Origin of the sequence: Wolbachia endosymbiont of Tribolium confusum (assembly GCF_020405475.1) — a bacterium.
GTDB lineage: Bacteria > Pseudomonadota > Alphaproteobacteria > Rickettsiales > Anaplasmataceae > Wolbachia.
This window is the reverse complement of record NZ_JAIZNT010000003.1, coordinates 1-57671: the sequence shown is the minus strand read 5'-3', so window position 1 is coordinate 57671 and position 57671 is coordinate 1. Positions and strand designations below refer to the sequence as shown.

Sequence of the window (57671 nt, the reverse complement as noted above, 5' to 3'; positions counted from 1 at the left end):
TCCAAGTAGTTAATTCCTTCTTTGTCAAAAGCACGTATAACTATAGAGTTACTATCTGAGCTGTCAACTATGCCACCACGTTTTGCTAAAACTACAGCACCAGAACCAGAAGCTACGAAAGACTCCATGCCAGTAGCAACCAAAGGAGCAGTAGGCCTCAATAAAGGTACAGCTTGACGCTGCATATTTGAACCCATTAACGCTCTATTAGCATCATCATTTTCTAAAAATGGAATTAAAGAAGCAGCAACCGATATTACCTGCTTAGGAGATAAATCAATGTAACTTACTTGATTACTATTTACCATTACAAAGGTACCAGCATACCTACAGTATAACATATCATCAACAAAGCAGTTGTTTTCATCAAGCTTTGCGCTGGTATCGGCTATATAATATAAACCTTCATCTATAGCAGACAGATACTCAATTTGATCAGTAACAACCTTATTAACTACTTTCCTATAAGGACTTTCAATGAACCCATATTTATTAATACGGGCGTATATAGCTAAGCTGTTAATTAAGCCTATATTCTGCCCCTCAGGAGTTTCAATAGGGCAAATTCTTCCGTAATGAGTTGGATGAACATCACGCACTTCAAATCCCGCCCTCTCTCTTGTTAAACCACCAGGACCTAACGCTGACAACCTTCTTTTATGTGTTATTTCAGATAATGGATTAGTCTGATCCATAAATTGAGATAATTGGGAAGAATTGAAAAAATCTTTTAAGACATTGGTTAACACTTTTGGATTTATAAAATCAGATGGAGAAACTTTATCTAAACTAGAAGTAGACATAGAATCAACCACTGCCCGTCCCAATTTTAATAATCCAGTTCTAAATTGATTTTCTATAAACTCTCCAACTGAACGGACTCTTCTATTTGCTAAATGATCAATATCATCTACAGATCCTTGACCATCACGTAACAATACTATTTTTCTTATAATTTCAATAATGTCTTCATGTGTTAAAGTAGTTAAATTTTCCTCATAATTTAACCCAAGGCAAGAGTTAAGTTTTAATCTACCAATGTTAGACAAATCATAATATTCCGGACTGAAGAAAAGATTACGAAAAAACTCCTCTACTATCTTTAAAACAGGAACTTCACCAGGACGCAAAACCTTATATATTTCATATAGAGCGTTTTCATAAGACATGTTTTCATCTAAGAAAAGTGTGTTTAATATGTAAGGTCCAACAGAAACATTATCTATGTTCAACACTGATATTTTATCTATAGATAATAATTCAAGCTTTTTTATATCCTCTAATTTTATAGATTCACCAGCAGATAAGATTTTTGTAGAACTAGCACTATCTATTAAATCTTCTGCAAGAAATAAACCACATATAGAATCATAAGGAATTAGATACTCTTTCAACCCGTTATCATATAGATTTTTAGCTAATTTTGAAGTAATACGAACATTAGCTTTAAGTAACACATTGCCTTCAACATTCTTTAAATCAAAAGGAAGCCTCACCCCCTTGAATTTATCAGGGAAAAAAGGTACTTTCCAGCCACTTTTATGTTTTATATACTCTATTTTTTCATAAAATTTATTAAGTATGTCATTATTTGATAAGCCCAAAGCCTTTAATAAAACTGATATTGGCAACTTTCTCTTTCTATCAATACGAAAATACAAATGATCTTTAACATCAAACTCAATATCAAGCCAAGAACCTCTATAAGGAATAACTCTAGCAGAATAGATCAATTTGCCAGAATTGTAAGTTTTTCCCTTATCACTATCAAAAAACACTCCAGGAGATCTATGCATTTGTGAAACGATAACTTTCTCTACGCCATTGATGATGAAAGTACCTTTATCAGTCATCATAGGCAGTTCACAAAAGCAAACCTCCTGCTCTTCAGCAGATTTTATAATAGTTGCAAGCTTAGAATGATCATCATCTTCTTTAATCTCTTGATATTTTTCAAGAGAAACACCATCCTGCATAATAACAAGACGTATAGAAGCAATAACCTGAGCAGAAAAAGTTATACCACGTTTTATACATTCAGATTCACTATATTTAAGATCATCTACCCTACAATTCAAAAATTCGATAGTAGCCCTATGCAAAGGATCAGATATTGGAAAAATTGTATGAAAGATAGCTTCAAGTCTTTCATTACTCTCATTATTAGGAGTAAAGGAATTATATGACCCCTTTTGGACTTTAACCAAATCCAACAAAGAATCTTTTAAATCAATCGACCTGGAATAAGAAACTCTAGGAACAAAAGCACTAGAAGTACACATATAAGAAGAATCAACCATTAAAATACCTTCACTAATTAAAAGAGCTATATCAACATAAAATTAACATACTAACATTTTATTCAAGCTCAACTTTAGTTGCTCCTGCTTCAATAAGTTTTTGCTTTATTTTTTCTGCTTCGTCTTTAGAAACATTAGCAGTCAAATCTTTGGGTAAAGACTCAACTAATTCTTTCGCTTCTTTTAAATTCAATGTAGAATTAACTTCTCTAATAGCTTTAATCACTCCTATTTTTTTGCTTGCATCAATCTCTTTGATTACAACTTTATATTCAGCTTTTTCTTGAGCAACAGGAGCAGTAGCATTATCACTAATAGGCACCCCAGCACCAACAGCTCCACCAAGAAAAGAACCACTAGGCAACCCTATTTTTTCTTCTAGAACTTTTACAAGTTCAGAAGCCTCTAATAGACTTAAAGATAATATTTTATCAACTAAATCACTTGTTACATTATTCATACTTACCACCTTATTTAACAACAAATTTATTTTTTAGAACTACAGTAATCCAAAACTCTCATAAGCCTCATAGAAGATGAATTAATAGACAATGCTAACCGAGCAGGAATATCATAAGATATTAAACGCATAATTTTAACACGCAATTCATCCAGAGAGGAAAGCTTAGCCAATTTGTTAACATCTTCCACTGTTAATAATTCATTTATATGAGCCGCACAAATCACAGACATTTTTTCTTTGTTAGCATTAACAAAATCAACTATTAACTTTGCAGCTTCTACTATAGCGCTAGAGTATATAATAGCAACAGAACCAGAAAATTTACCTGATAAATAAGAAAATTTACCAGTCCTTTCCAAAGCCAAGCAAGCTAGAGTATTTTTAACTACTAACATCCCACCCATTACAGATTTTAGACTATTCCTAAGAATCAATGAATTGCTAACATTCATAGACTTGAAATTCACCAATATTAAGAAATCATTATTTACAAACACATTCATTATGTTTTGTATAAATTCATCCTTATCTTTACGCTTCACAATTTCGCTCCCTTAAATTATATCTTCTACTTTGTTTATTTTATGAGCTTTACCCATAGTTGAATTTAAAAAAACGCTTTTAAAGTAAACTCCTTTCACAGAAGCAGGTTTATTGTCTCTAATTACTTTAAGAAAGGCTTTTAAATTTTCCAGCAAATCATCAATATCAAATTTAATACTTCCTAATTTACCATGAATAACCCCATTTTTATCCGTCCTGAATTTTATTTGACCAGACTTAATGGTTTTAGTAGCTTCCGCAATGTTAGAAGTCACAGTACCAAATTTAGGGTTAGGCATCAGCCCTTTAGCACCCAATACTTTTGCAATAGGAGTGATTTTTGCCATGAAATCAGGAGTAGTGATGCACCAATCAACATTCAACTTTCTACCTTTTTTTATCTCTTCAACTAAATCTTCTCCTCCTATAATATCAGCACCAGCTTTTTCAGCTTCCAATAAATGTTTATCTTGAGCAAAAACAGCTACTTTAATATTCTTCCCGATACCTTTAGGCAAAACTACTGTACCACGCACCTGCTCTTCAGATTTACGTGAATCTACACCTAAATTGACTGCGATATCAACTGATTCATTAAATTTTGCTGAAGCAGACTCAACAATCTTCTCCAAACACTGCTTAGAATTATCATTATATGTACTCATTTACCTAACCTTCCACAACTTCTATACCCATAGATTTTGCAGTGCCTATAACCATCTTCACTGCTGAATCTTCATTATCCACTTTCATATCAACCATCTTACACTTTGCCACTTTAATGATAGCAGACATAGATAATTTAGCCACTAATTCTTTACCAGAATTACCAGAACCTTTACTTAATTTAGCTTCCTGCTTAAGCAAATAAGCCACAGGCGGACCGCTGACAGTAAAATCATGAGAGCGATCATCCTTTATGGAAATTCTCACTGTTACTAAATCACCTACTTTATAACTAGCGTTAGCAGCGCTAGTAGCTTTATTAAAAGCTTCACAAAATTTAGGAACAGGTATACCACGCGGGCCAAGTACTGAAGCAATTTTCGGTCCTGGAACTGCTTTCCCAGCTTCCATAAGTAAGTTAATCTTAGCAACTACATTACTCATAATTAATCCTCTATTTTCTCTACTTGAGCCAAATCAAGCTCTATTATTGTTGGCTTACCTAAGATTGATACTTCAACATTAATAATTTTTTTCTCATCATTTACCATATCTACCTTACCAGTAAAATTTTGAAAAAGACCATCATTAATTTTTACTTTTTCACCTTTCTCATAACCATAACTCAACTTTTTCGTTTCTTGAGCATTGTAAAGCGCACTACACATTGAGCGAATCTCATTATCCTCAATCACCTTTGGAACATTACCATTTTTCAAAAATCCATAAACCTTAAGAGATTTTGGTATATTATTAATAAAATTTAATACCTCATCGCATAAATTCATGTATAAAAAGACATAACCAGGAAAGGACTTCCTTCGTTTAGCATTTTTTTTAGATTTTAAATCCATCTCACTTAATTCTTCACAAGGAATAAAAACCCTATTAAAATAATTATTAATATTCAATCTCATAGAATTTTCTAATATATATTGGCGCACTTTCTCTTCATAATTAGAGGCAACTCTTAAAATGTACCACTTATATCTATTAAATTCCTTACGTTTTAAAATTACCTCATCATCTGAAATCATCTCAAAATGACCAGACTCATCACCACAAAACCCAGTCATTTGATTCAAAATATTTTTGCTTTCATCACACAGATGCATACATATATATACTTCACATAACTCTTTTATATCAGATTTTACATCACATACTGTCTGATAAGGAATAAACACCTCCTTAAAGTAAACAGTATTGGTTGCCAACTCGCATATATCCTTCTCATACCCGTAATCGACTTTAATGATATACCATTTATACTTATATTCCATAAATAATTCCAAATAAAGTCTTAATTACGTAAAGAGACATAAAATCTACAAAGCAAAAGAAAATCGAAAAGCATAATATAACAGTTATTACAATAAACAAAGATGACAATACCTGCTGTTTTTTTATCCAAGCAATTCTCCTTATTTCTTGCTTTATATCACAAAAAAAAACATACAGGTTTTTTAACATTTCTACCATAATATTAATGCAGGAGCGATAGGAATTGAACCTACAACCTCTGGTTTTGGAGACCAGCGCTCTACCAATTGAGCTACACTCCTATAATTCAAAGTTTACTCTAAAATTTCCGAAACAACGCCAGAACCAACAGTTCTACCACCTTCTCTTATCGCAAAACGCAATCCTTTATCCATTGCTATTGGTACTTGCAACTCCACTTCTATACTTACATTGTCCCCTGGCATTACCATCTCCTTTCCATCTAGCAATTTTATGCTCCCAGTTACATCCGTTGTCCTTAAATAAAACTGTGGCTGATAATTTCCAAAAAATGGTGTATGCCTTCCTCCTTCTTCTTTCTTCAATATATACACCTCCGCATTAAACTTCTTATGCGGGGTTATTGCCCCTGGCTTTGCCAATACTTGCCCTCTCTCCACTTCTTCTCTCTTTGTTCCTCTGAGTAGTATTCCTACATTGAGTCCTGCACTTCCCTTATCTAGCAACTTCTTAAACATCTCAACACCAGTACATATCGTCTTTTGCGTCGCTTTCAGACCTATTATCTCTATCTCATCCCCTGTCTTTATCTCCCCCTTCTCTATTCTTCCTGTTACTACCGTCCCTCGGCCCGATATTGAAAATACATCTTCTATTGGCATTAAAAATGGTAAATCTATAGGCCTTGGAGGTACTACCGCATACTCATCTAACTTCTCCATCAATTTATCTATTGATTTCTTTCCATGCTCACTACTATCATCCTCTAATGCTTTTAACGCAGACCCAACTATCACAGGCACTTCATCACCTGGAAATCCATACTTACTTAGCAACTCTCTCACTTCCATTTCCACCAAATCTATCATATCAGCATCAGCAACATCAGCTTTATTTATATATACCACGATATATCCAACACCCACTTGTTTTGCCAGCAATATATGCTCTCTCGTTTGTGGCATCGGTCCATCAACCCCCGACACTACCAATATCGCTGCATCCATCTGTGCTGCACCTACTATCATATTCTTCACATAATCAGCATGTCCAGGGCAATCAACGTGTGCATAGTGTCTCTTTTCTGTTTGATATTCAACATGCGCTGTTGCTATTGTTATCCCTCTCTTTCTTTCTTCTGGCGCTTTATCTATTTGATCATATGCTACAAAATTACCATAATGCTTTGTTATCGCCGCTGTTAACGTTGTCTTCCCATGATCCACATGTCCTATCGTTCCCACATTTACATGCGGCTTTCCAAATGCTTCTACTATCGCTGTCATAATTACTAACCTTTAATTATACTTTAACTTTAACTCATCAACCACATATTGTGGCACTTGTTCATAACAAGAAAAATGCATACTATACTGAGCTCTTCCCTGAGATATAGAACGCAAAACATTTATATAACCAAACATATTTGCAAGAGGAACCGAAGCAGTAATTATTTTGCTATTATTACCTAAATCCAGCATATCAACAACACTGCCTCTTCTACTATTTATATCACCCATAACATCACCCATATATTCTTCAGGAGTAATGATTTCCACTTTCATTATAGGTTCTAGCATTTTTGGACCAGCTTTATTTGCCATTTCCTTAAAAGCACCTTTAGCAGCAAGTTCAAAAGCCAAAGGACTAGAATCAACATCATGAAAAGCACCATCAAGAAGAGTAGCCTTAAAATCAATCAATGGAAAGCCGGAAATTATACCACCTTCTTTTATCAACTCTAAGCCATTTTGCACTCCAGGTATATACTCTTTTGGAATAGCACCGCCTACAATTTTACTTTCAAACTGAAAGCCACAACCAGGCTCAAGAGGTTCGAATTTTATTTTAACTTTAGCAAACTGACCAGCACCACCTGATTGTTTTTTATGAGTATAATCAATTTCAACAGATTTAGTGATAGTTTCACGATATGCAACTTGAGGCGCACCAACGTTAGCTTCAACATTAAACTCGCGCTTCATTCTATCAATAATAATCTCAAGATGCAGCTCACCCATACCTTTCAATATAGTCTGCCCACTCTCCGCATTTACTGATATCCTTAAGGAAGGATCTTCTGCAACCAATCTATTCAAAGCAACACCTAATTTTTCCTGATCTGAGGTGGTTTCCGGTTCTATAGCAGTTTCAATAACAGGATCAGGAAATTCCATACGCTCTAATAGTATAGGAAAATCAGATGAACATAAAGTATCACCAGTAATTGTTTTCTTTAATCCAACTAAGGCAACTATATCACCAACTTTAGCTTCGTTTATATCTTCTCTGTTATTTGCATGCATAAGCAACATTCTACCAATTCCTTCAGTCTCATTCTTTCCAGCATTTAACACAGCAGATTTAGATTTTAACTTACCGGAATAAATACGAATAAACGTCAAGCTACCTACAAATTTATCCATCATCACTTTAAACGCAAGAGCAACGAATTTCTCTTTTTCTGAAGGTTTGATCTCAATTTTCTTTTCTGAATCTTTAGGATCAGTTCCAATAATTACATCAACATCAATAGGAGAGGGTAAAAAATCAACCACACCATCTAAAAGTGATTGCACGCCTTTGTTTTTAAAAGCTGACCCACATAATACAGGGACAAATTTTCCTTTAATGGTCCCGCTTCTCACACACTTTTTCAATAAATCAATTGGCAGATCGTTAGATTCAAAGTAAGTATTTATCGCCTCATCATCCACTTCAGCTGCAGCATCTAATAAAAGATTTCGATACTCTTGAGCCTTATCAAGCAAATCAGAAGGAATATCTTCATAAGAAAATTTAGCGCCTAATGTTTCTTCTTGCCATATAATAGCTTTCATAGAAATAAGATCGATTATGCCTTTAAAATCTTTCTCACTTCCTATTGGCAACTGAATAACTAAAGGTGATGCGCCAAGCTTCGTTTTTATCATATCGACACATCGATAAAAATTTGCCCCGATTCTATCCATTTTATTAACAAAGCAGATACGAGGAACGGTATATTTATCAGCTTGACGCCAAACCGTCTCAGACTGAGGCTCAACTCCAGCAACTCCATCAAATACAGCAACTGCACCATCCAAAACCCTCAAAGATCTCTCAACTTCAATAGTGAAATCAACATGACCAGGAGTATCTATTATATTAATTCTATGATCATTCCAAAAACATGTTGTTGCAGCAGAGGTAATTGTAATGCCACGCTCCTTCTCTTGCTCCATCCAATCCATAGAAGCTGCACCATCGTGCACTTCACCAATCCTATTTTGTTTACCAGTATAAAATAAAATACGCTCTGTTGTGGTGGTCTTGCCAGCATCTATATGAGCCATTATTCCTATATTTCTATACCTAGATATTAAAACTTCCATACCACAATCAATCAGCTAATATTAAAAACGAAGATGAGAAAATGCCTTATTAGCTTCAGCCATTTTATACTTCTCTTCACACATCTTAAATGCACCACCACATTTATTATAAGCATCTAATATTTCAGACTGCAAACAATGAACGGTAGTTCTACCGCTCTTTTTTCGAGCAGCAGAAGTTGCTCTAGCAATCCACCTTAATGCCAAAGAAATTGCTCTATCTTGACGAATTTCAACAGGGACTTGATAAGTTGCACCACCAATACGTCGAGAGCGTACTTCTATAGAAGGGGTAACATTTTCTACCGCTGTTTCAAAAATTGACAAAGCATCTTTGCCTATTTTCTTTTCAGCTAAGGACAAAGCACTATAAGCAATCTTTTCTGCAATAGATTTTTTACCACATTTCATAATTATATTAATAAAACGCATAAGCAAGACACTACCATAACGAGAGTCAGGGCTTGTTCTTTTTTTTGCTTTATTACGACGTGCCATAAATTTTAACCAGATTTCTTTACACCATATTTTGAACGAGCTTTCTTTCGATTTTGCACACCACGTAGATCAAGAGCACCTCTTATTATGTGATAACGTACACCCGGCAAATCCTTAACTCGCCCACCACGTATTAAAACAACGGAATGCTCTTGTAAATTATGACCTTCGCCAGGTATATAAGCCGTCACTTCACCGTATCCACTAATCTTTACTCTAGCTACCTTACGTAGTGCTGAATTAGGCTTTCTAGGAGTTGTAGTATATACCTTAGTGCAAACACCCCTTCTTTGAGGATTGCATTTTCCCAAAGCTGGCACCTTCTTCTTACGAATTAACCCTGATCTACCTTTACATATTAATTGATTTATCGTAGGCATATACTGTAAACTTAAAACTCTAAAAATAACTAAGTCTCAGTTATAAAATAATAAACCTCAATAGTCAATATAAAAATAAACATTACTACTCTAATAATCTCAGCCTAATTGCTTTGAAAGCTACTGATAATTATATGCTAAAGCGCATATTGATTTTAATATTAAGAAATTATCACTTGCTGTGGTCGAATTAATATAGATATGGAACAAGTAATATACTGTGATGGCTATCAAAGAATATGCAGAAAATAATGCTTATAATAGAGCTAAGAGCTTCTAACATTAATGCAAAAATACTAACCGAATTACCAGCCAGATGATTTTTACAATCCTACTCTTGACACTTAGATTTAATGCAGCTACCCTAAGTTCAAAATTCTATACTCAATTTTGCTGTTCTTGCATACAAGGAACACGTTTTTAGAATAATGAAAACAATCAGCGCTTTAATTAAAGAAGGGTCAAAGCTACTATCATCACATAGAATTGAATCACCACATTTGGATTGTGAAATCATCATGCAGTACGTACTTGGAGTAGAAAGATCATTCACAATCATGAATCACATCAATCAGGTACCAAGAAACAAAGAACTTCTATTCTGGAAATTAACAAAAAAAAGAGCAGAAAGATATCCAATATCGCAAATAATAGGTAATCGTGAATTCTGGAGTAAAAATTTTATAGTTAACCAACATGTTCTAGATCCAAGACCAGATAGTGAGACAGTAATTTCAACAGTGTTAAAATATTACCAAAATAAGAAGCAAAAAATAAAAATTGCAGATTTTGGCACAGGCACAGGCTGTTTGTTGATCTCCGTACTTAGTGAGTATGAATATGCTATTGGAGTTGGTTTTGAAAAAAGCCTGGAAGCATACAAAATTACCTGCCAGAACACAAAGAAACATAATCTTCTCAACAGAGCTAAAATATTTCCAAATTCGTGGACAGAATGCAGAGATTTATTTGATCTCATAATAAGCAATCCTCCATATATTAAAAGAAGTAAGTTAAAAGATCTGCAAGCTGAAGTACAAAAAGAGCCAAGAATTGCTCTTGATGGTGGTATCGATGGATTGAGCTGTTACCTGAGTATTTTTCCAATATTGAAAAAGTGCCTTAAAAAAGATGGGTTTGCAATACTGGAAATAGGCGAAGATCAAAGCAATATTGACAAAATAATACCCTTATATGGATTGGCTTTTCAGGAATACGTATACGACTTGGCTGGAATGAAAAGATGCATTGTTGTAAAGCAAGATAAAGAACATGACTAGTAGAACGCTAGCTTTCTAAGAACTTGTTCATAATCTTAAGAAAGGCATAAAGTAAGAAATAGAGTGTATAAATTAGGATATATGAGGAGTGTATACCCAAGTGACATAAGTCGAGAGAAGTTTGAGATTATTTCACCAGATCTGGAGTCTTGTGGAAAAAACAAAACCAAGAAAACTTGATTTGTATGATATATTTTGCGGAGTGTTGTACGCCCTAAAAAGTGGTTATCAGTGGAGGATGCTACCAAAAGAGTTTCCAAAATGGCACAATTGTTATGATTATTTCAAAAATGGAGTGAAAAAAAAGGAAATAAAAAAAAGTATTTTGGGTGCATGTTAAAAAAAATAGTTAGTGTGGTCCGACAAAACAATGTTTGGAAAGAAAAACCAGCTTTTGCATAATTGACGCTCAGAGTGTAAAGAACGCAGACACTGATGAAGAAAAAGGCTATGACGCTGGTAAAAAAATCTCAGGAATAAAACGCCATATCGTACAAGATATAGATGTTTGCTATTTATTCTTAAGCTTATTTAAATAGCATTTTACTTTTTTTAGTATGTAGAGATTTTCTAGGAATTATCTTCTTGAATTCTATGATATTATTTTTTGTAACATTGTTATACATACCATTAAGAGTGAACTGACGAAATTTGTAAAGGAGTTTTATGGCTTAGCTACATGATACTAACACTCAAGTAAACTTTCATCAATGACGCAATTTGCTATGTCTATATCTCACATAGCTTACAACTTGCTTTACTCCTTTTACTTTTCTTGCAATTGCTATTACAGCTTTTAATTCCGCCTTATTTTGAGCTATACCCATCAAATAAACGACTCTATCAACTGTATTAACGCTATAATTAATTGATTTAATATTTCTTTTTCCCAGAAGCCTCGTGCTTATCTCTGCTGTTATCATACCATCTACAGTAACATCTAGCATAGAAGCCATTTTAATTGGTGTGACTCTTATCTCATTTATCACTTCTTTAATCTCTTTTTGCTGCCAAGCTATTTTCTCTGCTGTGAGTTGCTTTTCATGATTATCAACATTTCCAATGAGTAATACTCTTCCTTCACTCACTTTAACTTTTACAGATGAGAACAGTCCGTGTTTTAAGAGTCCCTTATTGATCCTTATTACCATAGTTGTATCATCAATAATGTTTCCCAAGGATTTATCTTGCATTGTTATTGCTGTAGCCGCTGCAGTTGCTGTTACCACTATACCACTCACAAGAGTCGTACAGCCACTCTGTGTAATCAGAAAAATTGCGAGTAAGAAGCTTGCTATTAATCTCATTATTAATTTCCAGAGTTTAGAGCTTTAATTAAAGAATATTAATAAGCTTTTTTTATTGTGTAAATACTATAAATTGAATAAGCCTTGAATATTTCTAAGACAGTACTTATCTTAATAATGTTAGTTAAAGTAATTCAGGCTTAGATTCATAGTGGAGTTAACCAGTATTATAAGTTCAGTCCGTGGTACTAAAATCTAATCTTTAAATTGCATAAGATGACAGAAGTGGTTATCTATAAGTTAATGAAGGGTTCTTGCGGATATGGCGAAATTGGTAGACGTGCCAGGTTTAGGTCCTGGTGAGCTTGCTCGTGGGGGTTCAAGTCCCTCTATCCGCACTTAAAGTCATGTAACTCAGGTTTTAAGAGAAAATTTATAACCACTAAGTACACTTAGTTTGTATAAGAACCTGTTCTTAAGGATTGTATTTAACTTAAATTCTGGTAAAATGGCTTTATTAAAACATAAATAAATATTGATAACAGGTTGTAATGTCTAGTAATATAACTCAAAATGCAGTCGAAGCAGATACATTAAGTAATATATATACCTATAAGAAACTTAGTGTAGATAAACTAAAGTATGAGTACGAAATCACAGTTAGTAGTGATTATATAGAACAAAAGATAAACTCTAGATTACAAGAAATAGCGAAGGATGCAAAATTGCCTGGATTTAGATCCGGAAAGATGCCTTACGATCTTGTTGTTACAAATTATAAAAACGAAGCTTTGGAATATGTGATAAAAGATACGATTGACTATTGCTCAAGTGATTTAATGAAAAAAATCGAAGTTAAGTCTCACATCCATCCTAAGGTTGATATTATGTCATTACCAAACCTGGATAAAAAGGATGAAAAAGGCGACTTTCTGTACAAATTATCTTTTGAATCGATGCCAAAAGTGCCAGTAATAGATCTTGATAAAATAAATTTGAAGAAAGTTAAGGCAAAAATCAAAGAGGGAGACATAAAAGAATTTATTGATTCTATAAAAACAAAATTTCCTAACTTTGTCTCTGTTAATGATGCTTCTTATCAAGCAAAAAACGAGGATAAACTGATAATTGACTTTGAAGGGCGAATTAGAAATAAGCTCTTTCAAGGTGGCAGTGGCAAAAATTTTACTGTTAATTTAGGATCTGGAACATTTATAAATGGTTTTGAAGATCAATTAATTGGCATGAAAAAAGGAGAAACAAAAAGCTTTAAGTTGAGATTTCCTGAAGATTATCAGGTAATTTCCCTTGCGGGGCAGGAGGCTGCTTTTTCTGTTCGAGTTAATGATATTCAGATTGCCGAAGATTTGCAAAGTGATAATGAAATAGCTAGGAGAATTGGTTTTGAAGATCATTCTTCGCTAATAAATCATGTAAAAGAAGTAATTGATAATCAGTGTAAAGAAATGGAAGATCTCTTAATTAAGAAAGAGCTATTTGATTGTTTGGATGCTAGTTATAGTTTTGATTTGCCTATAGAGGTAGTAAAACAGGAACAGCAGAGAGTGGAAAGAGAGTTGAATGCTAAAGATGATTCTTGTAAAGAAGCTGAAAGACGTGTAAAGCTTGCAATGCTATTTATGAAGTTCAGTAAAGAACATGAAATATCATTAACTCAAAGTGATATTATGAATGTTATTGTAAATCAATATGTCAGTAAAGATGTATCATTTGACAGAGTATTTAAACATTTTAAATCAGACGGACAATTTCAGGAATTAGTTAGAGGGCAAGCGCTTGAGTATAAAGTGACAGATTATATGATAGAAAAAGTTAATAAAGAAGAACAGATTGTTTCTGTGAAAGAATTAAAGGAATTATTTGATAATATTTAATAGGAAAAAGGTATGACTCTTATACCAATTGTAGTTGAGCAAACTAGTCGCGGTGAGCGTGCTTATGACATATATTCAAGACTAGTGAAAGAAAGAATAATTTTCGTAACTGGTCCTGTTGAAGACAACATGGCCAGTGTAGTAGTAGCACAGCTTTTATTTTTAGAATCGGAAAATCCTGATAAAGACATTCATATGTATATTAATTCGCCAGGCGGTGTTGTAACTGCTGGTTTATCAATCTACGATACAATGCAGTACATAAGGCCAGACGTTTCAACTTTATGTATAGGTCAAGCTGCATCTATGGGTTCTTTGTTGCTTGCAGCTGGTGCGAAAGGTAAGCGCCACTCTCTACCTCATTCAAGAATTATGATACATCAACCATCTGGTGGTTATCAAGGTCAAGCAACTGATATAGAAATACATGCTAAGGAAATTTTGCGAATTAAGAAAAAGCTAAATCAAATTTATGAAAAACATACTGGGCATTCACTCAAGAAGATTGAAGGAATGATGGAAAGAGATAAATTTTTGGATCCTATAGAAGCAATGGAACTTGGCTTGATTGATAAAGTAATAGCTGAGCGTAAAGATATTAAGATTGAAAACATTAAAGTTAAACAAAAGGTAGTTTAATGGATAACAATAATGATTTACACTGCTGTTCTTTTTGCAATAAAGCACAAAACGAAGTAGATAAACTGATTACTAACTCTTCGGAAGGTTTAAAGGTGTTTATTTGTAATGAATGCATAGAATTATCCCATAAAGCAATAAGTCAAAAGAAAGAGAGAGCTTTTAATTCAGATCATACATCTGATATGAAGCTATTACTAAAGAAACCTGAAGATATAAAAAATTTTCTTAGTAAGCATGTTGTAGGTCAGGAACATGCGCAACACGTTTTATCTGTGGCTATGTATAACCATTGTCAATCCATGGTACAATTTCATTCTATAAGTAATATTGAAATTGAGAAGTCAAATATAATGCTTATTGGCCCTACTGGTTCTGGTAAGACTTTGCTAGCCAAAACACTTGCTAAAGTTTCAGATGTGCCATTTGCTATGGCCGATGCGACAACTTTGACTGAGGCAGGTTATGTAGGTGATGATGTAGAAAGCGTGTTGTCACGTCTATTACAAGCTGCAAATTATGACGTTGCAAAAGCACAGTGCGGCATAGTGTTTATCGATGAAATAGACAAGATTACAAGAAAATCTGAAAGCGCTTCAATAACCCGTGATGTTTCAGGTGAAGGGGTTCAACAAGCTCTACTAAAAATTATGGAAGGTACAGTTGCTTACGTTCCTCCACAAGGAGGGCGAAAACACCCACAACAAGAGTTTATACAAGTAGATACTAGTAACATACTGTTTATTTGTGGAGGAGCTTTTGAAGGCCTCGATAAAATTATTGAGGCAAGGAAAAAGGGAACGTCAGTTGGCTTTGGTGCGGACATAAGTCAGTCTAAAGAACAAAAGAAAAAAAATGCTTTACATGATGTTCAACCTGAGGACTTAATCAAATTCGGTTTGATACCCGAATTTGTAGGACGGGTTCCAATAACTGCTGTTCTAGATGAGCTGGATCACGAGGATTTAATACATGTGTTGACAGAGCCAAGAAATGCACTAGTAAAACAATATAAAGCATTGCTTGCATTTAGTAAAGTAAACCTTGAGTTTTCAGATGAAGCAATATCAGCTATTGCTAAAAAAGCTATAAGCTATAAAACAGGTGCAAGGATGTTACGTGCTATCTTAGAGTCACTTTTGCTTGATGTTATGTATACAGCTGGCAATGGAGGTTTTGAAGGTAGCGCTATAACGATCACCAAGAAAATGGTAGAATTAGGAAAAGTGACACTTGATCCTAGTAATAGGAGTGGTGTTATAACGATTAATGATTAGTTTGAGACATATATTATGAGCATTGAAAGTGCTGTAAACTTTAATTCTGCTGTATTACCAGTATTACCTCTAAGAGATGTAGTAATTTTTCCAAATATAATGTTGCCTTTATTCGTAGGTAGAGAAAAATCTGTTCATGCACTAGAGTATGCAATAAGTAGCAGTAGTCACCAAAACGAGATTTTTCTCATAGCACAAAAAAATGGTTCTATTGATAATCCAGAGCCAGAGAATCTTTATGAAGTAGGCGTGTTAGCAAACATTATACAACCATTAATAAAACTGCCTGACAATGCAGTAAAAGTCATGATTCATGGGGTAAGAAGGGGAAGAGTTATAGAATATATTAGCTCTCACACTTTGTTACAGGCCAGAGTAGCGTTGGATGGTCATTATGAGTATGGAGAAAATGAAGATAATATTGATTTAGAAGCTTTAAGGCGTTCTGTTATAGATGCATTCGACAATTGGTGTAAACTAAGCAAGAAAAGTCGACCCGAGATTATTATTGACCCCATTGATCAAGTTAAAGAGGTTAATCAAATTGTAGATATGATAGCTTCGCACTTAAATATAAAGGTATCAGATAAGCAAAACATACTTGAAGTTTATAACCCAAAAGAGCGTTTAAAAAAAGTTTTTGCTCTTATTGAGAGGGAAATAAGTATTTTGAGTGCACAAAACCGCTTGTATAAGACAATTAAATCACAGGTTGAAAGTACTCAAAAAGTTTACTACCTTAATGAGCAATTAAAAGCTATACAGAAAGAATTAGGTGAGTTTGAAAATGGAGATGAAGGGAATATACTCAATGAATTTGAAAAAAAGATAAATGAAACAAAGCTTTCTGAGGAAGCAAAAGAGAAAGCCATAACTGACTTAAAGAGATATAAGAAAATGAATCCCATTTCTCCTGAAGCAACAGTTATATCTAGTTACTTGCATTGGTTGCTTGACTTGCCGTGGGGAAAGCACAAAGATGCAAAAATTAACTTAAATGTAGCTAAAAAAATCTTAGATGAAAATCATTATGGCATAGAAAAAGTAAAAGATAGAATAATAGAATTTTTAGCGGTATTAAAAAGGGTGAAAGAGATAAAAGGCCCTATACTTTGCCTAGTTGGACCACCTGGTGTCGGTAAAACTTCTTTAGCTAAGTCTATGGCAAAAGCAGTAGGAAGAGATTTTGTTCGCATATCTCTTGGTGGTGTACGTGATGAGTCTGAGATACGAGGGCATAGGAAAACTTATATTGGCTCAATGCCTGGTAAAATCATTCAACACATGAAAAAAGCTAATTCATGCAATCCGCTTTTTCTGCTTGATGAAATAGATAAGATGGGTTCTGATTCGCGTGGTGATCCTGCATCTGCATTACTTGAGGTTTTGGATACTGAGCACAATAAACATTTTACAGATCATTACTTGGAAGTTGAGTTTGATCTTTCAAGTGTAATGTTTGTAGCCACAGCAAATAGCTTAAATTTACCGCATCCTTTGCGTGATAGGATGGAAATTATACAATTATCTGGGTATACCGAAGACGAGAAGATCAGTATTGCTACACATCACCTTATTCCAAAATTAAAAAAAGAGCATGGTTTGCATCAGAAGGAGTGGGAAATAACCAATGAAGCATTATACAAGTTGATACGTTTATATACACGTGAAAGCGGCGTGCGAAGCATGGAAAGGGAGCTTGCAAAACTCATGAGAAAAGCAGTTAAAGCAATATTAACTGATAAAAATAAGAAAATATCCGTAGAGATTGGTAATTTACAAGATTATCTAGGGGTACGTAAGTATACCTTTGGCATTGCAGAAAATGAGAGTTTGGTAGGGATAGTAACTGGTCTCGCCTATACTGAAACAGGTGGTGATATTTTGATGATAGAGTCAGTTCTAATTCCGGGTAAGGGGGAAATAAAATACACAGGAAAGCTTGGAGAGGTTATGCAAGAGTCTATAAAAGCTGCATATAGTTATGTGCGGTCAAATTGTTTATTTTTTGGTATAAAACCCGAAAAATTTCAAAATAATGATATACATTTGCATGTACCTGAGGGTGCTGTGCCAAAAGATGGCCCCTCTGCTGGCAGTGCAGTATGTACATCTATTGTTTCTCTTATGACAAATATACCAGTTAACAAAAGTGTTGCTATGACAGGCGAAGTAACATTGCGTGGTAGAGTTTTGGCTATTGGGGGCTTGAGAGAGAAATTGCTTGCAGCGCTCAGAGGATCAATCAAAACTGTGATTATACCAAGTGAAAATGAGAAAGATATGCAAGAGATTCCCGCAAACATAAAAGAAGGGATCAACGTAATTTTTGCTAAGAATATTGATGAAGTTATAAAAGTTGCTTTGATGCACCCTACTACTTCAATTGATGGTGACAATCAAAGTAGTGTGTCCACCTCTATAGAAAATAAAGATAATGCCTTTCCTTTATCAGAAACATTAAAGCATTAAATTGAAGAGGTTTATACAATTTACGTTTCTTTTTTTTTAACCTCAAAGCTCTGATTTGAATATATAAATTACAAGTAACATATATGGCAATTTCATAAGTTCATTTTTCAAGCATATATTGCAATATCTCACTAGCAATTGCAACATCTTGGCGTGGAGTTTTGCCATGTTCTATAAACACTGAGATTGCATAGCGCGGATCATGGTAGGGGCCATAAGCGATAAACAATTTATGACTTTCACCTTTAGAGTTTATCTCTGGTGTACCGGTTTTGCCAGCAATTTGTATACTGCCTAGTCCTTTTCTATAGTTAGAATTCACCACGTCAAACATAGCTTTTCGAACCACACTAAGATGCTCATGATTCACATCAATATCAAGAAAGTCTTGCCCTGGTTTACTCATCTCAATGTGGGGAATTACCTCCTTTCCTGTTGCAACCCTCGCTGCAAGAACCGCAAGCTGTAATGGCGTTGTAAGTAAATACCCTTGTCCTATAACTAAGTTAATGGTATCACCTAAATACCACTCTGAATATAGCTTGCGTGCACGCCAATCCACATCAGGCAACAATCCCGGAGCTTCTTCCTTAAACATTCCAATTAATGGTCCACTTCCTATACCAAATTTGCTAGCCATTTCTAGTAGAGAATCTACATTTATTTTTTTTCCTATACTATAAAAGTAAGTGTTGCATGAGAAGGCCATTGCCTCGTTTAAAGATACATATCCATGGACTTTGCTTTTTAGGCAACGAAATTTTCGTTCACCTATTTTCATATAGCCCCTACACGAGAACTTTTCTTCTGGTGTTATTATTCCATCTTTTAAACCCGCAAGCGCATCTATTATTTTAAATATTGAACCAGGTGGAATTTGATATGATAATGCACGGTTTACAAGCGGTAATGAAGGATTGTTTAAATTTTTCCAAGTTTCATTTGATAATCTGCTAGTGAAAAGATTATTATCGTAAGAAGGTGAATTATATAATGCTAAAATTTCTCCGTTATTTACATCAATTACCACTGTGGAACCTTGGTGATCTTTAAATATCTCTGCAATTTTCTTCTGTAAATCAACATCAATTGTCAGCCGTATATCTTGTCCGTCTTGCTGCGGTATGCTAGATAACTCTCTCATGATACGCTTCTTAGAATTTATTTCCTGCTCAGATTTTCCGGTCTTGCCTTTTAATACATGATCATATGTATATTCAATTCCACTAACCCCTGCTTCATTTATATCTTGCTGTCTTTTTGTATATCCGATTATATGAGAACATATCGAACCAAACGGGTAATAACGTTTATAAAGAGCAGTTATTTTTGTATCTAATGATTTTGTTGCATCAGGTTTAATTTCTGATAACATCTGCAAATCAACTTCCCTAGTAAAGGTTTTTTGCCCATCAAATAAAACAATATACGAAATTTTGTTTACTGCGAGTTCAACGCTATTCCTATCCAAAATCCTGCCTCGTTTAGGCACAATAGTAACAACTTTTATCCTATTATTATTGGATAGCACTTCATATTTTTGTCTATCTCGTACTTGTAAAGTATACAACCTATAACTAAAAATAGCAGAAATAGTAAGCTGAATACCACCTAATATGAATGCCCTGCGGTTGAAGACCTTGTTTTTTGTCCACATAGAATTCCTTTAGAATGCACTCCTTCTCCTTTATTGGCATATTTCTAGCTTTCACCACATCACAAATCCTCTTTTCCCAATCACTTAAGGTAACAAGCTCATAACCCCATTTTTTTAGTATTTTAATAATCTGAGGTAAAGCTTTAACTGTATTTGATTTGTTATCGTGATCATGGAACAATATAATCGCTCCATTATGTACATTGCTTAAAACTCTTTCAACCAGAATCTCTGATTTATCGCCTTGCCAGTCCAGAGAATCAACTGTCCATAGTATGGAACACATATTTAATCGATTAGTATTTTCGATCAAATTATCATTGTGACATCCATATGGTGGACGAAACCATTTTACATTCTGTTCTGTTGCATTTTTAATTGCCACATTTGTCTTTTCCAGTTCTTGCAATTGTTCCTCACTTGAAAGTGATGTCAACTTCCTATGCGACCAAGAATGATTACCTAATTCATGACCTGCTTTATGGATTTTATTTACTATTTCAGATGTTTTTTTATTTATACGCTCACCAAGCACAAAAAATGTCGCTCTTGTTTTATTGCTCTCCAGAATATTAATAATATCTCCTGCTCTATTATAAGACGGTCCATCATCAAACGTAAGTGCAACGAACTTATCTTTGTTATTCAATAATTTCTTTATATTACTTAAATTTCTATATGATAGATCCAAATCACAACTGAGCCCACGATATGGTAAGTTAAAGTTACAATCACTACAGAAAACTGCGCTTGAATATAGCAAAAGAAAAGCGATTATTCTTATAAACATATATAATCAGCAAAGTGATAGAGTACTACACTTTTTTGCTAAATTAAACCACTTTTAACAGCTACTGTTTACTTCGTTACTTTGTCAATATATTATATTAATAACTTTATATAATATAGTATGATTGCAAATATAAATACCGTTGCACTTCAGGGAACCAGCACAGTAAATGTTAATGCACAAATTCACATGGCAAATGGTATTCCAGCTTTTAAAGCAACAAGGACAACATTGCAAATTTAGAGTTCAAAAGGGTTATTCCTCGAGAACTACTGCGTCAGAAAGTTGGCGTTGAATTTGTATATAATGTTGACCTTGGAGGTTTTTATGAATAATAGTGAGAGAAAAGAAAAATTGGAAACTCGCATTTTATCAAGTAGAGGCAGGTCTTTACTTGACCATGAGCTACTGGAACGTACTCTATCTGAATGTGAAGAAGGAAGAGAAGTGGCCAAAAAGCTAATAGAGCTCTTTAGTAGTTTAGGAAGGGTAATTAACGCTGACTTTCATGAGCTAAAAAATGTTACAGGAATGAATGATGGAGCAATAGCAAGTATCTTTTGTCTGAAAGAGATTTTCGATAGGATACTGAAAGGTAAGTTAAAAAAGCTGTCGATTCTTGATAACAGAGAAGAGCTACTAAAATACTTTAAAACAGCAATAGGGCAGTCACGAAAGGAAAGCTTGCGAGTAATATACTTAGATCGAAGTGGTCATTTGATATACGAGTATATTCAAGACTGTGGAACTATAGACAGAGTACCTCTATATGTGAGAGAAATAATCAAACAGGGATTACTGATCGATGCATCATCTATTGCAATTTCACATAATCATCCAAGTGGAGATACAGAACCATCAAAGGAGGATGAGGATAACACACTTACATTAGCTGCAACCTGCGAAAATGTAGGAATGAAATTAATAGATCACATAATCGTAACACAGAAGAGCCACTTTAGTTTTTATGATAGTGGTTTATTGTAATCTGTAGACCGGAAGGAAAGTTCTCCAACTTTCCTTCTTTTTTTCTACTTCATAAATTAAAAAATTCAATATAAGCTTGAGCAGCTAAAATTAGTAATGAAAGGTGGAATTAGGCAAAAAAATAAAAGAACTTAGATTATACTGTGGTTTAACACAAACTGAGTTGGGAAAGAAAATAGGCGTTTCGTATAGACAAATACAAAGGTACGAAAATAGTTCAAACCAAATTTTGGCCAGTAGGCTATACGACTTAGCAAAAGCACTATCGATTAATGTGGCTGATTTTTTTACTGATGTGCATGTCGACTCACATGAAACTTATGATGAAGAAATACTAAAATTAGTCAAAGGATATAATGAAATTAAAAGCAAAAGGTTACGTAGCGTAGTTTATATATTGGTAAAATCTTTTTCTCAAAGTTACAATGAGAGTTAGTATTGCTTCAATACCTCAGTTAATATATTAATAAATGATTGTACAAGATGAACAACATCCTATTGATAAACAAATAGGTGAAAGAATAAGGAAGAGAAGGTTAATATGCGGTTTTAGCCAAAGAGACTTAGGAAAAAAGCTCGGAATTTCATTTCAGCATATACAAGGATATGAAACTGGAGAGGTAAGGCTTGTAATTGATAGATTGTATAATTTGGCAGAAGCTTTGTCCGTTGATATGTCATATTTTTTTACCAAAGCTTCTGAAGACTTACACGATAAGGCCTTTTGTAGCGATGTGGGTAGTGAAGAAATATCAAGGCTAGTGAGGGAATACAGGAAAATTAAGGATGAAACGTTGCGTGATATTGTGCATTCAGTGATAAAAGCGCTTGCCAATAAATAATATTGCCTGAATATATCTTCAATCCACTTCTACAAGCAATGCTAGTTAAGGTAAATTTTTTATGGTAATTTTGATTAAATTTCAAGAACTACTTTACTTTGCAATAATTATGGCTATGTAAAAACATAGCCACCAATCAAGAACGTCCTACAGATGTCGTTTTGGTATCTTTTAATTTGCTCACCCAAGAAAAGGTCTCACTACTTTTAGAATTTTGGTCGCCCCACCTTCCACATCTAGTAAAGCTGCCTTTTTCCACTACTTCTTTAACAGACATTCCACCAAATAAACAACCCTTTCCTACGATTTCTCCTATTTCTTGCAACTCGTTCCACATTTCTTCATCTTCTACCTCAACTTGTACTTGATGATAGTCTTCTGTGTCATGATATACCATTAAATTTAGCTCTCCTAGGCTAGTGCAAAGTGTTACTGTAAAAGCGCTGTTATCGGATATATCTACGTAATTTCTTTTACCGTCTTTCCCAGTTTTGACCTCAACTTCACCATCACCTATTTTTATGATACTACCGCCAAGGTTTAAGTCTCCTTTACTTAAGCCCAAATTTTTTGCACCTTCTACAACTTTGGCAACATCAACTATGCAGCTATGTGAAAATTCAATATAGAAGGTCTTATTATCGATTTCTACATCTTCAACAGTTCCTTCTATAGTAGCGTCTTCTCCAACTTCCCTAAGTTTCTTGAGCCTACTATATATTTGTGGCTCAATTTCTTTTTGCACTTTTTGATACATTTCAGCTATTTTCTTATCAACTTGTACATTAAAATCTGCTCCATGTAAGGCTAACTTTCTGATTATATCTTCTTGTTTATTTTCTTTGAATTCATCACGATACATCTTAAACATTGTAACGTTAGTGAAGCTAAAGCCATCTTCGTTGCGAGCGTTTACTCTTATTCCTAAATCCAAAGCTTCATCGACGATTTTACTTAATTTGTCTAGATTTTCAGCTGCAATAGCTTTTTCCAAGAATTCATTTAATTTCACATTTTCATATTCACTTAGCCTTATCTTGCATAAAGCTGATCGAAATGGATTGAGCTCCTCAGGATATGTTAAGACAGGTAATTTACTAATCTTTTTATTTGCTGTTGGAGCAGCTTTTATAAAATTAGGTAATAACCCTTCTTTTGCTATTCGCTCTACCGCTTTTAACATTTTACTAGACAATTTTTTACCATTTATTTTTTTCATTGTAACCCTCACTTAATTTCATTACTATTCGATCATATCGTGATAAATATTATTTAATTGTTAATATTATACGACTTATTGATTTACTGTATATTATAATAACAAGTTTTGCGGGCATCTACACTAGAAAAACACATCCTATAAAAATTATTTCAGTTTCAACAAAAATGGGGTATCGTAATCGTAAAATTGAAAAAAATGGATATCCTATCTTACTCTACTGAAAAGCTGAAAAAGCATTGTCAGCTACTTGATGATGAAGAAAAAATAGTTCTATATGAGCAGCTGCTAGACAAGGCTAAAGATATACTTGAAAACTCAAGAGATGATATTGCAAAGTTGAAAGAGGTAAGCAAAGCAGTTGTAGCAATAGAGGAAACTACCGATAAGCAGTTACTAGAAAAGTTTAATGATGATCACCCGCTAAGAGAAGTGGACATTTTAATCTACTCTCCTCAAGGAAATACTGAATATCTATTCAGCATAGATAACTCATCAGAGCTTTATGATTTAAAAGAAGATAAAGAAAAAGCTCTTTATAATGCAGTAAAGTTAAATGATGTTGAGCTTGTAAAAAAGCTGCTAATGATCCTTTCACCTACAGAAGTAAGTAATTTTGACACGAAATACTTGGAAGAATTGAAAATATTGCTGTCAGGAATTCACAAAGAATTGCAATTATCACAAGATATGAAAAATTATCTTGAGAAGACGATAAAGTTCTATAGTTTTTTATGTAGTAATTTTAACTTACTAGTTACAAATCCTACTGACGTAAAAGCCATAATTGATCTATTTGCTGCTCAACCAAATATTGATTACCAAATAGATAAGCTTCTACTTTCTTTTATTGTAAGAGATGTTGAGGAAAAAAAGCTAAACTCTGAAATTAGTCATATGATAGAACTTCTTGAGCAACACGAAAGATTTGCTGAGCTCGAATACAAGGTTAGAAGATTAAGATCAGAGTTTGCAAGTGGCAAAAGCAGATACTCGGCTGAAGTAATACGAAATAGCATTGCAGAACGAGAAAAAGAGATGAGGGAAATTGAGAAAAAATACGTAAGGCCAAACGATTTAATTAGCGAGAGGCAGAAATTATTAAAGCAATTACTTTGCTAGCTTTTTTTCCACTTCATAAAATTTGTTGTAAATTTGAATAAGAGGTGAAAAGTGCAATTAGGTAAAAAAATAAAACAACTTAGGTTAGATCGTGCTTTGACACAGACCGAATTGGGAAAGAGAATAGGTGTTTCGTATAGACAGATACAAAAGTACGAAAATGGTTCAAATTGTGTTTTGGCCAGTAGATTATATGATTTAGCAAAAGCACTATCGATAGATGTTGCTAACTTTTTTACTGATATGCACACTGACTCACATGAAGCTTATGATGAAGAAATACTAAAGTTAGTCAAAGGATATAACGAAATTAAGAGCAAAAGGTTACGTAGTGCAGTTTATATATTGGTAAAATCTTTTTCTCAAAGTGATAATACATAGTTAATATTACCTGATACGTAAAATGACTATACAACATCCTATCGATAAACAAATAGGTGAAAGAATAAGGAAAAGAAGGCTAATGTGTGGTTTTAGTCAAAGAGACTTAGGAAAAAAGCTTGAAATTTCATTTCAGCATGTACAAGGATATGAAAGCGGAGAGATTAGGCTTGTAGTTGATAGGTTATATAAATTAGCAGAAGTACTATCGGTTGATATGTCGTATTTTTTTACCAAAGCCTCTGAAGACTTACATGATAAGGCCTTCCATAGCGATGTAGGCAGCGAAGAAATATCAAGGCTAGTGAGGGAATATAGAAAAATTGAGGATGAAACTCTGCGTGACATTGTTCATTTAGTGATTAAGGCTCTTGCTAATACAGGCTTTAAAGCATAAATTCTCTCCTTGAGTCGTTGAAGAAAACTTAAACTTTCATTTTCTTCATCATTTTGCTTTTCTTTCACTTTGATGCGTGTAGTTATACCCTACACAAAGTATAATGTTTTAAAAATAAAAACCTGCACCATAAAATATTGAGATTTAGAATATTAACTTATAAAGTCTTTTCGGCAGTTTTAGCGAGGGTTTATTAGCAAGGATGTTGGAGGTTAGCAATGACTATATCTGAAGGTGTAATACAGCGTATAAGGCATAATGATAAGAACGCGATAGGGGGATGATTTTTTGGTCAAGGTGGCTGTGCTATAATGCACCCCATAAACTAGACCAAAAAAAAATGGTTGATCCGAGTAGGAAAGTAAAGGGGTAAAAGTATGGCAACAAAAAAATATGAACCAGAGTTAAAAGCAAAGATAGCTTTGGAAGCAATAAAAAATCAAAGAAGCACAGCTGAGATATGTAGTGAATATAAAATACCATCAACAAATCTATATGATTGGCGTGATAGAGTATTGGCAAGGTTAAAAGACCTATTTGTTGAAGAAAGTGAAAGTGCGAGAAAACAAAGAATCTTAGCGCAAGAAATAGAAAGTTTACATAAAGTAATAGGAGAATTGACAGTGGAAAATAGTTATTTGAAAAAAAAATTACTGAAATAAGCAAAAAAGATAGAGTAAGATTTATAGAAAAAGATTCTGATCTGTCAATTAGGAAACAGGCTGATTTACTGGGGATTTGCAGATCTAGCCTATATTATAGGCCTATAATTAATAACGAAAGTGAAATTTGATTCAAGAAGTATATTTGGCTTCTGATTGCCGTTATGGATATCGTAAAATTACTGCTGAGATCATAGCGAGTGGAGTAGTAGTCAATCACAAAAAAATCTTAAGAATTATGAAAAAAATGAAGATTAGTGGGCTGTATTGTAGAAAAAGATGTAATACAAGTATTAAAGAAAAAAAGCATAAAATATATCCTTATTTACTCAAAGATTTGATTATTTGTAGAGTTAATCAGGTATGGGCTACTATATATTATGGTAGAAGGTAAGTTTATCTATTTTGTGGCAATAATGGACTTGTATAGTCGCTATATTATTGCTCATTCATTATCACCATATCTCGATGCTGGATTTTGCCTTTATACTCTCAAAGAAGCTCTAAAACAAGGTAAACCTGAGATTTTTAATAGTGATCAGGGGGTGCAGTTTACTAGCTACAACTTTATTATGGAATTAGAGCGTGCTAATATTAAAATCAGTATGGACCATAAAGGACGTTGCTTCGACAATATATTTGTTGAGCGCTTATGGAGAACTTTAAAGCAAGAAGCTATATATTATTATAGACCAAATAGTATCAGAGATTTAAATCTTATAATAAATGATTTTGTTTCTTGGTATAACTATAGAAGGCGACATCAGACTCTACATTATAAAGTTCCTGCTGATCTTTATTATCATAAACAGTAAATGAATATATTGATAAATACTTTAAATGTGTGTCGACGTATTTATCAACATATTCATTTTAAAAATCGGATCACTTTGAAAAAAATGGTCTAGACAAATGGGTGCATTATAATGTATAACAATGTTACAAAAAATAATATCATAGAATTCAGTAGGATAATTCCTAGAAAACCCCTACATACTAAAAAAAGCAAAATGCTGTTAAAATGAGCTTAAGAATAAATAGCAAACATCTAACATAACAATTCTATTTGTAAATCAGGTGAGGCTTATCCTATAGAAAGCTTTCGAACTACGCAAGCGTATCTTTTGCCTTTAGTATTTCTTTATTGTTTAAGATAACTGTCTGAGCTCCTCTGCCTTAGCATTATATCTCCACTTTCTGCAAGTTATTCCATTAAGTAGTAAAAATATTAGACTTGCCGCAAAACTAAGAAAAAAAGACCAAAGATAGAGCAGATTGAACTTACAGTAAAAATAGAACAAAAAAACTCCAACAATAAATTATGCAAACTTCATCAGGTTAACTTTAACTTAAGAAAACATAAATCAAATTTTCTTGCTCAAAGACCTTGCTTTTTCTCCAACCTTACTCAAACGTACTCTAGCTTAATGCATAATTTTACCCATAAACAACCTTATCTTTGGTACTTTTATTAGTTACAAGTCATCTAGAAAACCCAGATGCTCTACGAAGCCCACCAATCAATATCAGATCCTGCTCTTGTCCTACAGCATTTAATATAGCGTATAACAAAACCATCGCATCTCCCCCAGTAATACGCTTGCATCCTCCACAAAATTCGTATTCACTTAACTGTCGATTTGCCTCCACCCTTTTTCGTTCAACTTGTTCTGCGGTGTTAGCATACTTCAACTCTATTCCAATTGGATGAGTATCATCATTTTCCGCAGATTTTGATAATACTAGGTCTATTTTCCTTCCTCTCTGTAGCTGGAACTCAATAATTACCTTGGCAGGATTATCGCAACTTTGAAATATCCCACGCAACAAAGCCTGAAATTTAGCTTCATTGTTCACGAGTAGACGGTTTCCATTTAATAACGGAGACAACAGACGAGAAATCTCATTAAATAAAACTTCATACCTAGCCCTGTACTCACCATTAACATTACCATCATTACCAAAATTAGGCTCAGCACTCATCAACTGATCTGCAAGTTGATGTAAATTCCTAACATTACCCATTTGTTCTGAAAACCTTCCCTCGAAATAACCTTCACTATGAGAACGTGAGTAAGCACGTAGTGATTCGAATTTCTTTGCAGAAGCCACTTCCAGATGACCCTGGACATCTACTTCACAAAGTACTTGACGCACCTTAGCATCATCTGTGGCTTGAGGCAGTAACGACAGGTTCAATGCTTTGTCTGGTAAAGTCTGCCACTTTAAACGACGAAAAATGTGAAGCACAACAAAACCAATATTTGATAAAAATAGAGCTAAAGTTAACGCATGGCTTACAATATCTGCTGCATCTCCCCTACCACCTGTACGTTTCATTTTCTCTCCCTGAGAGTGGTTAAATAGATACTTGGTAACCCTTACCTCCCGCCCATCATTTGTTTCTAAGTCCCTCCTTGTAGATAAAACATTTCCAAAAACAAACGATGACGTACAGGAAAAAGTGTTACAATGAGGCGATTGAGTGAACTCTGATGCTATGGGTTGTAAAAAACGTTTTACATTTCCCCTAACTCCATTTCCATGAGGATGTAGTAAACCCGGTATTAAGGAAAGACCACCTTCTGAAAAGGCCTGCACAGAAGTTCGGAGACCAGCACCTCCACGTAATTGAAAATTTAACGCTACACAAACAGCACTTGGTGATGAGGTATGAATAGGCAAAGACGAAACAGAACAACTTTTAGCATAATCTTTAGCTTGCTCTAATCCTTCCTCATCACCAACCTTCAACTCAATTATAATTGGAACCGAATCATTTGTCTGATCAACACCACGAACAAGCAAAACAACATCTGCATAACCTTTTCCTATAAGTAGCTCTGGGTAGAAATCAGCCACAGCTCGGTATCTAAAATTTACTAAAAACCCACACAGAAAACCGTGGTAATCAGACTCTGCACGAAACACTAAGCTATCTTCATGTTCATCATGGATATCAATAACATATTCCAAAATTCTTTTAACATTAGTACGCACTTCTCCTGTATCATCATTTGCCAACTCACTCATCAGGTCTAACAATTCACCTTGTTCTCTGATTGGGTTAATTTCATGAAAAATTGGAGCTCCAGGTTCATCACGTTGAGGAAATCTATCTATTTCATGAATAAACCTACATTCTTCTCCAAACCGAAATATTTTATACTCTTCCCAATCCAGATCCTTATCTTCCTGTAATTCTTGTGGAAGATTCTCTTCTACCTGCTGCTTCTCTTCTGCACTAAACCTTGACCCAGGGCTGTTCTCATTATCAGCAACAGTATAACACCTGACTATTCTTCTATTTTCTTTATTAGTGAGAACAGCAACTTTTAGATTTCCATAATTGTCAAAACGAAAATAGACTCTTTCATCTTCAACTAATATACCTGCATCATGTGCAGTAGAAAACATACCAAAAAAGAATGTAGGAAAAAAGCCAGGCTTATTAGCCGAATGCAAAAAAGATGGACAGTTGTTTAAAAAACCTACAAATTGTCTACTAAACTCATCACAACCTCCACTTAATAAAGCCCTAACTAATTCACGATCTTCATTATTACCATGCATAAATACTCCTATTTGTTAACAACTGCAGCAGGCGAAATACTAACATTAGTACCCACTAACGTAGATTGAGGACCTTCAGTGCTAGCAGAGAATAAATTCAAATTTCTCGCTGACTTACACAACTCTTCTATTAAATTGCAGGAGCTAGTTGCATCTATCATCTTAGAATTCCTTGTTTTATCTAAACTATTTGCTATCCTCTCTTTTAATGATTTAAAGCTTTTGTCTGAACAACAATCTTTAGCAAACTTTAAAATACTCAAGACCAAATCAACTTTTTCACCATCGCCAGCACTTTGAGTATCCTTGCTGTTCTCCTGATCTACAATCAAATTTGAAATTGCATTTTCCATTGCAACAAAAGCAATCCTATCTTTAAAAGGATCGACAACATTTATTTTATTTTGGTTAAATACACTAGATTCCCAAAGACTGCTAATAGCTGACCTTGCTTCATTCCTGTTATCCAAGTCATAATCTTTAGAAACTACAACAAATGAAAGCGATGAGAGAAGATGTGCATATCCTCTAGGTGAAAGCATTTTCTCTACTTCAGATCTTGAACATCCCTCGCTCAAGTACTGGATAACATACTTAGTTGTGCAAAGAAAACCGTGCTCTACTAAGTAACTAAGAGGACGATAGATCACACCCCTATCTTTCTTATTCGGTAGCCCAAGTAGTGACTTATGATCTACTTTTGCGCTTATGACTTTACCTAGAAGGGAACTTAAGGTAGAAGCAAGTTTATAGCTAGATTGCAATGGAGATAATTTTGCAATAGCAGAAACTAGCAATTTTTCTCTCTCTTCTTTCACTAATTTTTCTTCAGAACACAGACGATTATAGAAGTGTTCCACTCCCTTACTCCACTTGAAATCTACAGCCTTATTAAATCCATCTTCTGCTTCTATATTTTCTCTAAGGTTACCTGATTCTTGATCAATCCAGAAATTGAAAACAGGATCACGTCTTCCCATGGAACTTAACAATTCAACTCTTGCAAGCTTATCACTGCAAGCTAAATTCCTATCTTCCTCACATGCACCTTTATGAGATAAGTCAGATCTAAAAGACTCTAACGCCTTGTCAAATAATTGCTTAATTTCACTCTCTACACACTCAATACATGCTATTTTATATATAGCAAATGGATTCAACACACCTGATTTAGCTAATTCTCCTACCAATTTAGCAACATCTAGTGTCGCACCTGACCAACAAGATTCATCACGAAACGCATTACATAAGAGGTCCGATTGCTCAACGGTTAGACCCTCTACTGTTACAGGGTGAGCCTTGACCCATTCCTCAATAGCTGAAGTTCTATCACCTTTAACAACATCCTTCAGCTTACTTATTACTTTGCTAGAGATAATCTCTTTATTTTTTTTAGGATCAGAACTGAGACGAGATCTTTTGCTTGGGCCTGCATTACCCTTCAAATCTTCCGTTCCACGTTTAGTTTTACTTTTTGGCATCTAATTACCTCAAAATCAAATATTCAATGAAGGTATTATACAAGCATTAGAATAATATATAAATCGAAAAATTAGTGTGCACCTAAATTTAAGCAGTAATTATAGACCTGCTGCAAAAGAGGAGATATTAAAGAGAGATGTAGCAAGAGGGAATGAGCTTAAATTATCAAATTAACGTTATTCTACTTTACCTCACTAGCATTTTCCTTACCTTGAGCCTTACTATTACTCACAAATATAAACGTTCGTTACATAGCTCTTAATATGTCTAAAGAGACGAAATTTCCCGAATTATTTATAATGAACCCTTACGATCACATTCTGGGGACGTACATCAGAAAACTTTTATATTATTAGTTTTGTAGTAAAATTATATGAGTACATCGTATCTATTAAATCAGAAGCTTTATGGATTACAGATTGAGAGCTTATTTGTTTGGGGTTATCTGGTTTATACTTAGCTTACTTAGTAGTGTAGCTAATGATACTATATCAAAATATCTAAGTTTACATCTTCAGAGTTTTGAAATAATTTTTTTCCGCTTTCTGTTTACCACTATTACCCTTGTACCTTTTATGTTTTACTATGGAATAGAAACTTTTAAAACAAGTCAAATATCTACTCAAATAACCAGGGGTGGGTTGTTGTTTTGTGGAATGACCTTATGGACTTACGGGTTGACTGTTTTCCCCATAGTAACTGCAACGATTATAAGTTTTTCTATACCATTATTTGTTATACTTCTTGCAATCCCTTTACTAAACGAAAATATAATTTGGCAAAGATGGATAGTAACTATTATTGGTTTTGTTGGTATTGCTATTACCACCAAAGCTCATAGTGAAGACTTTAATCCTAAAATTCTTATTTTTATTGTATCTGCGTTAATCTTTGCTATATTAGACATACTTAATAAGAAACTTGTGATAAAAGAGTCAGTAATAAGTATGTTATTTTATTCAGCTCTAACGACAACTATTTTTTCTACTCCACCTTTGTTATTTTATTGGCATATGCCTTCCTTGTTGGAGTTAGTATTACTGCTGATTTTAGGAATAAGTTCAAACCTAATTCTGTTCTTCATGTTAAAAGCTTTTGCTCTTACTGATGCTACTGCACTTGCACCGTATAGATACATAGAGCTAATAATTTCTGCAATAGTAACATACGTTATATTTAATGAATTACCTGATAAAAGTGCTTTATATGGTACTTTGATATTAATACCATCAACCTTATTTATAGCTTATTCGGAAGGTAAGGCAATTAAGAAAAATAATGTAACAACAAAAGTTTATAATTGTTAATGGTATTTATTTTAGATGCTAAGCTACATTTTTAAGGTGATAGTAAAATGCACATAACTATTATAGGAGTAGGGTATGTAGGCTTAGTATCTGGTACAATGTTATCGGAGCAGGGCCATAAAGTTGATTGCATTGACATAAATACTGAGAAGATTGAACTTTTGAAATCAGGGAAAATTCCTCTATATGAACCTGGATTAGCAGATTATTTAGAGAATAATATAAAGTCACAAAGGATAAGATTTTTTGATTCGTATTCTCAAATAAATCCCAATACAGAAGTAGTATTTGTAACTGTAGATACTCCATCAGACTCCCTAGGAAATGCAAATTTAAAGAATGTATATAATGCAGTAAGTGAAGTTTCTGAGAGGGTTAATCAAGATTGCTTAATAGTGATAAAGTCAACTATTCCTCCTGGTACTGCAGAAAATATACATAATTATTTATCTAATAAGGGCTATAACTTTGATTTGGGAGTTAATCCAGAGTTTCTCAAGCAAGGCTCTGCAGTATCAGATTTTTTATACCCAGATAGGATAATAATAGGAGTAAAAACTAAGCTAGCTAGGGCAAAACTAGAAGTTATATATAGATCATTTATAGATAAGAATATTCCGTTAATAGTCACTGATACAGTTACTGCTGAAATGATTAAATATGCTTCTAATGCTTTTCTAGCAACAAAGGTTGCTTTTATCAATGAGATGGCAGGTTTATGTGAGCTATTAGGAGCAGACATTGACCTTTTAGCTAACAGTATGGGAATGGACCATAGAATAGGTAAGGAATTTCTCAAAGCTGGTCCAGGATTTGGAGGATCATGTTTTCCTAAAGATTTGTCAGCTTTAATAAGGCTTGCTGAAGATCACAATGTCAAGCTACAAATTTTAAATTCAGTTAAGGAATCTAACTATAATCATATAACAAACATTGCTAAAAAGGTAGAATATGTATTAAATGGAGTCCAAAATAAAAAAATAGCGATATGGGGGCTAACTTTTAAGTCTGGTACTGATGATGTAAGAAATAGCCCAGCTATAGACGTTGCAAAATTGCTAGTGAATAACAAGGCTAAAATTACTGCATATGATCCAATGGGGATGGATAATGCTAGGCAAGTTCTAAAGGATATAGAGTACGCGGACAGCGCTATAGGAGCTGCAAGAGACGCGGAAGCCTTATTATTATTAACGGAGTGGAAAGAATTTAAAAATCAAGATTTTGCAAGTTTAAAGAGTATTATGGCTGCACCTAATATTTTTGATTTCCGTAATTTATTAGATAGCGAGCTATTACTAAGATATGGTTACCATATTTATTCCTTGGGTAAAAAATCTATCTACAAAGTTTAACTGTTGAGAAATTTTTTTTACACCGCTTTACTTAGTTTTTTAAGATCTTTGCTTGATAGTATGGAAAAGCAAACGAGTGCAACAACAGAGCAAATGGAAAAAAATGAAAACATAATACTGTTACCACAGTGCTTAACAAGTACTCCTAAGAGCCTGTTCATAATCTTTTCAGAAGCAAAGCAGCGAAAGCAAGAACGACCATTTGCAGGCTAGTGTTGAGTTTCCGCTCGCAATTTTTCCACAATCGCCTACATTTTTGCAACCAAGCAAAAGATCTCTCAACAACCCATCTTTTCGGCAATACGACAAAGGTGTGTAATTCGTTTCGCTTTATTACTTCAACGGTAGCGCCAATAGTTGCTTTTATTTGTGTTGCAAAATTTTCTCCTGTGTAGCCAGCATCAACTAGTATATTTTTAACTTCAGATAGGTTTTCTTTAGCATTTTTAACCATTCTCACAGCGCTACTACGATCAGTTATTTCTGCCGTTGTTATATAAATTGCGTGGGGTAAACCTTGCGTATCTACCGCAATATGGCGTTTTATTCCTGAAACCTTTTTGCCTGCATCATAGCCTTTTTCTTCAGCAGTATCTGCATTTTTTACGCTTTGTGCATCAATTATGCAGAAGCTGGTTTTTTCTTTCCGACCATTGTTTTGTCGGACCACGCCAACTATTTTTTTTTAATACCAGCTCCAGAACACTTTCTTTATTTGCATCTGCTTTTTCACTCCACTTCTTAAAATAGTCGTAACAATTCCGCCATTTTGGAAACTCTTTTGGTAACATTCTCCACTGGCAGCCACTTTTTAAGACGTATAACACTCCACAAAATACATCATATAAATCAAGTGTTCTTGGCTTTGTCCTCTTCCTGCAAGACTCCAGATCTGCTACAATAATCTCAAACTTTTCTCGACTTATATCACTTGGATATAAATTTCGCATATCCTACTTTATATACTTTATCCTCTCATTCTATCCCTTTTTTGAGATCACGTACAGGCTCTAAGAGCAGACATGAAAATATTGAACTTGCAATATACCCAAATAATCCTGTTAAGCTTACAATTGCACATACATTATTTTGTGGAGCAATTTCTACAGCTATAACACCTGTCAGTACTTGAACTCCAAATATAAAGAATCCTGATAAGATTGCACCAAGGTTCATAAGAATTATGTTTTGGCCAAAGTTCATTGCAATAAAAGTGAGTGCTATACCCAACATGTAAAGTAATGCCAGCAAGCTTCTATTTTGAAAAAAGTACATATCACTAATTCTTCCTGTGATTAAAGTTCCAAGGATTCCACCTAAATCATATACGCCTGTTATTAGTGAGGATTGTACAAGAGAAATTTGTAATTTATCCCTTAAAATTATAGGAAACCAAAAGAAGATTCCCATTTTTATAATATAAGCACAAAAAGTAGCACAACATAGAAACCATATGGAACTTTTCACTTTGACACCTATCTGAGATTTCTGCACCTTATAATAGGTAGTAAAGTTGGCACTTTCTTTGTAATATGCTTTTAATATTATATAAATTCCAAAAAGTAAGCATAAGAGACCAGAGTACAAAAATGCACTTTTTGCATCATATATTTTAATTATACTTGGTAATACAATTAAAGTAATACAAGAACCAAGTTGCTGAGATGCGCTCATAACTCCCCATGATGATGCAATTGAAGAGATGCTAGAGTTTGTAACCATAAACTTGGTAATAGCTGGCCAACCTAACCCTTGTGTCCAAGCTAATAATATTAATGTTAACAGTAATAAAGTTAGATTATTATATGATAAAGTTATACCAATGGTTAATAATCCAGTTGCAATATTGCATAGCCCAAACATAAATAATGGATTATTTTTGGAGTCCATGATTATTCCATTAACAAATTTTGATACTCCATAAAAAAAAGAAAAGCAGGCAAAAAAATAGCTTAATTTTACATGGTCAGTATCTATTAACAGTGGTAGAGCAATTGGTATACTTTGTCTTGATAAATAAAGCAGCATATATCCACAGAAGAATAGTAAATATTGAAAGAAGACAAAGTTCACACCTATTCCCAAATAGCTCTATGCAGATGCTAGCATAATACTATATTGGTATAATATTGTTTGACAAGAAGTTTGCAAACAATTAGTGCAGAAAATTACTTAGTATCTTTCTTATAGCAGATACAGTAGTATTAATATCTTCATAGCTTATATCTCTATGTGTTATAGCTCTGATTTTACCTTTGATGTTAGCCATTCTAATTCCATAATTTGTAACTAGTACGTTTATTAATTCTTGAGTAGATATACAATTAGTACGTAATGAAAAATACGCTATATTAGTTTTGTATAGGTCGATATCAATTATAACTTGATCTATGGAGTCTAGGCCTTCTATAAGGTGCTGCATCTTTTTATGATCTTCCTCTAAACAATTTATATTATTATGTAAAGCATATAAACATGCAGCTGAAATAATGCCAGCTTGGTGCATACCTCCGCCAATTTGAAACTTATAGTACCAAGCTTTTTCAATAAACTCTTCACTTCCAAGCAATATTGCGCCCATTGGAGCACCTAATCCTTTACTAAAATCAATGAATACCGAATCAAAATAACTTGCATACTCTTTTGGAGATATTTTAGTATGAGCACAAGCGTTGAACAGTCTTGCTCCATCTAAATGAGTGAATACGTCATTCTCTTTGCAGAGACTTGAGATCTCTTGAATATATTCTAAAGGCCACACAGCTCCACCACCAAAATTTGTCGTTTGTTCGATAGAAACAAGCCCAACTCTCGGAATATTTCTTAAACTAGGACGAGTAATAAACTCAACAATTTGTTCTCCAGTAAATATTCCTCTCGTACCTTTGATGGGCAAAGGAGTGGCATGTGCCTGGGCTGCGATCAAGCCAGATTGTACTATGAGCGGATGTGAAGTTTCATCAAGCAGCAAGTAATCACCAGGTCTTTGAATGTGTACTTTATAAGCAATGACATTGGACATCGTTCCTGAAATCAAAAAGATTCCTGCAGGTTTACCTAATATTTTACATGCGGTTGCCACTAATTCGTTCACAGTTGGATCTTCACATGCAGCTTCGTTTCCAACTTTTGCTTTAGCCATCGCTTCCCTCATTTTAGCTGAAGGGTCAGTGTTTGAATCGCTAAAGAAATCTATTTTTATTCTCATATTAAATTTAACACAACTTCCTTTATAATTTCAGCAGCTTTCATGATGTCTGTTTCCTTTGTGCCAAGATGGGTAACTGCTCTTATATGAGACTCGAGCCAAGGAAAAAGCAATAAACCATAAGCTTGGCACTTACTCAAGAAAACCTCATTAGTTACATTTAGTGCTTTTATACTAAAGCTTACTATATTAGTTTCTGGATAAGGTAGTACCAGTTTTATGTGTGGAATTTCTTTAATCTTATCTGCAAACAATTTAGCGAGCTTATTATCTTCTTTAAGCCTAGAGATATTATTCTGTAGTACGTATTTTGCTGCATTAGCACAATACCCTATCTGATGATAACCACTACCTAGCCAAACCTGTAGCTTTTTAGCCCTTTCAATTATCTCTCTTTTACCCATAAGCATTGAACCAAAAGGAGCGCCAAGTCCTTTAGTAAAAGAAAAGCTCATTGTATCCACATATTTAGCATAATCTGCTAAAGCAATATTTGTTTCGATATGAGCATTAAATATTCTTGCACCGTCTAAATGAAGATTTACATTGTGAGCTTTTAAAAAGTGATATAACTCGACTTGTTTTTCAAAAGGATAAATTTTACCATTAAACCCATTTATACTATTTTCTATAGAAACAAGACTCACCTGAGCAAAAATTTTATACCTCGGCTTAGAATTAATAGCATATTCTACTTCATCAACATCTAAGATTCCGCTATTATTTCTAATACAATTAAATACGATATTATTTACTTTTGCATTGCCTGCACTATCGAAAAAATTAATGTGATAATTATAATTAGTTATTAGTTCATCACCAGGACTTGTTTGAATGGCAATGGCTAATCTATTTGCAAGCATACCGCTGGTTACAAATAATGCTTCTTCTACTTTGAATAATTGTTTGCAATATTCTGATAAGTCATTACAGCTTTTGTCTTCACCATAAGCAAAATCTCCAACAGTTGCATTACTTATTGCATGTATAACGTTGGAGCTCTGCAGAGTTGTAGTGTCACTTCTCAGATCAATAATTTTTTCCATCTTATTTCTTGCCATTCAAACAACCAATTTGAGCATTCCAAAGTTCCTTGTAAAGACCTTGCTTAGAAACTAATTCAGCGTGTTTACCATCTTGGACAATTTTTCCTTTGTTAAATACTATAATTCGGTCCATGTGTAAAAGTGTAGAAATACGGTGTGCTATAGTAATCGTAGTTTTATTTTTCATCAATTTGAATAAACTCATTTGAATTGTTTTTTCTGTTATAGAATCTAACTGACTAGTTGGTTCATCGAGAAATAATATTGGAGCGTTTTTTAAAAATGCCCTGGCTATTATTATTCTTTGTCTTTCTCCTCCAGATAGCTTGATGCCTTTTTCTCCAACTGTAGTTCCATATTGATCTGGTAGAGTCATAATGAAATCGTGAATACCAGCCAGCTTTGCAGCTCTCATTATTTCTTCGATAGTAGATTGAAGTTTACCATATATGATGTTTGCTAAAATAGTATCATGAAATAACAATGGGTCTTGAGGTATTACAGATATTTGTTGCCTCAAAGAACTCTGTGTAACTTCTGATACTATTTGATTATCAATCTGTATATTACCTTTTTTAACATCAAATAGCCTTAGAATTAAGTTTATAAAAGTAGATTTACCACCTCCAGAATAACCAACTAGACCTACCTTTTCGCAAGGATTAATGGTAACTGAGAAATCTTGAAATAATGGCTCCTGACCTTCATAAGAAAAAGAAACATTGTTAAACGTTATTCTTCCACTTAATAAATTTAATTCTTTAGCATTTTCCTTATCTTGAATTTCTGGTACGGTAGTCAAGATTGGCAATGCATCTGAAACTTTGCCGAAATGAGTAGAAAATTGGGTAAGATTCCTAGTTAGATGGTTAAGAAACTCTATAATCGATATATTAATTCCAAGTACAAGAACAATATCTCCTATTGCGATTTTGTTCAATTGATAATCATGAATTAAAAAATACAAGTTTACTGCTTGGAGTATATCAAATGAATAGCCGTATATAAACCAAAGCCAAAAGTATGCCCATTGTAATTTTCTCTCTGCAATAGTTCTTTTCTTGCATATTTGAAAAAATTTGTGTCTCTCATGTGCTTGCTGAGAAAATAACCTTACTGATATAACATTTAAAATACTATCTGCTATACTAGCTATTACCTGTGAATTTTGTTTAGAGTAATTATCAGCTAATTCAGTAAGCACACGAAAGCTGAAAATCGAGACTAAAATAAAAATGCTTACCCAAGTGAATGTAGCGATTGCAAACTTTATGTTTACTAATGATAAGGTATAAATAGCTAAGACTAATGCTATACTGTAACCGAAAAAACAATCTATAAGCAATCTTATTAACTCTATCACACTATCCATTAAGCTACTGACCTTATGTACTAAGCTTCCAGATAAATTGTTCTGATAATAGGAATGGTCTTGTTGGAGTAGCCTACAAAAAGATATATCAGCTATCTTTTGACGCATTAAGGTAAACATTTGAATGTCAACAAAATAGCCATAGAATCTAAAAGCAGTAGTGATAAGTAATGCCATACCAAGATAAGCGCTTACAGGTAATAAAAGATTTTCAATTACATTACCTTCCTGATATTTTACAGCTGTATCTAGAATATTTTTTACTAAATACTTTCTAAAAGACAAATCAACAGCTACCACCAGGGCAACTAAAGACATTATAAGTACATTAAGTTTGAATTTAGATGCTATATTCAAGATGAACATCAATACACATTTGAAGCTATCAACTCTACTTCTGTTCATTTATAATGCTAGCTCCACTACGTTGACTTTTTTATTGAGAAATACAAGTAGTGAAAACCATAAATTTTTGTATATTTTTCCTGAGATGTCTCCAGCATCATGTAGTGCTGATGCTCGATTCAGAATAAGTAGCTTATATAAATCTCGCTTAGCCTCAGTAGTGTCGATCTCAGAAATATTTGTAGTTGTGTCTGTAATAAAGGCTAACCAGCTCTTGATAAGTTCTTCCATGTTTTTTACTTTTATACTTTCCTGGTAGCAAAATAATGACAAGCATTCTCTCAGTATAGATTCTGTTAACCCACCACAATTGAGTATACCAAAAACTGAAGGCTGAGGTTTTGGCACATAGGGAAGATCTTGATCTTTTACAATCCACCTTGTTACATAAGCAAATCTATCTTTAGCATCTGTATTCTTATCACTACCATGCCATAACCGTGAATCAAAAACTATCGCATCTCCTGCTGAAATAGGTAGTGACTTAATTTTGTAATTTTCCCGATTACTTGAGTACTGATCAAAAAAATATGGGTACCAAAAATCAACTAAAGGCTGTATTTCCCATTTATGACTGTTTTCTATAATTTGCAGTGCACCTGAAGTTTCACTTACATTATTCAAAGCTAACCAAACAGAAAAGTGGTAAGGATCATTGAAACTATAGGAGATGTCTTGGTGAAAGGGAACTGCATCTATTAAATCAGCAGTTTTACATATAACATTTGATTTTTTCTGCAGTATCTGACACTGAAGTGACTTTTCAAGGTAATTTTTAATAATTTCATCTAATGCTTGAGAGATAATTCTAGTTACTTGAGATGACGTGCCCCATCTGCCGGTACAGTTTAAGTAGTCAGAAGTTGAAACACTTAGTTCTTGGGATAGCTTTGATATCTTATTTGTTATATCACTTAAAGACTGAGTTATTAGCTCTAAAGGAACCAGATTTTTGATAATAAAAAAACCATTTTTTTGTAATGTTTCCATATGATTAACACCTGACATCAATAACTGATAAGTAATCTGTTAAAGGTATAACAGCAAAAATTTTGAATCCTTTTACTTGTTTGAGTATTTTTTCCCAATTGCTTAATGTTCTTAGTTTACCTCCTGTTTCAACCATTACATTAATATCTACAGAGCCTCCATCTGGAGAGCGGTAATCTAAAATAGTTTCTATCAATAAAATACGAGATATTCCTTTGACCAATTTTAAATAAGATAATACTTTATCATCATCATAATGCTGTAGAAAGCGGCAAAAGACACCTAATTCATAATTTGTAGCTGATAGTTCTTCCTGAGTTATAAGTTTGACTTTTAAATTTTCTACTAACTGTCTTGGCACTTTATGTTCGTTATATAGGCCTATGGAACCTTTATTGTGTATATCAGAATAAGCAAGAAATAAAGAGTGTACACCAAATAGCAATATATTCTTAGCACCATCTATATTAATCCTAGAATTAAACTCTTTAGTATCAAACCTAGAATATCCTAGCAATGCTTGGTAAAACGCTATTTTCTTATCTTCTGATGATTCTCTTTCCTTAAAAGATTCAAATGAAGAGATTGACTTCTGTTTTAGTATATCGGCAATATTTAACCAATTCTTTTCAGCGGCAACTCTTGCCCACATTGTTGCTGCTTTTGGCAAAAATGGTATTTCCTTAAAACACTTACCTTTTGATGATAGTTTCCATAAGTCCTCGTCCTTATCATAATCAATAAACCCTATTTCCCACAACGCCCTTAACAGCCTTTCTAGATTTGGTACGATAATGTTTAACTTTTTAGATAAAAACGGCACAGTTGCAGGTAAAATATTTAACAAATCAAGTTCAATAGCAACGCTTGTTAGGTAAGTTTTCCAAAAGGCTGAAAGTTCTGCAGAAATCCTATGCACTTGAGATTCTTTACCTAAATCAAAAATACTAAACTTTACATTTCCGGTAATATCGATTTGTCCTAACACACCTTCAAAAGTTTCAACTTTTGCCATCCCATTATAAAATGCTTCTACCATTTTAAATCTCTGCTGGTAAACAGGATCACCATTAATATCTATATGAAACCAACCATGTTGATCTTCTGCAATAGAATACCCTTTATGAAAAACATTAAGTTTTTTATACCATTTATTATGTACTAACTTTCCATGATGATTAATATGTGTAGCTTTACCATCCTTATAGACTACAGCGATACCATCCTTAAAATCTCCAACATAATCATATTCCTCCTGATAAATCCTGTTGCCATTTAAATTAATATGAAAACATTTATCATGTCTTCTAACTACACAAATATCTTCCTGATAATTTCCAATCCATTGATACGACTGTTTGTATACTCTACATCCAGATGAATCAATATGGTAACACCCTGTATCATCTTCTACGGCCGCTCTATTAAAGTAGAATCCAAAAGTTTTTAGAAATCTATGATGATAAACTGCTTCTCCTCTTACATTGATATGATAAGCACCTGTCTGATCATAAACCGGTGCAAGACCGGGCTCATGAAATTTACCAACCTTTATAAACCTATCTTCATACAAAGGATTTCCTAGTAATTCGTGAAAACTCTCACACGGTGAAATTTTAATAGATTTAAGATTATCTTTGATTAATTGATCAAAGGTTTTCTCATGTTGCATGTTTTGCATAATTTGTAATTTAAATAATTCTTTTGTAAGCTTAGGTACTCACTACTCTGCCATATTTCCTCGAGTTTAACCTCATTAACATTACCAAAATTTCCTAATGTCTTACGGAGTTCATCTGGAGCACAGCAAGGACTAAACTTTCCTTCATTGTTTATCCATGCTTCTTTACCTAAAAATGGGCATTGACCACCTGGAGCCAAATCCTTAATACCTTCTTGAGAAAGAATTGTAAAATTTTCTAATTTTATCTTTTTACCATTTGGTAATAGCATATTATCTCTAAGCTCATATAACCTTCTCACCTCTGTATTCCATCTACTAATTGCTAACTCATCTCTTCTCATAGATAGATCCTTAATTTCCTCAAAATGTGCCCAAAGATGATGTCCTTTAACTCTATCTATGCCATTTTTTATGGCCATCTTAACTATGTCATAGAGTTCATGTAAATTACTTTCCAAAAATGTTAATTGTAAAGTAACGGTACACCTTTCACCTGTATCGCTAAAGTATTTATCTCTAACTTCAAGGAAAGTTTTTAAATTTTCTGTCACTACTTCCCATTTTGAACCTTTCATGATTCTTTCATGAGTTTCTTTAGTTGCCCCATTCCAGGAAATCTTAACATCAGATAAAATTGGTACCAATAGTTCAGCCCATTTTCTAGCTCCTTTAATGGGAAAAGAACCATTGGTTGTGAGGTTAAGCTTAAGGCCGAACTCATGGCACAAATTGATTATTTCATCAAAGCTTTTATACATTAAAGGCTCACCCATAGTAGAAGGAATGATTTCCCTTAAAGGTGTGCCAGCTGCTTCCTTAATTACTTTTCTGATAGTTTCTATCGACAGTATCTTAGGTTTTATTCCTTTAGCTTTCTTCTCTTCTTTAACTTTGCTGTATGGTGAAAAACATTCGCACATTATACAAGCAAAATTGCAGTAATCTGGATTAGTATCAAAAGTAATTCTCCAAGGACCAGGTTTCACAGCTACTGATTTGCCTTTCTTTTCAATAGCATTACGGTAAATCTTGTTAAGTTTCTCAGTATGCTCACCTATAGAAGGTATATTTCCATTTTCAGTATAAGGATAGCCTTTTTGGGTAAGTTTATTATATAACTCCTGATCTGTAGATAGGACTTGCATTTTTTCTGACAAACTACTTGCATCTCTGTGCTTAAATAATAGTCCATCTCTTACATATTCTGCCATGCCACCATAATCGGCTGTTATAACTGGTATTCTAAGTTGCTGTGCTTCATGTATTACTAACGGTGAATTTTCACCCCAAATTGAAGGAACGACTATTGCATCGACTTTATTAAATACGTCAGTAACTATATTCTTATTATCATAACTTCCCATCCATTCTATTCTTTCTTTAACAACAGGTGAAAACTGATCGGCAATCGCTTTTAAAGCTTTAGTTTCTTCTCTTGCTGCTCCCCAAATTCTAAGTTTTGCTTTAGATGATAAGTGAGAAAAAGCTTTCAATAATAGATCAACACCTTTTTCGGGAGTATGAGTACCAATATAACCGAAAATAAACTCTTTTTCTTGTACTCTATTTCTCTTCTTAAGACGATTGAGATCAAAACCATAATCAAGATAAGAAATTTTGTTTATCGGAACATTAAAATCCTGAGTAAATTTGTCCATCAAGAATTTCGATGGGGAAATAAAGTAATCTATATAGTCTATTATTTTCCTTGTGTGCTTCATTCTAGTTGCAACCCATTGTTCCCAATAATTTATGTCTGAATTCAGGAATTCTTCATCTCCTGTAAAATATCCCTTGTAACATTGGGTTGCACATTTTTGATCCTTTTGTCCATCACAAAGCTGTAATAAATCTTCAGAATTACGTTGAATAAACCTTCCTCTTGGACACATTAACCAAAAGTCATGTAGCGTAAAAATTGTAGGTATATTTTCTTTAAAAGCAATTTCTGGTAAAGTAATTGATAGATGATTAAGATGACCAAAATGTATAAGATCTGGCTGAAAGTTATCTATTATTCTTTTAAATTTTATATTTACTTCTTCATTGATAAATTTATAACGATATTTAGCTGTAGGTATATTAATTAAATGCAGTAAGATTCGAGAGTCACTACTATCTAGGACTGTAGTGTAATAAAAATCAGGTAAAAAGCTATTTTCATACCTAGTAAATACTTGTACCTCATTGTTATTTGCTAGTTCATGAGCAAGAGTTTGGCTATAAACCTCTGAACCAGCACTATAATAAGGAGGGTAACCATGAATAACTTTTAATATTTTCATATATTACCATATCTATATTGTTAGGATATTCTTGTGTATTGTTTTGTAGACTTTTTATAAATTTACTTAATCCTACTTCTAATGAATGTTTTGGAGACCAACCAAGTAGCTCTTTAGCTCTAATAAAATCACCATGGAACTTAGTTACATCAAAATTTCTTGGAGGATAAAAATCAATTCTAGAATCACTTTTCGTGACTTTTAATATTGTTTTTGCTAAGTTTTCTAAAGTACATGGGCTATTAGTAGTAAGATGAATAGCAGGAAGGGAAGATTTTTCGCTTTGTAAATATTTAACAGTTAAGCATATACCCTCTATAACATCATCCAAATAGGTAAAATCAAAAACACATTCTTTACCTTCTATTTTAATTGGATCACCTCTTAATGCATTAATACAGAGTGCAGGAATTACTCTACTGTTATGATCTAGTAAACCACCGTATACATTTGAAAAGCGTAATATTGCTACATTAAAATCTTTTGAACTTGTTATTTGTTCCTCAATAAATGCTTTACCTTTGGCATAATTATTTATTGGATCGATACTAGCAGATTCTGTAACTGGCAGTTCCTTCTGCTCTCCATAAACTTCCCTACTACTTGCATATATAAACCACGGTTTATTTGGAAGTGACTTACATAACCCTAAAAACCGCATTGTACCATCAACATTAATTTTTTGACACAGTGTAGGATAAAGTTCACCATGTATAACTCTAGAAATTGCAGCCAGATGAATGATTCCTGTACACTGAGCAAGTAGTGGTACTATATCTTCTGAAAAAAAACTGAGTGGATTGTTGTGAAACCTAATATCACAGCTTATTACTTCATGGCCCTGGTTTTCTAACTTTTTCACCAAGGTTGACCCTATCAAACCTGCAGCACCTGTTATTAATATCCCCATGTATACCCTCTCACTACAACTAGGAAAATTTGTCGTACCAATTATCTTACAAGTAAGAATTAAAAGGTATTATAAAACAAGTATAAAATAAATGTCAACTTAAATTAATGAATAAAAAAATGTAGTTATGAAAGAAAAGTTGGCTGCCTTTTTTTTTGAAAATAGTGTTCGGCTTTAATCAAATCCTCTTTATTATTTACTCCCATTGCTTCTCTTTCATCAGAAACTACATAACCTACACTCAAGTTATTGTTTGCTGCAATGGGTACTATATCATTAAGACAATATTCATTGGTCGAATTATTAAATTTTATTTCTTTTACTAAGGTAAAGAGATCTTTAGCATATGAAGCTATTATTCCAGAGTTTGCAAGAAGCATTTTATCTCCATTTTTTAGGATTTTTTGAACATTGCCGTAATTATCAATTACTAATCTTCCATATTGTTCATCTTGACTATTGAATCCAAGAAGAACTAAATTATTATACTTTAAACAATCAGTCATTTTCATAACTGTATCGCTAGATATAAAAGGAGTGTCTCCATACTGTATTAAAACTATGTCTTGATCAGATAACTCCTCCAGATTTTCTAGAGCAATTTTAACTGCAGTGCCAGTGCCTGTAATATCTTCTTGAATTATTAGTTTTATATTGTATTGATCGATTATACTTTTTAGAGTATCAAAGTTTTCTAAATCTTTTAGAAGGGAGTTGTTAACAACAATTGATAAGCTTTTTAGACTCAGCGATTTTGCATTAGAAATTATATGTTCTAAAAGAGTAAGATTTCCCACTTGGTGTAATGCTTTTGAATATTCAGAATTCATTCTACTGCTCTTTCCTGCTGCTAATATTATCAAAATGTTACTCATACATAACTCAGGAATTGATTAGGTAGTAAGTTAATTTATAATTAGTAAGATGTAAAGTCCACTGTAATTTTTATATATTTTCTAGATCTTGGCACCCTCATTAGAGTTTCATTTAAGAGAGCTATAACTTTAAACTCTTTACTCGATTTTCTACGCTGACATCTTGTAAACTCTGATCTGGACTTTTTAATATTTCTAATAATCTACTTGCAAGGTTTGAGTGTTTATTGATTACTGCAACCTGGATTAATGACTTGTCTTGATCATTACGAGCATTTGTTACAGCTACGCGCTCATCAGGTTTTATTGCTTTCAGCTTACTGATAATTTCAACATTACCATTTTTTGCATTCTCAAACAGCTCTTCTACTAATTTCAATAGGTTAGTAATATTTTGGTCTCGAGAAAGATCAAGTGGTGCTTTACCTTCTTTATTCTTGATGTTATAAATTGCACCATGTTTTAATAAAGATTTTACAACTTCCAAGGAGCCACCTTTAGCTGCAACATGAAGTGATGTAGTACCACTAGAAGTAGTTTTAGCATTAATAAAATCACTCAATTTATTGTGGCTTACACGTTGTAACAAAGCTTCAATAATTTCTTTATGACCTTTGGAAGCAGCAGTGTGTAATGGTGTATTACCCTTGTTAGTAACTTGAGTAGCATCAGCTCCATTTGCTAGCAAGATATTTACAACTTTTATGTGCCCATTATTAACAGCATAATGTAATGGCGTTCTTCCATCCACGTTCTTCGAATCAATGATTGCTCCATCTCTAATGGAACTCTCAATTCCTAAATAATTATTATCTTCTATAGCCTTAAATAACTTCTCAACCAATTTTAGTAATTTTATTACTTCTGGGTTTCCTCTTCTTTCCGCAAAGTGTAATGGTAAAACATATCTACCTCCTTCAGCTCTAGCATTAAAGTATGCTCCGCTCATAAGTAGAGACCTAACTATATCTAAATTACCAATTTGTGCCCCTAAGTGTAAAGGCGTAGCATTTTTATCCATTTTTGCATTAACATCCGCTCCATTTATAATAAGAGTTTTAACTACCTTAGGATGACCATATTGAGCTGCAAGATGTAGGGCTGTGCCTTTATTTTGATTTTCTTTTACATTTACATCAGCACCATGTTTCAATAGAACGGTTGCTATCTGATCATAACCTTTTTCTGCTGCAAAATGTAAAGGAGTCCAATTTGTGTGATCTAAAGCATTAATATCTGCTTCCTTTTCTAAGAGCAATTCAACCACCTCTAAATGATCATGGTCTACTGCAAAGTGTAGAGGTGTAGTACTTTTAACTGTTTTAGCATTAATGTCTGCTCCTTTATCAAGCAAAGATTTAGCAACTTCTAAATTACCATCATATGCTGCACAATGTAGAGGAGTCCAACTTCTGTTATCTAGAGCATTAATATCTGCTCCATTTTCAATCAAGAAATTCATTATTTCCAAGTGATTATGTTCTGCTGCCAAATGTAGAGCTCTTCTACCATCATCCATCTTTGCATTTATATTTGCTCCTTTTGCAATTAAGCTCTCTACTATTTTTAAAGAAAAACCATTATATGCTGCATTATGTAAAGGAGTCCAATTCTGATCATCCACGGTGTTAATGTTTGCTCCATTTTTAATTAAAAAATCACTCACCTCGAAATGACTTTGCTGAATTGCTAGATGCAAAGGTGTAAAACCTTCGTTTTTTTTAGCATTAACATTGGCTTTTTTCTCTATTAGTAGCTTCACTACTTCTAAGTGACCATTCTGAGATCCTATATGTAAAGCTGTGGAATTATCGTGGTCCTTAGCATTAACATCAATTCCCCTTACGAGAAGAAGAGACTTAACTACTCCAAAGTGATTACGTTCTGCTGCTAAATGTAGAGGTGTAAGATTCTCATAATCCTTAGCATTAACATTAGATTTTGCTTTTAGTAAAATGTCTACTAACTCTAAAAAGCCATTTTGAGACGCTAAATGTAGAGGTGTAATCTTATCATCTGTTTTTGCATTAACGTTTGCTCCCGCTTCAAGCAGAACTTTAACTATATCTAACCTACCAGTTTGTGTTCCCAGATGTAAGGGTGTAATGTTTGCATCAACTTTATGATTACCTATGCCTGAAGATCCAGCGTTAATATTAGACCCTTGTGAAATAAGAGCTTTAACTACTTCGAGGTTACCATTTTGTACTGCAGAATGCAAAGGTCTTGCTCGATCATTATTTACAGCATTAACATCTAATCCCTTTTCAATAAAAACATTTACTATATCTAGATGACCATTCTCTGCTGCTAGGTGTAAAGGTGTATTAAGTTTATCTGTTTTAGTACTAAGATCTGCTCCATTTGCAATCAAGGTGTTGACTATATCTAAATATCCTTGCTGGGATGCAAAACTTAAAGGTGTAAAGCCTAGAATGGTCTTATGGTTTACATCTGCTCCATGAGCAATAAGAAAGTTAACCATCTCTAAGCGATTTTTTGCAATTGAAAAATACAGTGGCGTAAAGCCATCGTACTTAATCTCTGAATTAATATCTAAACCTTCTCCTAATAAAGTGTTGACTAAATCCAACTGACCATTTCCTGCTGCTAAATGTAGTGGTGTAAGACTAAGATGTTTCTGAATTTCATAATTTTCATTTAAAAACTCTACAAAAAATTGCAGCTGATCCAGATTATTAGATATTCTATTAGTAAACATAAAGGCCTCGCATGAAGAATTTATATAAAATATAGTATCTACAAGTTTTTAAGCAAGATAAATCTTCTTCTTAAAAAAGATACTGTAATCCAATCTGTATGCTTATAACTTCTTCATTTGATCATGAGTAGATCAGTTGTCTCAGCTGCAATAGAGACACCTGCCTTAAGTAGCTACGTCAATTTTCTCTGTTTTTGCCCCTTTTTTTTCTGATGAAGATGTCTTCATTCTTCTCAGTAGCCAACATTCTTTTTAAAGTATAATCGTTACGTGCACCAAAGCATTAATAATTATACACAATTGTGAAGAAATATTCAATCTTTTTATTGTTTTGAATGTGTTGATGAAAAAAACGTCTGTCAGAGATCATCTGAGAATTGCATTTTAGGCTTTAGATGTAGAAGGGGTCTTATCGTCTTTTTATCAATACTCTAAAAATAGGCTTAAATCGCCAAGAGATGGATATCATGAATTTAGTAGCGTAAAAACATCAAAGATACCTCATATCATAAAGTTTAATGTCAACATTTGGTAGCAACATTCCCGATTTACAAAGCAGAGTCAATAAAGGTTGCAAATAATCTACGTATGTTGGACGTTTCTGTTGATGCTATTTCTAAAATAACAGATTTATCTATTGAGGAACTTGAAAATCACGCTTCCAAAACTTAACCTGAATTAAAAGCAACATTAGTTTACTGATTTCTATACAATATATTAAAATATCAACAAAGGTAATTACATAATTAATTATCTGCATTGCTGAATGAAATTCTTGTGCTTCTGTATTCAATATATAATATTAAAAAAATATTTTAGTAAATTTATTAAAGTAGATACTAGAAACTCGCTTATTTCGTTTTTCTAGCTCAGTTATAGTTTTGGATTTTGCTTGCAGAATTTGTCTATCACTTTCTGGTTATCCTCTATCATTTTACTTGCCTCTTGCTGAAGAAATTTGATATTTTTGAGTGTAATATTGTCCATCTCAGTCGATGCTACTTTCAATTGCGATTGTATTCTTATGTATTTATCATCTATTACTTGTTCTAGTTGATAATCAACGCAATCCAATCCAGAAGCAAACATCACATTCAGTAGTGGCTTGATCCACCCTATTTTGCCAAATCTCCTTGAGTTAGCATACTTTATACTTCTATTTGTTCCACCAGTGCCTATTGATAGCAGTATAATCTCATCATTTGGAAATAATCTCTTGCCACTTGCATATGCACAAGCTGCTGGATTATTAGCAAACACTCCGCCATCTATCAACACTCTCTCTGTTTGGCTAATTTTCAGACGTTTTGGTGTGAAGTACGTTGGAGCAGCTGTTGTAGCTCTGAGTGCATCTTTCAACTTAATGTTTTTTTCTTTCCAACTTTTGAAGAAAAATTCACAACTATTGTGAATGTCATAACTGGTGAGCAGTAGATTACTTGCAACATCGGCCATAGTACTTTCACCAAAGTATTTGTTGAGAATAAATTCCATATTTCTATACGAGTACTGAGAACCACTCAGCCAAGAAGCAATTGATTTTCTCCAAAATGATGATTGAAAGATATAAGCTCCATACTCTTGGTAAAGTCCAACTAAATCATTGGCAGAGTATTGAGGTTTATTGCTTTTACAAAGTCCAGCAACAATAATCCCACCGGTTGAGGTGCCTGCCATTAAATCAAAAATCTGGGAAATTGGCTTTTTTGTCCTAGATTCAATTTCTGCTAGAATAATGGCAGGAATTATTCCTCTGATTCCACCTCCATCAACAGATAAAATATACTTTGCCACTTTTTTATTTTTGTCTCTGCTCAAGTTCATTAACTTCCTCAGCAAGGTTTTTGACCCTTTCTTCAAGGCGATAGATGATTTCTGTAGTCCTTTGATTTTGCTCTATAAATTTATCATGCATATGCACTCTTAAGTCGAGCTTAGCTAGCCACCAGATCAATGCTATTGTTTGTATCACCATAGTAGCAATTACTGCTACAGGGATCTTTCCTGTGTTTGTCATCTTTTTTAAAGGAAAAGTTGTATATATACATATACAAGATTCATCAAAAATACGTCCAAAAAATCTTTTCTAAAATAAAGTTAATTAGTTGCACTAAACAAGCGATGTAAATAATATAATCAACATGAAATCTAGCCTTTTTTGGAAATTGTTAACAAGTTCAATAATACCGATAATATGCGTTATTGTTCTGTATCAGCACTTTAGTACAGACCAATTATCAAAAGATGTGCCAATAAAAAGTAAGGCAAGTGGCAATGATCTGGAAACATTATCTACTGCAGCTGAAAAATGTAATTTAGATACTGTAAGATCCTTAATAAAAAATGTAGTAGATATCAATGCTACTCATCATTTTGGTGCAACATCATTACACTATGCTACAAGCGGAGGCTGTTTAGAAGTCGTAAAATTTCTAATTGAAGAAGGCATTGATGTAAATACTACTGATGCTTTTAGCTGGACAGCTCTGCACTATGCTGTACGAAAAGGACATCTGGAAATTGCTAAATTTCTACTGAAAAATGGAGCAAATCCTTCTGCTAAAAACAAAGATAAAAAAACTCCTTTAGATCTTGCTGTAGAGGAATTAAACAATAATAAAGAAGATATCTATGAGGAAATTATCAATTTACTTTCCAACTATCAATTATTCCCGTAACAATAGTACGATAGCCAAGGTTATCAATTACATGCTCAGCCCTATTTATTATCCATTTACCATAAACTCCTTTGCGAAATCCAGAAAGATTAATCTTTGCTTCAGCAAATAATTCAGGATTTCCTGGCATTGTGACATTGAGTGTTGCTGCATTACTCATCAGCTGATTCAACTTCGCAGATGCTGCACTTTGTGCCAAATCACTACTTGCATAAATATCTCGCAAAATATAGCTTGGTTCTTGATCACCTACTTTTTCCGTTATTGTCTCTGCTTTTTCATAATCATACCAGTAAGCAATAACCGAGCCATATTGATTACGCTCATTAAATTTTACTTTCCAATTTGTAATATCTCTAGGTGTTAAAGTAATAGTGCTTAAAGTTTTTCCGGTAACTGATTTTGCTTTTCCTTTTGAAACAAACAGTAAATATCCTCCTGCAGGTTTTGCTATTGCTCCATAAATTTGAGCAAGCCTGGTTAAAAAATGCATATCGCTCTCTGCAGTTTGATCAATATGTGATATCATGATATTTACAAACTCTGCAGCAACCTTAGCTTGATAGCCATGTTTGTCTGCAATCTTTTTTACCAAATCATTTAAGGTGATTTGATGCCACTCATTAAACACTTGTTCCTTTAATGACTCTTTTAGATCCGCTGCATGACTCTTGATTTTTAGTCCTTGTGGCGGGCCTTGTAGCGTAATTTCATTCACTATGTAATCTCCCATCGGCACAATGCCAGTTTCTTTATACCCAAGTAAAATATTTAGCTTTGCCCCAGTTCTAGGAATTTCAAATAATGAATCACGGTCATCAAGATGAATTACAGCAGTATCACTTATTACTCCAGCTTCATCAGTAATATGCATTGATACTAACCGACTTTTTATCAACTCAGTGATTAAAATTCCCTCTACTGAAATACTAAAGTCTGGTGTCATTTTAATCCCATAGTTTTACTACTTGCTTTTGTGTCTCTTTTTGAATAACAGGAAGTTTAATGATTAATCCTGCAGGAAGAAGTTCGTACTCTGAAAGCCCAGGATTAGCTCTTAACACAATCTCAACTGCTCCTGAGCTGAATCCATAGTAGTTCCAGCAGATTAAATCTAACATATCATTTTCCTTAGTTTTGTAATATATCATTATCAAGTTGTATATCATCAACTGGATTATTTAGTGATCCGTCTGACAACACGTTATCATAGTGCTTCAAACTTAAGTGAAACTCAATCTTTCTTGCTTCACCATTTGGAAAAAAATATCTCTGCGTTTCTTCTATTTTCACAATAACAAAATGGCCTAAAATGTTACCTTGGCCATCAATGAGTAAAAGAGGTTTCGATAAATTTCGCATATTATTTATTTGCCCCAGTCCTCCTGAATAGATTACTCCCGCAAGCTCAATAACGTCCTCTCCAGGACCAATACTTTGAAGTAATGGCTTTTCTCCAATACGCTCAAGTGCAGGCCAGCGATATTCATTCCTGCGTGTGAAACCTCGCTCAGTTAATGAAAATCTATATGGACCAAGAGACAGCATAATTTAATTTATATCATAAAGTGCGCCACTAAATTGCTCTCTAATTCGCTCCATTACTTCATCAGCAATGCTACGTGTATCTTGCCCAGGGGTTGAATGAATATTAATACTGAAGTGATTATTTTGAGTTTTATTCTCTACAGCTTTACTGTGTGCCGCAATGGGGTACTTAAGAGAATCACTTATAACGTTATTTACAGACTTAACTTCTAGTTTAGACTCATTTCTTTTATTCCACAGATTACTGATTGTTCTAAAGGGCTGAGTAATATTATTCCAAAATTTTCCTACCCAATCAGAAAAAGATTTCCATACAATTTTCACTGATTCCCAGATAGTAACAAAAAAGTTCTTTACCACTTGCCATTTGGTAATTATCAAAGTTGCAGCAACAGCAAGACCGCCAATAACGAGTCCCATAGGATTACTCATTAAAGCAATTGTCAATGCTTTAAATCCAACAATAATTGCTGGAAAAACTGCAGAAAGACCTATTTTTACTAAAGTAATAACAGATCCAAACATTTTCCAAGTAGACAAAAAAGCGAATAAGGAACCTTTTACAAAAGTCCAAGCATAGCCAAGAGATATAGCTGCTATTTTAATGCTAATCAACGCTGTAGTAGTACTCATGATTACTGTAGTCAATACTGGATATTCCTTGGCATAAAGTGCTACTTGTGTAGTTGCTGACCTCAGAAGATTAACAGTAAAATTTAAAGGTGGTAATAATACAGAACCAAGATTCATTCCTACTTCTGCTATTGAATTCTTAAGTAGCTGAAGATTATTTGCTGTAGTATTTGCTCTATTTTCAAACTCTCTTTGCATTGAGCCCTTATATTCCCCGTTTATTAATCGTAAAGATTTTTTGTACTCGTCAAGACTACCAATGAGTAGTGCTATATCGTCTTGATATTCAAGACCAAAGAGATCAAAAAGAACGCTAGAACGTTCTTGCTTACCTAGTTTTGCAATTGTTTCTAAAAACTTAACTAATGTGCCTTGTGCATTCTTGCCAATTGCTTTTTCAAATTCCTTAGCATTTATTTTTAGCTGCTGAAAAGCTTTTTGAAAATTGCCACCTTGCTTACTTGCTGTTTGCAACTTACTGAGCATCGCATTAATTGCTGTACCTGCTTTTTCGGGGGTCTTACCAAGACTAATGAAGCTACTTGCTAAAGCTCCCGCTTCTACTGCAGTTAAGCCAAATTGCCTTGCTGTACCACCGATTCTGTTTAATGCAGGAACAATGTCTTTAGCTTTTGCTGCAGTGTTATCAGAGATATGGTTTATTGCATCACCAATGCCTTTCATTTCACCAATTTCAATTTGATAAATATTAGAAAGTTTAGCAATAGCGTCTCCTGCTTCTTCTGCTGACATATCAAATGCAGTTGCCATTTTGGCCACAGTGTCTGTAAAAGTCGTAAGATCTTTAGCTTTAATACCAAGTTGACCACCACTTGCAGTAATTTGCGCAAGTTCTGCCGCAGATAGCGGAATTGTACGCGACATTTCCTTTAATGTTTCCCCAAGTTTTGTTAAGCCATTTACATCTGTATCTTCAAACTTTACAACTTTCTTTACATCAGCCATGGCACTCTCAAAACTAATTGCAGCCTTAAGTGGTGCTGCAAGGGTGAGGCCAAGTGCCACAGCATCCATCATTTGAGCTTTGAAATTTGCTCTTTGTGCTAAAACTCCTTTACGTTTTTGCATTACGGAATTTAAAGCTGTATAGTTATTTTTAAGCTTTTCAATAGAAGAGCCAAGTTTAACTTGATCTCCAATAAGAGATTTTATATCTCTACCACTTTTACTGAACTCCGTGCGTAAATGGTGGAGAGCACTTCTTTTTTGTAAATAAGCTGTTTTAGCTTTCAGCGCTGCAGTTTTAGACCTTGTAAACTCGTTTTGCAGGCTCTTACTTGGTGCTCCTGTATTTTTTATCTGCTGAGCAAGAGATTTTGTTTTTATTTCTAGTTCATTCCAAGAACGCCTAGCAAGCAGAGCATCGTGGCTTAATTGTTTAAACTTGAATACTGATTTACTTGATGATTCAAGTTGTTTTATCGTACTACCAATACGAGAAAGTTGCTTCGTGCTACCTGCTATCGTACTATTAAAACTGCTTTGCAGTGTTGCTCCAATTACTATAGAAATTGCCTTCATTTGTATAATTTTCCGCTACTTTCAAACCAAGTAATAAATTCTTCAATATCCATATCAAGCCACTGATTGATTCCACCACCAACCATTGAGCTAAGTGATAATATGCTCAACCTCAATTCTTCTGCTGAGACAAAAAACCTTGTAACGTTTCTTGAATCTTATTGTAGTCTGCTAAATCAAATTCTTCTACTGCTTCTCTTGAAATACTTGCAAGATTTGCAATCAGTGCTACTTCTTTCTCTGCATCGCTATTACCCATACGTTCAACAGCTAAACGATCTCGAACTTTTGGACGGCGTAGAGTTAGCTCTGAAACTAAAATTCCATCGATTTTTATTGGTTCAGTTAATTTAATTTTTTGCATTGTTTTACCCTTTTAGTTAAATTCCTAAAGCTGTGCGCATAGAAGTCATTTGATCAACACCATCGATCTTGCGAATCATATTCTCAGCGTCAATTTCAATCAATTCTCTGCCATCAATGGTAAGCTTATAATAGTTGGCAGCAATTATACATTTTAGTGTTGCTTTTTCAGCAGCCTTCCAGTTACCAAAATCAAGTTCCTTAAAGAGCCCTCTTAAGTTAATTACTACTGATTCGGCATCACTACTTCCCTGCAAACCTCCTCTTAAAGTAAGAGAAACAGCATTATTGTTTATCAATCCGAAAAGTCTAAAGAGCTCAGAGTCATATTCAGAAAAAGTGAAATCTGCTTCAAGCTTTTCCATGCCCATATCAATATTTATTGGAATATCCATACCACCAGCTCTGTATTCTTCTGTTTTTATGGTAAGTTTTGGCAAGGTTACTTCATCTATTTTTCCTGCATAGCCACGACCATCAACAAATACGTTAAAATTCTTTAGGATCTTTGGTAACATCTCTCTTTCTCCTTTTACAATATTGCGCCACTCACAAGGTGTGACCTGAAAGTAATCTGTTCAGCTGGATATGGTGGCGTGAACTCAAAATCAAAAGACACTTTTCCGCTTGCAATATTTGTTGGTGTATTGAGCTCTGGAGTTGCATAACATTTTCCGCTAATAATCGCCCCTTGCGCTTTTAAATTTGCAAGATAAGAATTTACCCCCTCAATCACATCATCTATATAAGTTTTGGTAATATTGCGATCAACTGCCCATAAATGAGCTCGAAGTAGACTATCGTTGATTAAATCTGCAGTCCTTCTCACTGACAAAAAAGCCCATTTTGAGTCATTTGAACATGTTCTATTTCCCCAAAGCCTATAGCCATTTTGATGAATTATCGTTGTTACTTCATTTTCATTTAAATGGTTTGCTCTACAATTTGTATTACCGAGCGTAAAATCAATAGGCCTGCTTGTTCCAACAATACCATTTATTTCTTTATTTGAAGGTGAGTGCCAGAAGCCTTGCTCGCTGTCTATCTTAGCTATTAAACCAGCTACAAATGGACTCGATGGCAAGATTTTTTCTTTTCCTTCAATAAATAACTTAATCCATGGGTCAACTACGTAAAC

Annotated in this window: 52 protein-coding genes, 2 tRNA genes and 3 pseudogenes (1 of these 57 running past the window's edge); 19 read left to right on the top strand and 38 right to left on the bottom strand. The window is 33.8% G+C overall.

The features are described from left to right. The 12 genes from LEM02_RS02840 to rpsL all read right to left on the bottom strand — a co-directional run. Positions 1 to 2300 carry the 5' end (the start) of a DNA-directed RNA polymerase subunit beta/beta' gene (locus LEM02_RS02840; protein WP_226079630.1) on the bottom strand. 6220 nt of this gene lie to the left of the window's left edge, so the window shows 2300 of its 8520 coding nt (coding positions 1-2300); it begins with the start codon at positions 2298 to 2300; the stop codon falls past the left edge of the window. Between the two features lie 58 nt (positions 2301 to 2358). Continuing rightward, on the bottom strand, positions 2359 to 2760 hold the full coding sequence (rplL, locus tag LEM02_RS02835; RefSeq protein ID WP_226079629.1) for a 50S ribosomal protein L7/L12: 402 nt from the start codon (positions 2758 to 2760) through the stop codon (positions 2359 to 2361). A 26-nt stretch (positions 2761 to 2786) separates the two neighbouring features. Continuing rightward, on the bottom strand, positions 2787 to 3305 hold the full coding sequence (gene rplJ, locus LEM02_RS02830; RefSeq protein WP_226079628.1) for a 50S ribosomal protein L10: 519 nt from the start codon (positions 3303 to 3305) through the stop codon (positions 2787 to 2789). Positions 3306 to 3317: 12 nt separating this feature from the next. Next, on the bottom strand, positions 3318 to 3971 hold the full coding sequence (gene rplA / locus LEM02_RS02825) for a 50S ribosomal protein L1 (protein WP_226079627.1): 654 nt from the start codon (positions 3969 to 3971) through the stop codon (positions 3318 to 3320). Positions 3972 to 3975: 4 nt separating this feature from the next. Beyond that, positions 3976 to 4416: a 50S ribosomal protein L11 gene (locus LEM02_RS02820; RefSeq protein ID WP_010406829.1), complete on the bottom strand. Its 441-nt coding sequence runs from the start codon at positions 4414 to 4416 to the stop codon at positions 3976 to 3978. Between the two features lie 2 nt (positions 4417 to 4418). After that, positions 4419 to 5255, bottom strand: a complete 837-nt coding sequence (nusG, locus tag LEM02_RS02815) for a transcription termination/antitermination protein NusG (RefSeq protein WP_052264680.1) — start codon at positions 5253 to 5255, stop codon at positions 4419 to 4421. Beyond that, positions 5245 to 5445 (bottom strand): preprotein translocase subunit SecE, encoded by a 201-nt coding sequence (gene secE / locus LEM02_RS02810; RefSeq protein ID WP_007301991.1) that lies wholly within the window; start codon positions 5443 to 5445, stop codon positions 5245 to 5247. The genes nusG and secE overlap by 11 nt, the downstream gene beginning before the upstream one ends. Positions 5446 to 5464: 19 nt before the next feature. Next, a tRNA-Trp gene (locus tag LEM02_RS02805) sits at positions 5465 to 5537 on the bottom strand. Positions 5538 to 5549: 12 nt separating this feature from the next. After that, positions 5550 to 6722, bottom strand: a complete 1173-nt coding sequence (gene tuf, locus LEM02_RS02800) for an elongation factor Tu (protein ID WP_226079626.1) — start codon at positions 6720 to 6722, stop codon at positions 5550 to 5552. 12 nt (positions 6723 to 6734) lie between these two features. After that, positions 6735 to 8810 carry an elongation factor G gene (gene fusA / locus LEM02_RS02795; protein WP_226079625.1) on the bottom strand — a complete coding sequence of 692 codons (2076 nt, stop codon included), beginning with the start codon at positions 8808 to 8810 and terminating at the stop codon, positions 6735 to 6737. 21 nt (positions 8811 to 8831) lie between these two features. Continuing rightward, positions 8832 to 9308, bottom strand: a complete 477-nt coding sequence (gene rpsG, locus LEM02_RS02790) for a 30S ribosomal protein S7 (RefSeq protein WP_017532118.1) — start codon at positions 9306 to 9308, stop codon at positions 8832 to 8834. Between the two features lie 5 nt (positions 9309 to 9313). Next, complete coding sequence (gene rpsL, locus LEM02_RS02785) at positions 9314 to 9688, bottom strand: 30S ribosomal protein S12 (protein WP_017532119.1); 375 nt, start codon at positions 9686 to 9688, stop codon at positions 9314 to 9316. A gap of 428 nt (positions 9689 to 10116) precedes the next feature. Here rpsL and prmC point away from each other — a divergent pair, with 428 nt between their 5' ends. The 3 genes and pseudogenes from prmC to LEM02_RS06835 form a co-directional block, all read left to right on the top strand. Beyond that, the gene (prmC, locus tag LEM02_RS02780; protein WP_139686898.1) at positions 10117 to 10968 is read left to right on the top strand and encodes a peptide chain release factor N(5)-glutamine methyltransferase; all 852 of its coding nucleotides are present in this window, start codon (positions 10117 to 10119) and stop codon (positions 10966 to 10968) included. A gap of 81 nt (positions 10969 to 11049) precedes the next feature. Next, positions 11050 to 11237: pseudogene (locus tag LEM02_RS06840) on the top strand (transposase); the annotation flags it as partial. Between the two features lie 117 nt (positions 11238 to 11354). Then, positions 11355 to 11468 (top strand): annotated as a pseudogene (locus tag LEM02_RS06835) (transposase); the annotation flags it as partial. Positions 11469 to 11675: 207 nt separating this feature from the next. Here the strand turns inward: LEM02_RS06835 and LEM02_RS02770 are convergent. Beyond that, positions 11676 to 12275 (bottom strand): BON domain-containing protein, encoded by a 600-nt coding sequence (locus LEM02_RS02770; RefSeq protein ID WP_226079624.1) that lies wholly within the window; start codon positions 12273 to 12275, stop codon positions 11676 to 11678. Between the two features lie 256 nt (positions 12276 to 12531). On the opposite strand from LEM02_RS02770, the gene LEM02_RS02765 reads away from it, so the two are divergent. The 5 genes from LEM02_RS02765 (at position 12532) to lon (ending at position 18498) form a co-directional block, all read left to right on the top strand. Further along, positions 12532 to 12613 (top strand) — tRNA-Leu (locus tag LEM02_RS02765). Positions 12614 to 12766: 153 nt separating this feature from the next. After that, the gene (tig, locus tag LEM02_RS02760) at positions 12767 to 14110 is read left to right on the top strand and encodes a trigger factor (RefSeq protein ID WP_226079623.1); all 1344 of its coding nucleotides are present in this window, start codon (positions 12767 to 12769) and stop codon (positions 14108 to 14110) included. A 12-nt stretch (positions 14111 to 14122) separates the two neighbouring features. After that, positions 14123 to 14749: an ATP-dependent Clp endopeptidase proteolytic subunit ClpP gene (clpP, locus tag LEM02_RS02755; RefSeq protein WP_226079622.1), complete on the top strand. Its 627-nt coding sequence runs from the start codon at positions 14123 to 14125 to the stop codon at positions 14747 to 14749. Beyond that, positions 14749 to 16026, top strand: a complete 1278-nt coding sequence (clpX, locus tag LEM02_RS02750; protein WP_226079621.1) for an ATP-dependent Clp protease ATP-binding subunit ClpX — start codon at positions 14749 to 14751, stop codon at positions 16024 to 16026. The genes clpP and clpX overlap by 1 nt, the downstream gene beginning before the upstream one ends. Positions 16027 to 16041: 15 nt before the next feature. Continuing rightward, positions 16042 to 18498, top strand: a complete 2457-nt coding sequence (gene lon / locus LEM02_RS02745) for an endopeptidase La (RefSeq protein ID WP_226079620.1) — start codon at positions 16042 to 16044, stop codon at positions 18496 to 18498. Between the two features lie 100 nt (positions 18499 to 18598). Here the strand turns inward: lon and LEM02_RS02740 are convergent, their stop codons facing one another. After that, the gene (locus LEM02_RS02740; protein ID WP_369409595.1) at positions 18599 to 20155 is read right to left on the bottom strand and encodes a penicillin-binding transpeptidase domain-containing protein; all 1557 of its coding nucleotides are present in this window, start codon (positions 20153 to 20155) and stop codon (positions 18599 to 18601) included. Next, positions 20076 to 20945 carry a polysaccharide deacetylase family protein gene (locus LEM02_RS02735; protein ID WP_226079618.1) on the bottom strand — a complete coding sequence of 290 codons (870 nt, stop codon included), beginning with the start codon at positions 20943 to 20945 and terminating at the stop codon, positions 20076 to 20078. Before LEM02_RS02735 ends, LEM02_RS02740 begins: the two co-directional genes overlap by 80 nt. Positions 20946 to 21272: 327 nt before the next feature. Here LEM02_RS02735 and LEM02_RS02730 point away from each other — a divergent pair, with 327 nt between their 5' ends. The 3 genes from LEM02_RS02730 (at position 21273) to LEM02_RS02720 (ending at position 22774) form a co-directional block, all read left to right on the top strand. Next, entirely contained in the window at positions 21273 to 21932 is a 660-nt protein-coding gene (locus LEM02_RS02730; RefSeq protein WP_012673223.1) for a JAB domain-containing protein, read from the top strand. A gap of 103 nt (positions 21933 to 22035) precedes the next feature. Beyond that, complete coding sequence (locus LEM02_RS02725; RefSeq protein ID WP_041582615.1) at positions 22036 to 22368, top strand: helix-turn-helix domain-containing protein; 333 nt, start codon at positions 22036 to 22038, stop codon at positions 22366 to 22368. Positions 22369 to 22402: 34 nt separating this feature from the next. Then, positions 22403 to 22774 carry a helix-turn-helix domain-containing protein gene (locus LEM02_RS02720; protein ID WP_041582616.1) on the top strand — a complete coding sequence of 124 codons (372 nt, stop codon included), beginning with the start codon at positions 22403 to 22405 and terminating at the stop codon, positions 22772 to 22774. Positions 22775 to 22910: 136 nt separating this feature from the next. On the opposite strand, the gene LEM02_RS02715 is transcribed toward LEM02_RS02720, so the two are convergent. Then, positions 22911 to 23993, bottom strand: a complete 1083-nt coding sequence (locus LEM02_RS02715) for a hypothetical protein (protein ID WP_012673224.1) — start codon at positions 23991 to 23993, stop codon at positions 22911 to 22913. Positions 23994 to 24191: 198 nt separating this feature from the next. On the opposite strand from LEM02_RS02715, the gene LEM02_RS02710 reads away from it, so the two are divergent. The 4 genes and pseudogenes from LEM02_RS02710 (at position 24192) to LEM02_RS02695 (ending at position 27370) form a co-directional block, all read left to right on the top strand. After that, positions 24192 to 25115 carry a hypothetical protein gene (locus LEM02_RS02710; protein ID WP_012673225.1) on the top strand — a complete coding sequence of 308 codons (924 nt, stop codon included), beginning with the start codon at positions 24192 to 24194 and terminating at the stop codon, positions 25113 to 25115. A gap of 51 nt (positions 25116 to 25166) precedes the next feature. Continuing rightward, positions 25167 to 25496, top strand: coding sequence for a helix-turn-helix domain-containing protein (locus LEM02_RS02705; protein WP_007549995.1), 330 nt, complete (start codon positions 25167 to 25169; stop codon positions 25494 to 25496). Positions 25497 to 25518: 22 nt separating this feature from the next. Further along, on the top strand, positions 25519 to 25893 hold the full coding sequence (locus LEM02_RS02700) for a helix-turn-helix domain-containing protein (RefSeq protein ID WP_007549999.1): 375 nt from the start codon (positions 25519 to 25521) through the stop codon (positions 25891 to 25893). Positions 25894 to 26270: 377 nt separating this feature from the next. Next, positions 26271 to 27370: pseudogene (locus LEM02_RS02695) on the top strand (IS3 family transposase). Between the two features lie 667 nt (positions 27371 to 28037). Here LEM02_RS02695 and LEM02_RS02690 read toward each other — a convergent pair. Together LEM02_RS02690 and LEM02_RS02685 are read right to left on the bottom strand one after the other, a co-directional pair. Continuing rightward, the gene (locus LEM02_RS02690) at positions 28038 to 30128 is read right to left on the bottom strand and encodes a PD-(D/E)XK nuclease domain-containing protein (protein ID WP_226079617.1); all 2091 of its coding nucleotides are present in this window, start codon (positions 30126 to 30128) and stop codon (positions 28038 to 28040) included. A gap of 8 nt (positions 30129 to 30136) precedes the next feature. Next, positions 30137 to 31609 (bottom strand): hypothetical protein, encoded by a 1473-nt coding sequence (locus LEM02_RS02685; protein ID WP_077188281.1) that lies wholly within the window; start codon positions 31607 to 31609, stop codon positions 30137 to 30139. 408 nt (positions 31610 to 32017) lie between these two features. Here LEM02_RS02685 and LEM02_RS02680 point away from each other — a divergent pair, with 408 nt between their 5' ends. After that, the gene (locus LEM02_RS02680; RefSeq protein ID WP_226079616.1) at positions 32018 to 32917 is read left to right on the top strand and encodes a DMT family transporter; all 900 of its coding nucleotides are present in this window, start codon (positions 32018 to 32020) and stop codon (positions 32915 to 32917) included. Between the two features lie 47 nt (positions 32918 to 32964). Then, positions 32965 to 34272, top strand: coding sequence for a UDP-glucose dehydrogenase family protein (locus LEM02_RS02675; RefSeq protein WP_019236556.1), 1308 nt, complete (start codon positions 32965 to 32967; stop codon positions 34270 to 34272). Between the two features lie 157 nt (positions 34273 to 34429). Here LEM02_RS02675 and LEM02_RS02670 read toward each other — a convergent pair. The 11 genes from LEM02_RS02670 to LEM02_RS02620 form a co-directional block, all read right to left on the bottom strand. Then, a protein-coding gene (locus tag LEM02_RS02670) for an IS5 family transposase (protein WP_226079615.1) occupies positions 34430 to 35222 on the bottom strand; the annotation gives its coding sequence in 2 pieces (ribosomal slippage) (positions 34430 to 34957 and positions 34959 to 35222; 792 coding nt in all). Positions 35223 to 35247: 25 nt separating this feature from the next. Continuing rightward, the gene (locus LEM02_RS02665; RefSeq protein WP_226079614.1) at positions 35248 to 36300 is read right to left on the bottom strand and encodes an MFS transporter; all 1053 of its coding nucleotides are present in this window, start codon (positions 36298 to 36300) and stop codon (positions 35248 to 35250) included. A 127-nt stretch (positions 36301 to 36427) separates the two neighbouring features. After that, entirely contained in the window at positions 36428 to 37480 is a 1053-nt protein-coding gene (locus tag LEM02_RS02660; RefSeq protein ID WP_226079613.1) for a threonine aldolase family protein, read from the bottom strand. Further along, positions 37477 to 38526, bottom strand: coding sequence for a threonine aldolase family protein (locus tag LEM02_RS02655; RefSeq protein WP_026097216.1), 1050 nt, complete (start codon positions 38524 to 38526; stop codon positions 37477 to 37479). Before LEM02_RS02655 ends, LEM02_RS02660 begins: the two co-directional genes overlap by 4 nt. A 1-nt stretch (position 38527) precedes the next feature. Further along, positions 38528 to 40303: an ABC transporter ATP-binding protein gene (locus tag LEM02_RS02650; protein WP_019236560.1), complete on the bottom strand. Its 1776-nt coding sequence runs from the start codon at positions 40301 to 40303 to the stop codon at positions 38528 to 38530. After that, positions 40304 to 41293, bottom strand: coding sequence for a phytanoyl-CoA dioxygenase family protein (locus LEM02_RS02645; RefSeq protein ID WP_026097217.1), 990 nt, complete (start codon positions 41291 to 41293; stop codon positions 40304 to 40306). Between the two features lie 4 nt (positions 41294 to 41297). After that, entirely contained in the window at positions 41298 to 42974 is a 1677-nt protein-coding gene (locus LEM02_RS02640; RefSeq protein WP_226079612.1) for a WG repeat-containing protein, read from the bottom strand. After that, positions 42935 to 45262, bottom strand: coding sequence for a glycosyltransferase (locus LEM02_RS02635; RefSeq protein WP_226079611.1), 2328 nt, complete (start codon positions 45260 to 45262; stop codon positions 42935 to 42937). The genes LEM02_RS02640 and LEM02_RS02635 overlap by 40 nt, the downstream gene beginning before the upstream one ends. Beyond that, positions 45219 to 46172, bottom strand: coding sequence for an NAD-dependent epimerase/dehydratase family protein (locus LEM02_RS02630; RefSeq protein WP_019236565.1), 954 nt, complete (start codon positions 46170 to 46172; stop codon positions 45219 to 45221). Before LEM02_RS02630 ends, LEM02_RS02635 begins: the two co-directional genes overlap by 44 nt. Before the next feature lie 125 nt (positions 46173 to 46297). Continuing rightward, the gene (locus LEM02_RS02625) at positions 46298 to 47047 is read right to left on the bottom strand and encodes an NTP transferase domain-containing protein (RefSeq protein ID WP_226079610.1); all 750 of its coding nucleotides are present in this window, start codon (positions 47045 to 47047) and stop codon (positions 46298 to 46300) included. 121 nt (positions 47048 to 47168) lie between these two features. Next, positions 47169 to 49769 (bottom strand): ankyrin repeat domain-containing protein, encoded by a 2601-nt coding sequence (locus LEM02_RS02620; RefSeq protein WP_226079609.1) that lies wholly within the window; start codon positions 49767 to 49769, stop codon positions 47169 to 47171. A gap of 528 nt (positions 49770 to 50297) precedes the next feature. Here LEM02_RS02620 and LEM02_RS02615 point away from each other — a divergent pair. Beyond that, the gene (locus LEM02_RS02615) at positions 50298 to 50441 is read left to right on the top strand and encodes a hypothetical protein (protein ID WP_226079608.1); all 144 of its coding nucleotides are present in this window, start codon (positions 50298 to 50300) and stop codon (positions 50439 to 50441) included. A 201-nt stretch (positions 50442 to 50642) separates the two neighbouring features. Here the strand turns inward: LEM02_RS02615 and LEM02_RS02610 are convergent, their stop codons facing one another. Both LEM02_RS02610 and LEM02_RS02605 read right to left on the bottom strand, forming a co-directional pair. Then, on the bottom strand, positions 50643 to 51563 hold the full coding sequence (locus LEM02_RS02610; protein WP_226079692.1) for a patatin-like phospholipase family protein: 921 nt from the start codon (positions 51561 to 51563) through the stop codon (positions 50643 to 50645). Positions 51564 to 51567: 4 nt separating this feature from the next. Next, on the bottom strand, positions 51568 to 51786 hold the full coding sequence (locus tag LEM02_RS02605; RefSeq protein ID WP_012673232.1) for a hypothetical protein: 219 nt from the start codon (positions 51784 to 51786) through the stop codon (positions 51568 to 51570). Between the two features lie 124 nt (positions 51787 to 51910). Here LEM02_RS02605 and LEM02_RS02600 point away from each other — a divergent pair, with 124 nt between their 5' ends. Further along, positions 51911 to 52447, top strand: coding sequence for an ankyrin repeat domain-containing protein (locus LEM02_RS02600; protein WP_208571646.1), 537 nt, complete (start codon positions 51911 to 51913; stop codon positions 52445 to 52447). Here LEM02_RS02600 and LEM02_RS02595 read toward each other — a convergent pair. The 7 genes from LEM02_RS02595 to LEM02_RS02565 form a co-directional block, all read right to left on the bottom strand. Further along, positions 52413 to 53393 carry a phage late control D family protein gene (locus LEM02_RS02595; RefSeq protein ID WP_226079607.1) on the bottom strand — a complete coding sequence of 327 codons (981 nt, stop codon included), beginning with the start codon at positions 53391 to 53393 and terminating at the stop codon, positions 52413 to 52415. The genes LEM02_RS02600 and LEM02_RS02595 overlap by 35 nt on opposite strands. Before the next feature lies 1 nt (position 53394). Continuing rightward, the gene (locus LEM02_RS02590) at positions 53395 to 53568 is read right to left on the bottom strand and encodes a tail protein X (protein ID WP_255586148.1); all 174 of its coding nucleotides are present in this window, start codon (positions 53566 to 53568) and stop codon (positions 53395 to 53397) included. 10 nt (positions 53569 to 53578) lie between these two features. After that, on the bottom strand, positions 53579 to 53995 hold the full coding sequence (locus LEM02_RS02585; RefSeq protein WP_191110947.1) for a phage tail protein: 417 nt from the start codon (positions 53993 to 53995) through the stop codon (positions 53579 to 53581). A 3-nt stretch (positions 53996 to 53998) separates the two neighbouring features. Next, a complete protein-coding gene (locus LEM02_RS02580; RefSeq protein WP_226079606.1) occupies positions 53999 to 56170 on the bottom strand; it encodes a phage tail tape measure protein in 2172 nt (723 codons plus the stop codon). 112 nt (positions 56171 to 56282) lie between these two features. Next, on the bottom strand, positions 56283 to 56534 hold the full coding sequence (locus LEM02_RS02575; RefSeq protein ID WP_015588509.1) for a phage tail assembly protein: 252 nt from the start codon (positions 56532 to 56534) through the stop codon (positions 56283 to 56285). A 16-nt stretch (positions 56535 to 56550) separates the two neighbouring features. Continuing rightward, positions 56551 to 57051, bottom strand: coding sequence for a phage major tail tube protein (locus tag LEM02_RS02570; RefSeq protein WP_065094343.1), 501 nt, complete (start codon positions 57049 to 57051; stop codon positions 56551 to 56553). Positions 57052 to 57065: 14 nt separating this feature from the next. Continuing rightward, positions 57066 to 57671 (bottom strand): phage tail sheath family protein (locus LEM02_RS02565; protein ID WP_226079605.1); only part of this gene is annotated, 606 nt, incomplete at its 5' end.

Excerpts from the sequence above, each read along its gene's own strand:
- lon (WP_226079620.1), top strand. The coding sequence starts at position 16,042 with ATGAGCATTGAAAGTGCTGTAAACTTTAATTCTGCTGTATTACCAGTA.
- LEM02_RS02700 (WP_007549999.1), top strand. The coding sequence starts at position 25,519 with ATGACTATACAACATCCTATCGATAAACAAATAGGTGAAAGAATAAGG.
- rpsL (WP_017532119.1), bottom strand. The coding sequence starts at position 9,688 with ATGCCTACGATAAATCAATTAATATGTAAAGGTAGATCAGGGTTAATT.
- LEM02_RS02635 (WP_226079611.1), bottom strand. The coding sequence starts at position 45,262 with ATGAAAATATTAAAAGTTATTCATGGTTACCCTCCTTATTATAGTGCT.
- LEM02_RS02645 (WP_026097217.1), bottom strand. The coding sequence starts at position 41,293 with ATGGAAACATTACAAAAAAATGGTTTTTTTATTATCAAAAATCTGGTT.
- LEM02_RS02730 (WP_012673223.1), top strand. The coding sequence starts at position 21,273 with ATGAATAATAGTGAGAGAAAAGAAAAATTGGAAACTCGCATTTTATCA.
- fusA (WP_226079625.1), bottom strand. The coding sequence starts at position 8,810 with ATGGAAGTTTTAATATCTAGGTATAGAAATATAGGAATAATGGCTCAT.
- tuf (WP_226079626.1), bottom strand. The coding sequence starts at position 6,722 with ATGACAGCGATAGTAGAAGCATTTGGAAAGCCGCATGTAAATGTGGGA.
- LEM02_RS02590 (WP_255586148.1), bottom strand. The coding sequence starts at position 53,568 with ATGTTAGATTTAATCTGCTGGAACTACTATGGATTCAGCTCAGGAGCA.
- LEM02_RS02640 (WP_226079612.1), bottom strand. The coding sequence starts at position 42,974 with ATGCAAAACATGCAACATGAGAAAACCTTTGATCAATTAATCAAAGAT.
- LEM02_RS02580 (WP_226079606.1), bottom strand. The coding sequence starts at position 56,170 with ATGAAGGCAATTTCTATAGTAATTGGAGCAACACTGCAAAGCAGTTTT.
- LEM02_RS02570 (WP_065094343.1), bottom strand. The coding sequence starts at position 57,051 with ATGTTACCAAAGATCCTAAAGAATTTTAACGTATTTGTTGATGGTCGT.
- rplL (WP_226079629.1), bottom strand. The coding sequence starts at position 2,760 with ATGAATAATGTAACAAGTGATTTAGTTGATAAAATATTATCTTTAAGT.
- rpsG (WP_017532118.1), bottom strand. The coding sequence starts at position 9,308 with ATGGCACGTCGTAATAAAGCAAAAAAAAGAACAAGCCCTGACTCTCGT.
- LEM02_RS02585 (WP_191110947.1), bottom strand. The coding sequence starts at position 53,995 with ATGCTGTCTCTTGGTCCATATAGATTTTCATTAACTGAGCGAGGTTTC.
- LEM02_RS02625 (WP_226079610.1), bottom strand. The coding sequence starts at position 47,047 with ATGAGTAACATTTTGATAATATTAGCAGCAGGAAAGAGCAGTAGAATG.
- LEM02_RS02605 (WP_012673232.1), bottom strand. The coding sequence starts at position 51,786 with ATGACAAACACAGGAAAGATCCCTGTAGCAGTAATTGCTACTATGGTG.
- LEM02_RS02680 (WP_226079616.1), top strand. The coding sequence starts at position 32,018 with ATGGATTACAGATTGAGAGCTTATTTGTTTGGGGTTATCTGGTTTATA.
- LEM02_RS02650 (WP_019236560.1), bottom strand. The coding sequence starts at position 40,303 with ATGAACAGAAGTAGAGTTGATAGCTTCAAATGTGTATTGATGTTCATC.
- LEM02_RS02715 (WP_012673224.1), bottom strand. The coding sequence starts at position 23,993 with ATGAAAAAAATAAATGGTAAAAAATTGTCTAGTAAAATGTTAAAAGCG.
- clpX (WP_226079621.1), top strand. The coding sequence starts at position 14,749 with ATGGATAACAATAATGATTTACACTGCTGTTCTTTTTGCAATAAAGCA.
- tig (WP_226079623.1), top strand. The coding sequence starts at position 12,767 with ATGTCTAGTAATATAACTCAAAATGCAGTCGAAGCAGATACATTAAGT.
- LEM02_RS02600 (WP_208571646.1), top strand. The coding sequence starts at position 51,911 with ATGAAATCTAGCCTTTTTTGGAAATTGTTAACAAGTTCAATAATACCG.
- LEM02_RS02655 (WP_026097216.1), bottom strand. The coding sequence starts at position 38,526 with ATGGAAAAAATTATTGATCTGAGAAGTGACACTACAACTCTGCAGAGC.
- LEM02_RS02665 (WP_226079614.1), bottom strand. The coding sequence starts at position 36,300 with ATGCTGCTTTATTTATCAAGACAAAGTATACCAATTGCTCTACCACTG.
- LEM02_RS02720 (WP_041582616.1), top strand. The coding sequence starts at position 22,403 with ATGATTGTACAAGATGAACAACATCCTATTGATAAACAAATAGGTGAA.
- LEM02_RS02710 (WP_012673225.1), top strand. The coding sequence starts at position 24,192 with ATGGATATCCTATCTTACTCTACTGAAAAGCTGAAAAAGCATTGTCAG.
- rplA (WP_226079627.1), bottom strand. The coding sequence starts at position 3,971 with ATGAGTACATATAATGATAATTCTAAGCAGTGTTTGGAGAAGATTGTT.
- LEM02_RS02735 (WP_226079618.1), bottom strand. The coding sequence starts at position 20,945 with ATGTTTATAAGAATAATCGCTTTTCTTTTGCTATATTCAAGCGCAGTT.
- LEM02_RS02740 (WP_369409595.1), bottom strand. The coding sequence starts at position 20,155 with ATGTGGACAAAAAACAAGGTCTTCAACCGCAGGGCATTCATATTAGGT.
- LEM02_RS02770 (WP_226079624.1), bottom strand. The coding sequence starts at position 12,275 with ATGAGATTAATAGCAAGCTTCTTACTCGCAATTTTTCTGATTACACAG.
- prmC (WP_139686898.1), top strand. The coding sequence starts at position 10,117 with ATGAAAACAATCAGCGCTTTAATTAAAGAAGGGTCAAAGCTACTATCA.
- secE (WP_007301991.1), bottom strand. The coding sequence starts at position 5,445 with ATGTTAAAAAACCTGTATGTTTTTTTTTGTGATATAAAGCAAGAAATA.
- LEM02_RS02690 (WP_226079617.1), bottom strand. The coding sequence starts at position 30,128 with ATGCATGGTAATAATGAAGATCGTGAATTAGTTAGGGCTTTATTAAGT.
- clpP (WP_226079622.1), top strand. The coding sequence starts at position 14,123 with ATGACTCTTATACCAATTGTAGTTGAGCAAACTAGTCGCGGTGAGCGT.
- LEM02_RS02675 (WP_019236556.1), top strand. The coding sequence starts at position 32,965 with ATGCACATAACTATTATAGGAGTAGGGTATGTAGGCTTAGTATCTGGT.
- LEM02_RS02630 (WP_019236565.1), bottom strand. The coding sequence starts at position 46,172 with ATGGGGATATTAATAACAGGTGCTGCAGGTTTGATAGGGTCAACCTTG.
- LEM02_RS02820 (WP_010406829.1), bottom strand. The coding sequence starts at position 4,416 with ATGAGTAATGTAGTTGCTAAGATTAACTTACTTATGGAAGCTGGGAAA.
- LEM02_RS02660 (WP_226079613.1), bottom strand. The coding sequence starts at position 37,480 with ATGAGAATAAAAATAGATTTCTTTAGCGATTCAAACACTGACCCTTCA.
- LEM02_RS02620 (WP_226079609.1), bottom strand. The coding sequence starts at position 49,769 with ATGTTTACTAATAGAATATCTAATAATCTGGATCAGCTGCAATTTTTT.
- LEM02_RS02595 (WP_226079607.1), bottom strand. The coding sequence starts at position 53,393 with ATGACACCAGACTTTAGTATTTCAGTAGAGGGAATTTTAATCACTGAG.
- LEM02_RS02685 (WP_077188281.1), bottom strand. The coding sequence starts at position 31,609 with ATGCCAAAAAGTAAAACTAAACGTGGAACGGAAGATTTGAAGGGTAAT.
- nusG (WP_052264680.1), bottom strand. The coding sequence starts at position 5,255 with ATGGAATATAAGTATAAATGGTATATCATTAAAGTCGATTACGGGTAT.
- LEM02_RS02575 (WP_015588509.1), bottom strand. The coding sequence starts at position 56,534 with ATGCAAAAAATTAAATTAACTGAACCAATAAAAATCGATGGAATTTTA.